The 57,080-nt window shown below is 60.8% G+C and carries 54 protein-coding genes and 2 pseudogenes; 24 read left to right on the forward strand and 32 right to left on the reverse strand.

Features of this window, described 5'->3' with window-relative positions; genetic code table 11:
* Positions 1–433 precede the first annotated feature (433 nt).
* Positions 434–1,012 (reverse strand): CatB-related O-acetyltransferase, encoded by a 579-nt coding sequence (locus LB554_RS26560; protein ID WP_224587757.1) that lies wholly within the window; start codon positions 1,010–1,012, stop codon positions 434–436.
* A 453-nt stretch (positions 1,013–1,465) separates the two neighbouring features.
* On the opposite strand from LB554_RS26560, the gene LB554_RS26565 reads away from it, so the two are divergent.
* Positions 1,466–1,807 carry an N-acetylmuramidase domain-containing protein gene (locus LB554_RS26565; RefSeq protein WP_224587759.1) on the forward strand — a complete coding sequence of 114 codons (342 nt, stop codon included), beginning with the start codon at positions 1,466–1,468 and terminating at the stop codon, positions 1,805–1,807.
* 409 nt (positions 1,808–2,216) lie between these two features.
* Complete coding sequence (locus LB554_RS26570) at positions 2,217–2,318, forward strand: hypothetical protein (RefSeq protein ID WP_015316558.1); 102 nt, start codon at positions 2,217–2,219, stop codon at positions 2,316–2,318.
* Between the two features lie 336 nt (positions 2,319–2,654).
* Here the strand turns inward: LB554_RS26570 and LB554_RS26575 are convergent, their stop codons facing one another.
* Complete coding sequence (locus tag LB554_RS26575; RefSeq protein ID WP_015316559.1) at positions 2,655–2,888, reverse strand: hypothetical protein; 234 nt, start codon at positions 2,886–2,888, stop codon at positions 2,655–2,657.
* 573 nt (positions 2,889–3,461) lie between these two features.
* Here LB554_RS26575 and LB554_RS26580 point away from each other — a divergent pair.
* The gene (locus tag LB554_RS26580) at positions 3,462–3,710 is read left to right on the forward strand and encodes a hypothetical protein (RefSeq protein ID WP_015316560.1); all 249 of its coding nucleotides are present in this window, start codon (positions 3,462–3,464) and stop codon (positions 3,708–3,710) included.
* A 771-nt stretch (positions 3,711–4,481) separates the two neighbouring features.
* A complete protein-coding gene (locus LB554_RS26585) occupies positions 4,482–5,201 on the forward strand; it encodes an SOS response-associated peptidase (protein ID WP_224587762.1) in 720 nt (239 codons plus the stop codon).
* A gap of 236 nt (positions 5,202–5,437) precedes the next feature.
* On the opposite strand, the gene LB554_RS26590 is transcribed toward LB554_RS26585, so the two are convergent.
* From LB554_RS26590 to LB554_RS26605, 4 genes are all read right to left on the reverse strand, one after another.
* Positions 5,438–5,608: a hypothetical protein gene (locus tag LB554_RS26590; RefSeq protein WP_224587764.1), complete on the reverse strand. Its 171-nt coding sequence runs from the start codon at positions 5,606–5,608 to the stop codon at positions 5,438–5,440.
* Between the two features lie 56 nt (positions 5,609–5,664).
* On the reverse strand, positions 5,665–6,090 hold the full coding sequence (locus LB554_RS26595; RefSeq protein WP_224587849.1) for a hypothetical protein: 426 nt from the start codon (positions 6,088–6,090) through the stop codon (positions 5,665–5,667).
* A 141-nt stretch (positions 6,091–6,231) separates the two neighbouring features.
* Complete coding sequence (locus LB554_RS26600) at positions 6,232–7,095, reverse strand: plasmid partitioning protein RepB C-terminal domain-containing protein (protein WP_224587766.1); 864 nt, start codon at positions 7,093–7,095, stop codon at positions 6,232–6,234.
* On the reverse strand, positions 7,092–8,657 hold the full coding sequence (locus LB554_RS26605; protein WP_224587769.1) for a recombinase family protein: 1,566 nt from the start codon (positions 8,655–8,657) through the stop codon (positions 7,092–7,094). Before LB554_RS26605 ends, LB554_RS26600 begins: the two co-directional genes overlap by 4 nt.
* Before the next feature lie 569 nt (positions 8,658–9,226).
* On the opposite strand from LB554_RS26605, the gene LB554_RS26610 reads away from it, so the two are divergent.
* Positions 9,227–9,640 (forward strand): hypothetical protein, encoded by a 414-nt coding sequence (locus LB554_RS26610; RefSeq protein ID WP_224587771.1) that lies wholly within the window; start codon positions 9,227–9,229, stop codon positions 9,638–9,640.
* Here the strand turns inward: LB554_RS26610 and LB554_RS26615 are convergent.
* A pseudogene (locus tag LB554_RS26615) lies at positions 9,612–10,563 on the reverse strand (integrase). The gene LB554_RS26610 and the pseudogene LB554_RS26615 overlap by 29 nt on opposite strands.
* An 82-nt stretch (positions 10,564–10,645) precedes the next feature.
* Here LB554_RS26615 and LB554_RS26620 point away from each other — a divergent pair.
* Positions 10,646–11,035 carry an MbcA/ParS/Xre antitoxin family protein gene (locus tag LB554_RS26620; protein ID WP_006339603.1) on the forward strand — a complete coding sequence of 130 codons (390 nt, stop codon included), beginning with the start codon at positions 10,646–10,648 and terminating at the stop codon, positions 11,033–11,035.
* Positions 11,032–11,550 (forward strand): RES family NAD+ phosphorylase, encoded by a 519-nt coding sequence (locus LB554_RS26625; RefSeq protein WP_224587774.1) that lies wholly within the window; start codon positions 11,032–11,034, stop codon positions 11,548–11,550. The genes LB554_RS26620 and LB554_RS26625 overlap by 4 nt, the downstream gene beginning before the upstream one ends.
* Before the next feature lie 44 nt (positions 11,551–11,594).
* Here LB554_RS26625 and LB554_RS26630 read toward each other — a convergent pair.
* A pseudogene (locus LB554_RS26630) lies at positions 11,595–12,116 on the reverse strand (tyrosine-type recombinase/integrase); the annotation flags it as partial.
* A gap of 58 nt (positions 12,117–12,174) precedes the next feature.
* Between LB554_RS26630 and LB554_RS26635 the strand changes: the two are divergent.
* On the forward strand, positions 12,175–12,762 hold the full coding sequence (locus tag LB554_RS26635) for a TMEM175 family protein (protein ID WP_224587776.1): 588 nt from the start codon (positions 12,175–12,177) through the stop codon (positions 12,760–12,762).
* Positions 12,763–13,361: 599 nt separating this feature from the next.
* Here the strand turns inward: LB554_RS26635 and LB554_RS26640 are convergent.
* Entirely contained in the window at positions 13,362–14,834 is a 1,473-nt protein-coding gene (locus LB554_RS26640) for a protein adenylyltransferase SelO (protein WP_224587778.1), read from the reverse strand.
* Between the two features lie 744 nt (positions 14,835–15,578).
* Here LB554_RS26640 and LB554_RS26645 point away from each other — a divergent pair.
* The gene (locus LB554_RS26645) at positions 15,579–16,109 is read left to right on the forward strand and encodes a hypothetical protein (protein WP_224587780.1); all 531 of its coding nucleotides are present in this window, start codon (positions 15,579–15,581) and stop codon (positions 16,107–16,109) included.
* A 53-nt stretch (positions 16,110–16,162) separates the two neighbouring features.
* On the opposite strand, the gene LB554_RS26650 is transcribed toward LB554_RS26645, so the two are convergent.
* Genes LB554_RS26650 through LB554_RS26660 form a run of 3 tightly spaced genes read right to left on the reverse strand, consistent with a single transcriptional unit; the run spans position 16,163 to position 17,414 of the window.
* Positions 16,163–16,819: a hypothetical protein gene (locus tag LB554_RS26650; protein WP_224587782.1), complete on the reverse strand. Its 657-nt coding sequence runs from the start codon at positions 16,817–16,819 to the stop codon at positions 16,163–16,165.
* Between the two features lie 5 nt (positions 16,820–16,824).
* On the reverse strand, positions 16,825–17,136 hold the full coding sequence (locus LB554_RS26655) for a HigA family addiction module antitoxin (protein ID WP_140663673.1): 312 nt from the start codon (positions 17,134–17,136) through the stop codon (positions 16,825–16,827).
* Positions 17,136–17,414: a type II toxin-antitoxin system RelE/ParE family toxin gene (locus LB554_RS26660; protein WP_140663671.1), complete on the reverse strand. Its 279-nt coding sequence runs from the start codon at positions 17,412–17,414 to the stop codon at positions 17,136–17,138. The genes LB554_RS26655 and LB554_RS26660 overlap by 1 nt, the downstream gene beginning before the upstream one ends.
* A 156-nt stretch (positions 17,415–17,570) precedes the next feature.
* Here LB554_RS26660 and LB554_RS29670 point away from each other — a divergent pair, with 156 nt between their 5' ends.
* The 10 genes from LB554_RS29670 (at position 17,571) to LB554_RS26705 (ending at position 27,176) form a co-directional block, all read left to right on the forward strand.
* Positions 17,571–17,891, forward strand: a complete 321-nt coding sequence (locus tag LB554_RS29670; protein WP_224587784.1) for an NUDIX domain-containing protein — start codon at positions 17,571–17,573, stop codon at positions 17,889–17,891.
* A 4-nt stretch (positions 17,892–17,895) separates the two neighbouring features.
* Entirely contained in the window at positions 17,896–19,440 is a 1,545-nt protein-coding gene (locus tag LB554_RS26670; RefSeq protein WP_224587786.1) for a DUF2213 domain-containing protein, read from the forward strand.
* Between the two features lie 73 nt (positions 19,441–19,513).
* Positions 19,514–19,642, forward strand: coding sequence for a hypothetical protein (locus LB554_RS29510; protein WP_263486034.1), 129 nt, complete (start codon positions 19,514–19,516; stop codon positions 19,640–19,642).
* A 35-nt stretch (positions 19,643–19,677) separates the two neighbouring features.
* A complete protein-coding gene (locus tag LB554_RS26675; protein WP_224587788.1) occupies positions 19,678–20,454 on the forward strand; it encodes a hypothetical protein in 777 nt (258 codons plus the stop codon).
* 63 nt (positions 20,455–20,517) lie between these two features.
* The gene (locus tag LB554_RS26680) at positions 20,518–21,033 is read left to right on the forward strand and encodes a hypothetical protein (RefSeq protein ID WP_224587790.1); all 516 of its coding nucleotides are present in this window, start codon (positions 20,518–20,520) and stop codon (positions 21,031–21,033) included.
* A gap of 20 nt (positions 21,034–21,053) precedes the next feature.
* Positions 21,054–21,512: a hypothetical protein gene (locus tag LB554_RS26685; RefSeq protein WP_224587791.1), complete on the forward strand. Its 459-nt coding sequence runs from the start codon at positions 21,054–21,056 to the stop codon at positions 21,510–21,512.
* Positions 21,513–22,083: 571 nt separating this feature from the next.
* Complete coding sequence (locus tag LB554_RS26690; RefSeq protein WP_224587792.1) at positions 22,084–22,458, forward strand: hypothetical protein; 375 nt, start codon at positions 22,084–22,086, stop codon at positions 22,456–22,458.
* Positions 22,455–24,551, forward strand: a complete 2,097-nt coding sequence (locus tag LB554_RS26695; protein WP_224587793.1) for a pyrroloquinoline quinone-dependent dehydrogenase — start codon at positions 22,455–22,457, stop codon at positions 24,549–24,551. Before LB554_RS26690 ends, LB554_RS26695 begins: the two co-directional genes overlap by 4 nt.
* An 89-nt stretch (positions 24,552–24,640) precedes the next feature.
* The gene (locus LB554_RS26700) at positions 24,641–25,861 is read left to right on the forward strand and encodes a cation:proton antiporter (protein WP_224587794.1); all 1,221 of its coding nucleotides are present in this window, start codon (positions 24,641–24,643) and stop codon (positions 25,859–25,861) included.
* Positions 25,862–26,579: 718 nt separating this feature from the next.
* On the forward strand, positions 26,580–27,176 hold the full coding sequence (locus LB554_RS26705) for a response regulator (protein WP_224587795.1): 597 nt from the start codon (positions 26,580–26,582) through the stop codon (positions 27,174–27,176).
* On the opposite strand, the gene LB554_RS26710 is transcribed toward LB554_RS26705, so the two are convergent.
* From LB554_RS26710 to LB554_RS26735, 6 genes are all read right to left on the reverse strand, one after another.
* Positions 27,166–27,936 (reverse strand): DUF3383 domain-containing protein, encoded by a 771-nt coding sequence (locus LB554_RS26710; RefSeq protein WP_224587796.1) that lies wholly within the window; start codon positions 27,934–27,936, stop codon positions 27,166–27,168. The genes LB554_RS26705 and LB554_RS26710 overlap by 11 nt on opposite strands.
* 173 nt (positions 27,937–28,109) lie before the next feature.
* The gene (locus LB554_RS26715; RefSeq protein ID WP_224587797.1) at positions 28,110–29,900 is read right to left on the reverse strand and encodes an ABC transporter ATP-binding protein; all 1,791 of its coding nucleotides are present in this window, start codon (positions 29,898–29,900) and stop codon (positions 28,110–28,112) included.
* Entirely contained in the window at positions 29,872–31,125 is a 1,254-nt protein-coding gene (locus tag LB554_RS26720) for a beta-glucosidase (protein ID WP_318013222.1), read from the reverse strand. The genes LB554_RS26715 and LB554_RS26720 overlap by 29 nt, the downstream gene beginning before the upstream one ends.
* Positions 31,085–33,274: a sugar nucleotide-binding protein gene (locus LB554_RS26725; protein WP_224587798.1), complete on the reverse strand. Its 2,190-nt coding sequence runs from the start codon at positions 33,272–33,274 to the stop codon at positions 31,085–31,087. Before LB554_RS26725 ends, LB554_RS26720 begins: the two co-directional genes overlap by 41 nt.
* Before the next feature lie 15 nt (positions 33,275–33,289).
* On the reverse strand, positions 33,290–34,450 hold the full coding sequence (gene glf, locus LB554_RS26730; RefSeq protein ID WP_140663645.1) for a UDP-galactopyranose mutase: 1,161 nt from the start codon (positions 34,448–34,450) through the stop codon (positions 33,290–33,292).
* On the reverse strand, positions 34,443–35,636 hold the full coding sequence (locus tag LB554_RS26735) for a glycosyltransferase family 1 protein (RefSeq protein ID WP_224587799.1): 1,194 nt from the start codon (positions 35,634–35,636) through the stop codon (positions 34,443–34,445). The genes glf and LB554_RS26735 overlap by 8 nt, the downstream gene beginning before the upstream one ends.
* Before the next feature lie 1,070 nt (positions 35,637–36,706).
* On the opposite strand from LB554_RS26735, the gene LB554_RS26740 reads away from it, so the two are divergent.
* Entirely contained in the window at positions 36,707–38,434 is a 1,728-nt protein-coding gene (locus tag LB554_RS26740) for a hypothetical protein (protein ID WP_015316577.1), read from the forward strand.
* A 139-nt stretch (positions 38,435–38,573) separates the two neighbouring features.
* Here LB554_RS26740 and LB554_RS26745 read toward each other — a convergent pair whose 3' ends face one another.
* From LB554_RS26745 to LB554_RS26760, 4 genes are all read right to left on the reverse strand, one after another.
* Positions 38,574–38,843: a hypothetical protein gene (locus tag LB554_RS26745; protein ID WP_051041272.1), complete on the reverse strand. Its 270-nt coding sequence runs from the start codon at positions 38,841–38,843 to the stop codon at positions 38,574–38,576.
* A gap of 43 nt (positions 38,844–38,886) precedes the next feature.
* A complete protein-coding gene (locus LB554_RS26750; RefSeq protein ID WP_051041273.1) occupies positions 38,887–39,228 on the reverse strand; it encodes a hypothetical protein in 342 nt (113 codons plus the stop codon).
* 55 nt (positions 39,229–39,283) lie between these two features.
* Positions 39,284–39,511, reverse strand: a complete 228-nt coding sequence (locus LB554_RS26755; RefSeq protein ID WP_224587801.1) for a hypothetical protein — start codon at positions 39,509–39,511, stop codon at positions 39,284–39,286.
* Positions 39,512–39,653: 142 nt separating this feature from the next.
* Positions 39,654–40,481, reverse strand: coding sequence for a DUF2243 domain-containing protein (locus tag LB554_RS26760; RefSeq protein WP_224587803.1), 828 nt, complete (start codon positions 40,479–40,481; stop codon positions 39,654–39,656).
* 308 nt (positions 40,482–40,789) lie between these two features.
* Here LB554_RS26760 and ctaD point away from each other — a divergent pair, with 308 nt between their 5' ends.
* Positions 40,790–42,448, forward strand: coding sequence for a cytochrome c oxidase subunit I (ctaD, locus tag LB554_RS26765; RefSeq protein WP_224587805.1), 1,659 nt, complete (start codon positions 40,790–40,792; stop codon positions 42,446–42,448).
* An 89-nt stretch (positions 42,449–42,537) separates the two neighbouring features.
* On the opposite strand, the gene sdhD is transcribed toward ctaD, so the two are convergent.
* Positions 42,538–42,927 (reverse strand): succinate dehydrogenase, hydrophobic membrane anchor protein, encoded by a 390-nt coding sequence (sdhD, locus tag LB554_RS26770; protein WP_224587808.1) that lies wholly within the window; start codon positions 42,925–42,927, stop codon positions 42,538–42,540.
* 216 nt (positions 42,928–43,143) lie between these two features.
* Here sdhD and LB554_RS26775 point away from each other — a divergent pair, with 216 nt between their 5' ends.
* On the forward strand, positions 43,144–43,605 hold the full coding sequence (locus LB554_RS26775) for a hypothetical protein (protein ID WP_224587810.1): 462 nt from the start codon (positions 43,144–43,146) through the stop codon (positions 43,603–43,605).
* A 187-nt stretch (positions 43,606–43,792) separates the two neighbouring features.
* On the opposite strand, the gene LB554_RS26780 is transcribed toward LB554_RS26775, so the two are convergent.
* The 8 genes from LB554_RS26780 to LB554_RS26815 form a co-directional block, all read right to left on the reverse strand.
* Positions 43,793–44,341 (reverse strand): hypothetical protein, encoded by a 549-nt coding sequence (locus LB554_RS26780; RefSeq protein WP_224587812.1) that lies wholly within the window; start codon positions 44,339–44,341, stop codon positions 43,793–43,795.
* A gap of 9 nt (positions 44,342–44,350) precedes the next feature.
* Positions 44,351–45,526, reverse strand: coding sequence for a zinc-dependent alcohol dehydrogenase (locus LB554_RS26785; RefSeq protein ID WP_224587813.1), 1,176 nt, complete (start codon positions 45,524–45,526; stop codon positions 44,351–44,353).
* 826 nt (positions 45,527–46,352) lie between these two features.
* A complete protein-coding gene (locus LB554_RS26790; RefSeq protein WP_224587815.1) occupies positions 46,353–47,339 on the reverse strand; it encodes an ABC transporter permease in 987 nt (328 codons plus the stop codon).
* 3 nt (positions 47,340–47,342) lie between these two features.
* Positions 47,343–48,347: an ABC transporter permease gene (locus LB554_RS26795; protein ID WP_411908849.1), complete on the reverse strand. Its 1,005-nt coding sequence runs from the start codon at positions 48,345–48,347 to the stop codon at positions 47,343–47,345.
* Complete coding sequence (locus tag LB554_RS26800) at positions 48,344–49,891, reverse strand: sugar ABC transporter ATP-binding protein (RefSeq protein WP_224587817.1); 1,548 nt, start codon at positions 49,889–49,891, stop codon at positions 48,344–48,346. Before LB554_RS26800 ends, LB554_RS26795 begins: the two co-directional genes overlap by 4 nt.
* Positions 49,892–49,951: 60 nt before the next feature.
* Positions 49,952–50,932 carry an ABC transporter substrate-binding protein gene (locus LB554_RS26805; protein ID WP_224587819.1) on the reverse strand — a complete coding sequence of 327 codons (981 nt, stop codon included), beginning with the start codon at positions 50,930–50,932 and terminating at the stop codon, positions 49,952–49,954.
* Between the two features lie 100 nt (positions 50,933–51,032).
* Positions 51,033–52,652, reverse strand: coding sequence for a GMC family oxidoreductase (locus tag LB554_RS26810; RefSeq protein ID WP_015316589.1), 1,620 nt, complete (start codon positions 52,650–52,652; stop codon positions 51,033–51,035).
* The gene (locus tag LB554_RS26815; RefSeq protein ID WP_224587821.1) at positions 52,649–53,398 is read right to left on the reverse strand and encodes an FCD domain-containing protein; all 750 of its coding nucleotides are present in this window, start codon (positions 53,396–53,398) and stop codon (positions 52,649–52,651) included. The genes LB554_RS26810 and LB554_RS26815 overlap by 4 nt, the downstream gene beginning before the upstream one ends.
* A gap of 186 nt (positions 53,399–53,584) precedes the next feature.
* On the opposite strand from LB554_RS26815, the gene LB554_RS26820 reads away from it, so the two are divergent.
* Together LB554_RS26820 and LB554_RS26825 are read left to right on the forward strand one after the other, a co-directional pair.
* Positions 53,585–54,688 carry a mandelate racemase/muconate lactonizing enzyme family protein gene (locus LB554_RS26820; RefSeq protein ID WP_224587823.1) on the forward strand — a complete coding sequence of 368 codons (1,104 nt, stop codon included), beginning with the start codon at positions 53,585–53,587 and terminating at the stop codon, positions 54,686–54,688.
* 367 nt (positions 54,689–55,055) lie between these two features.
* Positions 55,056–55,217 (forward strand): hypothetical protein, encoded by a 162-nt coding sequence (locus tag LB554_RS26825; RefSeq protein ID WP_224587825.1) that lies wholly within the window; start codon positions 55,056–55,058, stop codon positions 55,215–55,217.
* A gap of 1,240 nt (positions 55,218–56,457) precedes the next feature.
* Here the strand turns inward: LB554_RS26825 and LB554_RS26830 are convergent.
* Positions 56,458–56,757 carry a DUF982 domain-containing protein gene (locus LB554_RS26830; protein ID WP_224587826.1) on the reverse strand — a complete coding sequence of 100 codons (300 nt, stop codon included), beginning with the start codon at positions 56,755–56,757 and terminating at the stop codon, positions 56,458–56,460.
* Positions 56,758–57,080: the final 323 nt, after the last annotated feature.

Below are 57,080 nucleotides of genomic sequence, written 5' to 3' on the forward strand. Positions count from 1 at the left end.
TGGCTGAAAACTATCTTGCCGCTCTCAAACTCGTCGCAGTCCGCCTCTGGTTACGCGATAATGAGTCTACGGCCTAGCAGGGCCGCTACTCTGCTTCGATATTGTTCGTCCGTGGAGGCCAATGTATGGCACAAGGCCACGGTATTCATTGCCGTGAGATCGCCATCAGATACAACAGGAGTGGTTGAGCAACCGGCCAGAAACAGCGCGGTGCTCGCAAGAGCTTGCAGTCTTTTCATTTGATTTTCCCCCACGTAAAATAATGGGGAAACTACGTCCCAGGAGTCCAGAGCTTGTTTTCTTCTGCTCAAGCATTGAATGCATAACCATTCGATGCGCAACCAAATATCAACATCCGCGTCGGGGGCGCATGTCACGCCGAGCGGGCTCAATACCACAGGCGAAGCAGCCATCACCAATGCGAACTGGAAGCTTATTGTACGGGCGTGGGCTTAAAGTGGTAGCCGACAAAATCATCAATAGGTCCCGTTAAGGCGTCGGCCTCTTGTCGAATTTTCTCATCATCCCAGTTCCACCAAGCAATGGCCAGCATCTTGGCAATGATCTCATTGGGGAAGCGGTATCGGATGATCTCGGCGGGCGTTCCCCCAACGATGGCATAGGGCGGGACATTCTTGACCACAGTCGCATGCGCAGCGACGACGGCACCGTCGCCGATAGTCACTCCTGGTAGAATGAGTGCTCTTCTGCCGACCCAGACATCGTTGCCGATCTTGATGCCGCCCTTGCCGCCATGTCCTCCAGGGTTAGGCTTTCCAAGCATTTTTTCATGGATGTAGCAGGTCGTCGCGCAATCTGTTGGATGATTGCCGCTGCACACGAAGACCGTTTCATCGGCAATTGAACAGAATGACCCAATGCGGAAGGGGGCGTCTGGTTCGCACCCAAAAATCTTTCTGCCGTCCTCGATCCCGCCAGTCCAACGCCCGACTTCAGCATGCTTCGGCAATGGATGGCGTCTCTTCCGCAGCCAGATAGTCAATCTTGACATCAGTGGTGTTCTTTCCCCCTGAAAACCCACCTCATCGTTTTACCTGTCCTCACAGAATGGTCTCAGATCATGACAAAATATTTCGTTGACGCAAATGCGCGTACACAGGCGCCTTCGACGGTGCGGAGCCGCCGCCTGATGCCGTTGACGTTTCTTCAGCGCAGACGACGCACGCCAGACATGGGACGGTACATCATGGAGTGCCGTGCCGGCAGTGCACCAAACAGTACCGAAATCCACTGTCCAGGCCCGCATCATCGACGCCGGAAAGATGGGTGACGCATAAGCGGCACTGACGGCGAACCCGGTCTATTTCGCCCGCTGGTTGGCGCCGGACCACCCATCCGTCTATTGCGACGATCCCGACGCGTTGGCCTCGTCCAGGCCCTGGGCCTCGACCCGTCCGTCATTCTCGCGCCCTAAGCAATCCCACACTCCACCGAGGGAAACACTATGGAGCCCAATTTCAGGGGCGCTGCCAAGCGCCTTGACGAATTTAATTTGCCCAAGCTCGGCGCAACCATCGGAGTAGGAGAGGACGAAATTCATGCTTTCCTAGACGTTGAAACACGCGGTCAAGGGTTCGATAGCCAGGGGCGGCCCATCATCCTTTTCGAGCCGCACGTCTTCTATCGCAATCTGGCACCGGGCGCGCGTTTCTTGGCGGTAAAGCAGGGGCTGGCGTATCCCAAATGGGGTGACAAGCCATATCCGGCCGACAGCATACCCCAACTCGAATTCGAACACGTGCTGGGTTGGAATGATTGGCACGAAACCCAAGACGTCTATGCGTGAGCGCGGCGCCTACCAACATTCCATATCTTGGGCCGAGCAAGGCTGTAGAAAGAAGGCCGAGCAGAGCCGGAACCACAAACACGACCACATTTACATAGTTCATTTCCGCGCCCGTCTGCTCGCGTGCGGACGCTACCCGTGACCTTTCATTCTAGCAAGGGCGCCGCAAACACCGAAGACAATGCCCGGTCGCCGAAAGGTGGCGGGCTTTTTTGCTTTTCGCTGGAACAGCCTAATCGAATGCAAGTTTGGGCCGACGCAGCGCACTCCAACGTTCCTTCGCGCTGCTGGCCAAGGGCAAACTTGGTCGGCCCGCGCTTTTCTGCCGAGGGGCGCGGGCTTCTGGTTGACAACACTCGCTTGCGCAAGGCAATTTCGCCGCCGAGGGTAAAGCGAGGGGAACACCCACATGAAGAAGACCTATTATAAGCCTGTTCTCACCAAGCGTGAACGTCTCTCGGCAGTCACGGCGATCGGCCCCGGCCCTTCCGTGCCGGTACTAAAAGAATAGATCAGCTTGCCCCGAACAGGGCATGCTTGCTGTTGACAGACAGCACGGACGCAAGGCACTTTCCCTCCCGAGGGTAAAGCGAGGAGCACCACTGTGAAGAAGACATACGAAAAGCCAGAACTGAAAAAGCGCGAGCGCCTGGGCAGCATCGCAGCCCAGGTGGTCATCGTATCCGGCCTGAGCAAGACGTGATCTGCGCGATGAAAACTTACGAGAAGCCCGTTCTGACCAAGCGCGAACGACTTTCGTTTGTAACGGCTGGCCCCGGTCCATCGGTACCGCCGCCACCGCCACCGGTCCCCTGAGATCAGCCGAATGTGTTCAAGACCCGCTGGCTCACGCCGGCGGGTTTTTCTCATTCCGCTTTGGAAATTCGATCACCTTCGCCTCAGGATCCGGCTCCAGCGGTTCATGACCAGGCCGTTCATGCCAGAAGACTTGCCGCAGATCGCGTTGATCGACCCGCTGACCGCAGTGCGGGCAGTTGTAGTAGTGAAGATGCTCTTCAATGTGCTGCCCTCCATGCAGTTTGCCGGGAACCGGAGGGCCAAGGTCAGATAGCTTTGTCATGCGGGTGGCAACATCCGGCCGTGCTAAATGTTCCGGAACTATTTTAGCTAAAGCTGATTGAATCGTGGTTGCGGAACAATCGCGGGGAGATCGGGTGCCGCAGTATCGGGTTGAGGTCATGGCGGATCGGCTATGTCATCGAGCATAGTCACAGCACAGTTGCCTTTCAAAGCGGCGGAGGCACAGGTTGGGATGCCTGTCACGTTCCGGCGCCAGGAAGAAAACTGGCTACGTGTCACGGAGTTGAAGGGCGAGAAGCGGACCTTCGCTTACATTGTTCGGATGAGGGCCACATGAGCACACGCGGCACCAATTTCCTCGACCGGTGAATGGCAGAGCATCTGCCGAATGCGATCACGGGCGATCCGATCGCGCGATGCGAGCGGCCGAGCGCGACGGCATCGACCCGGCGGAGATCGCCGACGAAGTCGGCAGCGCCTTCGAAGTCATTCTGGAGGCGATGCAGCACCGCGATGCCAGCTTGGCCGATTGACGGTAGGGCTTGCCAACTATTCAAAGAAGGGGAATATAATCCTCCCTGTTGCGGCGAACCCCCTAAAACGGAGTTTGCCAATGGCTAGGTCCAAACCATCAAAACAGCTTTCCCAGGCTGAAATCGAGCGCTTTCTCATGGCGGCGGAAGCGCTGCACAAAAGCATCATAAAGCCGTTTATATCGCCACACTGCGACCATTACCGCGCGACGCGCACCCTGCATGATGCGCTGTTGAAGTCCGTGCGGGAAGTGACGGGGAAGGAAGTCGAGTTCATCCAGTGGAATACCACCGGGCCTGTGCGGCCTGCGCCTTCCTCAAGCGATTGATGTGGACGGCCCAGTTGCCGGGGGTGTGCTTGGCCTGGGGCCGGCAACCGAGGAGATCACCCCTAAGCCGATGAAGCGCTAACGGGCTCGGCGCAGTCGGCGACACAGCCTGTGATAGATTGGCGAGCTATGAAGGTCTCGGGCTGCGTGCGTCAATAGCAGGACGACAAAAAGAACCACCACTGCGGATGCGAACCCGGTAACGAGAGCCATCCGCGCAAACGTCGCTGACGTCGGGATGTTCCTTACGAATCAGTAAGTCGTTGATCCGTGCAAAGGCGGCTAACCATCGGGGCCGGCTGCGAACGGCACATTTGCAGCCCGGTGGGCCTCCACCACCGAAACTAAAGGCCCGCTGCCCGCTCACCAGTAGGCAGAGGGTTTTACTAGCCACTGTATGTCCCGCCGCCACCTCGCTTTAAGCCTCACACCAGCGCCGCGCGCGACCATCTGGCCTTTGTCAAGCAATTGATGTGGGCGGCCCGGCTGCCGGGGGTATACTTAGGGCTTTGGGGGCCGCCAGCCGGGCCATGCCGGCGATCCCCCACCGGCAGAAAGGGATCATGGCTTAGTATTAGCATGAGTGCAAATACGAGCGGATCAACCCGCTACGGCGTGACCTATAGCGATTCCTAGGCCGATTGCGAAGCGAACCGATCGGCCGACGCGTCTTTGCCGTCATGGCGGAGGCTGTCAGCAATCGGGAGGGTGGCGCGATCGAATAGCCGTCCCGAAGTAGACTCTTGCTTTTCGGATACTTATCTCTGGTGCATGTGCGGACGCGTTTTCGTAAAGACCACAATCCCCGACATGGTTCGTCGGTTCGAATTCGCCCACCCTGGCGAGGTCGAACGGCTGGGCAACAGCTTCCCGCTGTGGAACGGTGCGCCAAGCCTGACCTATCCGATCATCATTCGTGAAGAGCTCTCGACCAGCATGGCCGGCTTCGTCTCGGCGCGCTGGGGACTGGTCCCCGGTTGGGCTCGGGATGGTGGCGGGCGGCCGCCACCTGTCAACGCCCGCTGCGAGACCGTCGCCAGCAATGGCTTGTTCCGCAAGGCTTACAATGCGCGCCGCTGCCTGGTGCCGGTCGACGGCTATTTCGAATGGCAGAAGCTGGACGCGTCGGGGAAGAAAAAGCAGCCCTACGCCATCGCGATGAAGTCTGATGAGCCCTTCGCCATGGCGGGCATCTGGGAAGAGTATGCCGACAAGGTCACCGGCGAACTTGTGCGGACCTTTGCCATTGCCACCTGCGAACCGAATTCGCTTATGGCGACCATCCACGACCGCATGCCGGTGATCCTGGCGCCGGCCGACTACATGCGCTGGCTTGGGCCGGAGCAAGACCCTCGCGACCTGATGAAGCCTTTTCCGTCCGATCTGATGAAGATGTGGCCGATCGACAGTAGGGTGGGTTCGCCGCGCAACAACACCCCCGATATCATCGACGAGATCGGTCGCGGGCCTACTGATCTGTTCGACGTCTAGGTTCCGGACTTTGTAGGCCGCTGCCACGACACATAGGGCATCTGATCGTAGACCCTTTGCACCCGGCTCGGTGCACTCCGCGCGGGCAACACGTGCCGTTTGAGCCCAGCCACTTCGCGCATTGAAAAACCTTGCCGGCGCCGAGACATCGCCGACACCCGAACTTCCTGAATCCTGCCAAGCACCACCTGCCCACCGACCTGAGACGGCAAGAACGTCAGGGGCATAAATTAGTTTCACCGGAGCTCATCCACGTCCGAGATTTTGCCGTTCGCGAGGTGCGTCTCGATCTTGCTGAGCGCCTTCCGAATGACTTCGACCGCCTGCAGATTGAGTGCGAAGTCGAAATTACCTTCCGCCGTCTCGAAAATCAGGACGCCGATCTTCGTTGCGTCGTCCCGCAGCATGCCGATGCCAATTCCGGTGGGCATATACGGTGGTCTATCTGCCATGGTTTCCTCTTTCAGAGATAGCGTTCGCCGTCGCCTCGGTGCTCGAAACAGAACCAATGCGGCTGATGGCGATGCCGAGCAAAGCCGAACCCTCCGTGCTTCGCGCAACCCGTGTGCTCGCACAGGTGCCCTAGCACTCTGGCGCGCTCGCGCGGCACGGGCGTTATGCCGTCGGGAAGCCTGATTGGTTCGTCGCTCATCTGCGCAAAGATTCCATAATGCCGCTTGACGGGCAAGGAATTTGTTCCTTTTCTGTTCTCATGGCGCACGACCCGATCGACACGCTGGGGAAGGCGACGCGGCACAATATGCTTGTGAAAGTGGAATGCAGCTGCGGCAATGTCCGTTACTGCAGATCGGCCGATCTCATGATGGTCTATGGCGGCGGCGTTGATCCTTTGAAGCTGAAATTCGACTGCAACCGGTGAATCGATCAAGATCACGCTCCACAAGCTCGCTGCCATCGGAGTAGCTGCCCAGATCGAATGGGCGAAGGGTGTCTCGAAACCGCCTTCCCAATTTTTGTAAATTGTGAACGTCAATACGTAGCGGGCTGCATCTTGCCCGAAGGCGCCAGCTCAAAAGACGAAATGCGTGCGCCTAAGCCCGGTTTTTACCGGTTGGCTCGTCAAACCTTCCCCACCTGCTGGAATGTCCAGTATCGATTGGAACCTCCCGAGCTGCTCCGGGAAATCCCGCGCAAGGTGTCTGACCACCCGTGCATTTTCCATCAGACGGTCGAGATAGAGCCTTGCCGCCATCAACTCCAGCGCCCAGGTGCCACGAAGGCTTGCGCAGTACAGAAATTCTTCGTTCAGCAAATCAAACTCAGTTTCCATGGCGGCCAGCTGATCGGCTGTCACCCCGACAAACTTCTTTCTCGGCACGGAGGGATCCGCCAACTGCGACGCCGGAGTGAGCGTTGAGAGGAGTTGCGCATAGTGGAAGCCCATCCTCTTCAGGGCGATCATGAGCCTTGCCGCATTGAACTGCCTTTCCGGAACCATCTTGCGCAAGGACGCGAAGACCTGCGGAGGCACATTCCAATCCTGCAAAAGATCGAGAGCCTCGGGAGAAACTCCATTGACCAACGGCCTTGGCGCTGAACTGTCCGCGAGCAGGTTCAAAGTAGGCCCTTCGGTTAGGGCCTTCGGCACAGAGGCCAGGCTTTCGGCCAATAGCAGGCGACGGAACGATTCCTGCTTAATCGGATGTTGAAACACCTCTGTGATCGTCTCCAACAGATGCCGAGAGATACTCGCTTCGGCGATCATGTCCCGCGTTCTTTGGCATTCAGCCTGATAGGTTTTGCACAGCCATGGACCGGTGAACCATCTGTTGGGCTCGTGCATCTTTTCCAAAAGCGCTGCGTGTCTTGTGCGGTTATTTTGCAAAATGAGGTCGGCGGCTTCCAAGCCTAAAACTACGCGGCGCACCTTCATGCGGCGTTCCCTACGAATGCTCGCTCAGCCAGCGCAACGAGCGGATCTAGTGATCGGAAAAGAAACGCATCCAGCTTCATTCCATTGTTGACATGGAAATCTCCTTTGAACCCCACGATTTCATGCATCGGAGCGATCAGGTAATCGCGAATGATCAGATTGCCCGGCTGCATGCGGATCAAGACGAAAATATCCGCCATGGCCTCTCGCACCGCCCTCGAAGACCAGCGGGGATATGCACAATGCGAAACGCGACACCTGGCGATTGCGAGCGCTACGGTCACCTCGCCATTGATGCGGATGAGCTCCGTTTCAGGAGCCTGGGAAGCGCGGCCGCCTGCCTTGTCGACCGCGACGAGCAGGTCTTCCATAACGCGATGGCGGATAGCCGTGAGGCGCCTGTCAATCTCGATGAAATGAGACTTTCTGGGCGGCAGGCAACCGATCAGCTTGTATGCACCGAGCAGGCCCCCGAAATGCGCGCTGTAGCGATAGGCCGAAGGGCATCCGGGCGCTGCGTTAATGATGTCGGATGACAGTTTCCCATGCCGTTTGTAGAGTTTTCGTAGGGCTGACAGCATCTCGTCATCGCTCATGTGAAGGTAGAGCGCTTTTAACATCTGCTGTGCTTTGTCGAATAGTTGGCGACTGATGATAGGTTCAAAGGCGTTGTCCGCCCTGACCCATTGATCCGGAGGATTGTACACAGCCTTGGTTTTGAGCTTGGTGCAGCGTCTATTCCAAACGTTGTTGCCGATATATTTCTCATTGGTCAGGACACGGCGCACGCCATAGGCCTTCCAAGGCCTGCCGAAGTCGTTCAGGATCCCCCGGGCATTCAGGTATTTCGCGATTTGAGGTTCGTTCTTGCGTGACCTGACGAAAAGGCGAAAGATCAATCGAACAGTAGCTATCTCTTTCGGTGGCCCCGGTACGATGATCACCCGGTCTGTCTGGAAGTTCTTGTGTTCGTAGCGGGCGAGGATGAGTTTGGGCTGTCCGAACTGGTCAACCATCAGACGCCTTAGTCCGAGCCCCTGCATGCCGCCTACGTGGAAGCCCATGCGGGCCATCCTCACCTGGCCCAAAAAGACCCTCTGTGACAACATCCGGCTGTACTCTGCAGCCATGCTGCGCTTTATGGCCTTGAGTACATCGGATCCGACGGTGCCATCATTCGCGAATTGCTCGGCGCAAAACTCGATCCGTACACCCGCCATCTGACATCGATATTCGTAGGAAGCGCTTTCATCGACGCTTTGGAACCGGCCCCATCTGCTCACGTCGTAGACGACGACCGTCTCGTAGTCGGCGAGTCCGTGTTCAATGTCGAATAGCAGCTTCTTGAGGCCGGGCCGGCCTTGTATGTGCAACCCGCTACGGCCGGGATCTTCATAGGTGGCGACGATGTCGTACGCCATGACCTCGGCATAACTGCGGATTGCATCCTTCTGATTCTCAAGGGAATAAGTCTGGTGCTCGGTGGACATTCGTACATATTGAGCCGCGCGAACCCTTCTCCTCTCCTTAGGAGGTTCGCGGGCCGCAGCAACCTTGTCCATCGGCTTGCACCATTGGGACGATTGTCAATCCTAGCGCTCAGCGCATAGCAATTCCAGTCCAGTTTAATCGAATCGTCCGTCCGGCTGGCTTCGCGCTTTGAAAACCATGGCTTTCAACTCAGGGGAAACCCTGACTCACTTCGTGAGAGCCCGTCCCCCGTTCCGCCGCAACTACACTTGACCGCCGTATCGGGGAAGTAGCCAGACAGCGTGCGCTGATAGCGTTCCAGAACGAAACTGACAGCGGAATACGTGCCTCAAACGCGACTAGCCCTTGGACGGACAGGCGGTTGTCCGCGGACAACTGAAGTGTGGCAGACAAGGCCCGACGCGGGTTAGGGAGGCGGACGCGTTTGCTTGGTCATGCAAGATCTCAACAGGGAGGGGCGAAGAACGCGTGCTGGTCGGCCTGACTCGACGTCTCATCGCTGACGGGTAGACGGAGGACGAGTCCACTGATTTCGCCTGCAAGCAGCTACTGCCATCTGATTATCTGGGAACTGGCTTCGGTTTCAGAAGTTCGCCCTTGAGGCGAGATTGACTTCATCGTTGCCGGAGCGCTGACAACGATGCCCGTTCGAACCCTTGTGGTGGAAGGCAGGACGGTGCGTCTTGAAACCATTCCGGAAATTATCGCCAAGAAGGTCTATTACCGCGGATCGCAAGCCAACCCGCGCGACATCTTCGATATCGCCGCTGCAGGCCGGTCGCAATTGGTCGAGAACCTCAACGCCCCACGCGCGCTTCCCGAACAGGTCGTTCGCACCAAAGAGCGAATGGAAAAGCCCAACCCGGAATTCGTTAGTCGCGCCATTGCGCAACTGATGATAATGCCCGGCTACGAAGCGTCGGCCGCCGACAGTCTGGTCGCAGCGATTGCTTTGCTCGACGACGTGTTGTCATCACCTCAAGCACTTGACCGCCTCACGGCAGCGAACAATCGAGAGCGGTCTTTCAGATCCCGGATGCCTTGGTGCAGTTAATCCGAACGATCGCGACGCCGCTGGTACTTGCGGGTCATCTCGGCGCTGGCGTGGCTAGCTGCGTTTGCACATGGCGTTCATCAATCTCCGCCGAGGACGCGAGGCCTGCGCGCAGCCGATGGCCAGAAAACGCTTTTGGCCGCGCTCGGAAAGATCCCGCGCGCACCGGCGGCAAGGCCGCGCGTTTGACCGGCCGCCCCACCTGCTGAGCGTTCAGCTGCTCGGCGCCATTGTTTTGCCATGACCGGTGACGCGCCGGAAGAGGGGGCCATGCGCAATACGGGCCAGCTTCAGCCAAGCCTACAGGGCGACAACAGGGCAGGCGGCGTCGGACGAGCCACGACCAATTTCGACCTCGCGCCAGCCGGTCTTGCCTCGCAACGTAACCAGCACGCCCTTGCACGGGCAAACGTCGATCTAGCCGCGCCCATCCTCGCGCAACATCAAGGCCGACGATTCCGGAGCGGCGCAGCCACCAGCGGAGCCCAAACACAGCATGGCGCGGTCGCGCAGAGCGCGCAGCGTGCTGCCGTCGAGCGTTTCCAGAGCGAGAAGATCCTCGCGCAGGATGGCTTGCCTTGACGGGCGGGGAGGCGTGTTTGTTACGGATGCCGACGAGCACGGTGGCGCTGCCCCGTCGTTCCGGTCGAGCAGTTGACCGCGTTGTGTATAGTCCAGGTCAGCGACGACACAGCCGGGGTTGATGGTCGGCACCGACTTTTTGTCCCTGGCCGATCCCGAGGCTTGGCCGTGATGTCGAGGCCGACGATCTGTGGGTCTGGCGGCAGCGGATCAAACGACTGACGCCGACAGCAGGCACGAAACTCCTTCCAGTCGGCGGCTTCGGCGCGACGTCGAACTTGCTGCCTCGACCGCGCACGTCGGCTTGATCCGCGCGCGCTAGGCGTTGCAACAGCTTGAATTGGTTCAGTCCTTGAAAGTTGTCGAGAACTGCCATATCTTTTGCACAGGAAATATGACTCTCGATATGGTATGGTGAATATCGTGGCCCATGCACTCAAGATACCCGAGCAGAACGGACCTCTCATCTTGTCCTATATGGACCGGAACGGTAAGATTGCGATCGAGCAGGTCGCGGACGGTTTTGGCATGTCCAAAGGCCAGTTAGCCCAGACCGCCGGTCTTGCGCGCGAGACCCTTTATCGATCAGAGCGTAGCGCCACGGTAAAGACCCAGGGGCGTCTACGGGAAATGCTCGAGATCATCAGCCGCGTGACGGATTGGGCGGGCGGCAAGGAGCAGGCGATGGCTTGGTACCGGGCTCAGCCGCTTCCAGCGTTTGGGGGACGCACCGCTGAGGCGCTGGTGAAGGACGGCAAGGCAGCAGCGGTCCGTGATTATCTCGATCACATGGCCGTTGGCGGGTTTGCGTGAGGTTCGTCAGAACCTGCTACCGCGCACACGATCCACGTTGGGCATTCAAGCCGACTTCCGGCGAAGGAGCGGCGAGCCGAGGCGCCCGATTCAATCCCAAAGGCGTGCCGGCACTCTATCTGGCACTGACCATCATGACTGCGATCAAGGAAGCCAACCAGGGCTTCGCACAGCGTATCGATCCGTGCGTGCTTTGCTCCTATGAGATCGATTGTGACGACATTGCCGATCTGACAACGCAAGAGGGGAGGGAAGAGTTTTCTGTGACGCTCGAAGAGATGGCCTGCGCCTGGGCAACGGCTCTCAGCGACGGAGAGCGCCCGGCGTCCTGGTCCATTTACGACCGGTTGCGCCCTCGAAATATTGCCGGCATTGTGGTCCCAAGTTTCGCGCCGGGCGCAGAGATTGAGGATCGCAACCTCGTCCTTTGGAACTGGGGTCCGGATCTGCCGCACAAGGTAACCGTATTCGACCCGAGCGGCCGGCTGCCGAAGGACCAGCTGTCCTGGCGATAACGCAGTCTAGGCATCCGAAGGGCAGGGGCGGAGCTTTTCGCCGCCTACAGCCCTGATGCCGTGGTGAGATTGACACGGAAACGATCGCGTTTGCGCTGATAGCGGCGCGTCATTTCAGCCGAGGCATGGCCGAGTTGTTTTTGCACATAGCGCTCGTCGACTTCAGCCGAGGAGGCAAGCCCTGCACGTAAGGAATGGCCCGAGAATTTTGTCCGCGCGATCACCTTCGGACAGGTCGCCGCGGACACCAGCGGCCAGAGCGGTGCGCTTGACCAGTCGCGCCACTTCCTGGTCGTTGAGCCGCTCGGCGCCGACCGTCTTGCCTTGGCCGGTGACGCGCCGGAAGAGGGACCATGGGCGATCCGCGCGAGCTTCAGCCAGGTCTGCAGGGCGACAACCGGGCAAGTGGCATCGGACGAGCCGCGGCCGATTTCGACCTCGCGCCAGCCGGTCTTTCCGCGCAAGGTCACCAAAATCCCTTTGTCGGGAAAGAACTCGATCCAGCCGGAAGAATCCTCGGTCTGATCGCGGCCGACGTCGAGCCAGACGATTTCGGAGCGGCGCAGAAGCCGGGGTGTCTATTGAGCAGCGACTGGAATGCGTTAGCATTAGCTCAGGAATAAAATGGGGACGCACGTGCTACCTTCACCTGGCCTGGAAAGGCTGAACGCATTTTCCGATGGCGTGTTCGCCGTACTGATCACAGTTCTAGTTTTGGACCTGCGCCCGCCGGAAGCGCCGACTCTCAAAGCCCTTCTGGCATCATGGGAAACCTGGCTTAGCTACGGTGTAAGCTATCTCTTCATTGCGATTGTCTGGGCGAACCACCATCATCTCTTGCGCTACGCGAAAGAGAGCACGGCATCCTTAATGTGGTACAATTTCGCGCACCTGTTCTCAGTCTCGCTGCTCCCCCTGGCCACGGCATGGATGGCCGTAAGCGAGTTGGCACCGCAGCCGGTCGCCTTCTATGCGACCGTATTCTTCCTGGTTAACCTGACATATCTATTGTTGATCCGCGAACTCATTGATCCGTTGCCAGAGGACGAGGTGTCACCACAAGTGCGGCGGCTCATGCGCCTACGTGCGATGATTACGCTCAGCCTTTTTGGGCTCGCCGCTATCTTGGCATTGAGCTACCCGATCGTCGGACTGGGGATCTGTAGTTGTTGCCTGGCAGTCTATCTGAAGCCCCAGGCGCGCGGGTCATAGGAACGGACTGAATGCGGCGCGGTCACGCGAGGACCTTTTGTACGGCGTGGGGCGATGCCCATCAAGTTCCAACTCGAAAAGCCCGCCACCTTGCGGCATGGAGAGGTTCTGGAGGGTGCTGGATCAACAGTAAAGGCTCAACTTGCCGGCGCCTGTTTCGATGCGATCACGCTGGCGGCGTCCGCGACCGGGGCCGCGCGATAGCTCTCGGGCGCTGCGTCGGCCTCCATCACTCCTTTACAATCTTGCCGGAACCCGCTTGCAACTTTGCAGCGGCCAAAAGAATGCTATCCGGTACCCGATCGGGAGGATCGGCCTTTTCCATGGCCTGCGGCTAATTGCCGAAAGATTGAAAGACCTAAATCTCCTTCATCACCCTCGCTGCCCGCACGAGCGATGACCAGTCAGCGCCCATGGCTGCGACAAGGTCACGAGCATCTTCGTCCGATATTCCGGTGTGGTCTACTAGCTTCCGTGCCAGCAATTCGAATGCTAATTCTATAATTGTCATAGGTCGCATCCTTCCGAGAGTAGCCAGCACGCTAGCATGCGAAAAGCGCTTCCGCATTTGCACATGTTAGATAGCCATCATGGATGTCTCACGTACCGCAGAATGTCTGTAGGACGCGTTCATCCGGGCGTGGCGGGTCAGCATAGCCTTCCATTTCCGGCTGCTCATCGAAGGGATGGCTCACGACCCTCAGAATCTCATCGAAGGGTGTGAAGTCGCCGCCCAGCGCCGCCTGTATCATCGCCTCAATGCGATGGTTGCGAGGGATGAATTTGGGATTGACGGCATGCATGGCCGCCCGGCGCGTGGCTGTATCGGCTGTTTCACTGGCGATCCGCTCGCGCCACCGCACCGACCAGGCGTCGAATGCGGCTGGATCCCTAAACAGCTGCCGCGCCGTGCCCTGACCTTCCGAGGCGTCGAGATCGTCGCCTAGGCGTCGAAAGCTGAGCGTAAAGTCGGCTTCGCCGCGAGCCAGCACATCGAGGAAATCAGCCGCGAGCTGCAGGTCCGTCTCCGCCTCGGTCAGCAATCCGAGTTTTCTGCGGAACCCGCGCTGCAACATGGCCTCATAGGAGGGCTGAAACGACCTCAGCACCTCTTCGGCTTCTGCGACGGCTTCATTCTCATCCGTGCTCATGAGCGGCAGCAGCGTCTCGGCAAGGCGCGCAAGGTTCCATGTGGCGATGCGAGGCTGGTTGGCATAGGCATAGCGGCCGACGCGGTCGATCGAGCTGAACACCGAGCCGGGGTCATAGGCGTCCATGAAGGCGCATGGGCCATAGTCGATGGTCTCGCCCGAGATCGCCATGTTGTCGGTGTTCATGACGCCGTGGATGAAGCCGATCAGCATCCAGCGCGCCACCAGATCCGCTTGTGCTGTGACCACGGCGTCCAGCAAAGCGCGGTACCGCCGTGCTTGCCCTAACAAGTGCGGGAAATGACGCTCAATGGCATAGTCAGCGAGGATCTTGAGCCCCTCGGTGTCGTGGCGCGCGGCGAAATATTGGAAGGTGCCGATCCGGATATGGCTTGCCGCCACTCGTGTCAGCACGGCGCCGGGCAGCCGGACCTCGCGATGGACGGGGTCGCCGGTGAGCACCGCCGCCAAGGTTCGCGTCGTCGGGATGCCTAGCGCCGCCATCGCTTCGCTGACCACATACTCACGTAGGACAGGACCCAGTGCGGCGCGCCCGTCACCGTTGCGCGAGAACCGCGTCGGCCCCGATCCCTTCAGCTGTATGTCGCGGCGGATGCCGTTGACGTCCACCACTTCGCCAAGCAGGAGGGCGCGACCGTCGCCGAGCTGAGGCACGAAATTTCCGAACTGGTGGCCCGCATAGGCCAAGGCGACTGGCTGCAGGCCTTCCGGAAATCTGCTGCCGGCAAGCATCTCCACTCCGTCCGGGCTGGTGAACTGGTCGGCGTCGAGCCCTAGTTCCTCGGCGAGGGGTCGGTTGAAGCGGATCAGCCGAGGTTCGGACACCGGCTGCGGACCTGTTTGCGCGAAGAAGCGCTCGGGCAATTGTGCATAGCTGTTGCGCAGGGCGGGAAGCTGCATCTGGGTGCCTCGGGATTGTTCAGCAGTGGCAGGCAAGGTCACGGCGAGCTGGCTCTCAAGTGAAGGGGCCGGTCGGCCCCGTTCGGGGGGCATTCGTTGATATAGGGACGCAACGTCGCTGGTGCCATCGGATCCTCGGCTCGGCACCGGATAAGAGTTGGAATCAGACCCGGCCCTTAACAACCCGAGGCGAGGCCTGGGACCAGCATGCTGCCCCAACACGGTCGCAGCAACCCGAACATCCCGCCGAGCAGCTGAGAGCCAATGTTTCAAAGTCCAGGCCACCGTCCAATGATCGCATTCTCAACGCATTGTCGTACCGCGCCTCGAGCGGTCCCGGTCGGCGCGATCGGTTGCCGAAGGCACGTGAGATGGTGGTGGTAAACGAACTCGGGCGCATCGGTTTGAGGTACCGGTCTGCGAGATCACGGTTTGAGTTCCAACCTCTTCGAAATGCTCAAAGCACAGGCGCCCGACGATCACGAGATCGCCGAGACGCTGAGGGATCGCGATGTCCAGCCTGCAAAGCCGACGGACCGCAAAGCGCAACGAAAAGGTGCTTCGCCCCGTCCGACCCAACGCCGGGATTGAAGCCGCCTACAGGGGCAAGGTGACCGCGCTGATCGAGGCCATGAGCCAGAGCGTGATCTACTGGCTGAAAGCCTCCTACCGGGCCAATACGCCCCGTATGGCGCGGACGAGACGCCGGCGGATGCGCTGCGCCGATCGATCCGCAAACTCGCTGTGCAGTGGACCAAGCGCTTCGACGTGGCTTCGTTGCAGCTGGGCGACTATTTCGCGCTCTCGGTGGAAAAGCGATCGAGCCAGGCGCTCCGCAAGATCCTTCGCGATGGCGGCATCTCGGTCGAATTCAAGATGACGGCAGCGATGCGCGACGTTGTCGACGCGACGGTCCACGCCAACGTGTCGCTGATCAAGTCGGTCCCGTCGCAGTGTTTCGACCAGGTCGAAGGCGCGCTCATGCGGTCGGTGCAGACCGGCCGCGATCTTGCCGGCCTAGTGGCTGAGCTGGAGCGCTACTCGGGCATTACGAAGCGGCGCGCGGCCTTCATCGCGGTCGACCAGAACAACAAGGCGACGGCGGCCTTCAATACCGCACGCCAGTTGGAACTCGGCATCGACGAAGCCGAATGGCACCACAGCGGCGGCGGGAAAGAACCTCGCCCCACGCACGTTGCGGCTGGCCGTAAAAAGGTCCGCTATTTCGACTGGCTGGTACGACCCAGCGGTCAAACGCTTCATCCGACCAGGTGAGGAGCCGGGTTGCCGCTGTGTCGGGAAGCCAGTCATCAAGGGGTTTTCGTGACCTACAAAAAGGTCTGCCCAAGTTCCGCAAGGTCGTCAGCGATCATTTTAAGGTGTGCGCGAATGTCTTCCATCACCGTGACGACGGCAGAGCGCCGGTCAAGCATCAGCTCGACATCTTCGAAAGCGCCCACAGCATCAAGCGCGTCCAGCGGATGTTCGATCTCGTCCGATAACTGTTCGAGGGTGTCGTAGTGCACCGCTGTCACCGGGTCGAAGAGCGGCCTGGCCTCGGTGATGAGGACAGAGTTCAACTTGCCTCGGATGTCTACTTTCCAATCTCGAGCCCGCTGAACGAGTCTCGCATTGGACGCCATCACCGTTTCCGGTCCAGCGTCAGCGAGAAGCTCATCAACTTCGGCCAAGTACGTCATGTCGAAGAAGTCGCCGGCCAGATAAGCTGCACGGGCGGCACTCGCTCGGTCTGCCCGCAGCGTTAACCGTTGAGTGTCGTTGTGGCGGCGTTCCTGCTCACGGTCCAGATTCATAGCCGCACGCACAGACCACGCCGCAGCAGCAATGGCCAGAACGCCGGTCACGAGTGTTTCCCATTGAATTCGCTGGTTCACCATCGCCGGCGCCAGCAACGCACCGAGACAGAACCCGCCTGTCCCTGCCGCTAGAAAAATTGCCAGACGGTCCAACCGATCGGTTGCCATGCGCCTCACGCCGCGGTCAGCGTCGGGATCGCCTCGATCTCGGCGCTGAGCGCCCTCTCGGCCTGTTCCAGATCATAGTTGCGCTGGAGGTTGAGCCAGAGCACCGGACCGTTGCCAACCAGCTTGCCGAGGCGCAACGCCATGGGGACCGTGACGGGCTGCTTTTCGTCCAGGATGTCGTAGAGCGTGCGCCGGGAAATGCCGAGCAGCTTGGCGATCTCGGTCTTCGACTTGTCGAGCGCCGGGATGACGTCCTCGCGCAGAAGCTCTCCGGGATGCATCGCGGGCAGGCCGCGCTTGATGGGTGCCGTGTTCATCAGTGGTAATCCTCTAGTTCGACCTCGATAACGTCTTCGCCGTCAAAACCGAAGGTGATGCGCCAATTTCCGTTCACTCGAACAGAATAGCGCCCCTTCTGATCGCCCGAAAGGCCGTGGAAGCGATAGCCGGGAAGGTCCATGTCTTCCGGCTTTGAGGCTGCTTCCAAGGCCCGAAGGATGCGGGCGACACGCTTGTCGTCTTGCACGCTGAGACCGCGCGGACTGCCGGTCTCGAAGAAGCGTTGCAGGGCTTTGTTTCGGAAAGACTTGAGCATGTTTGTAAGGTAACGCCTTACACATTCCAAGTCAACAAGTTTGTGAGGCGCGGCCTTACATTACAGGAAATTGATCTGATGTCCACGCTCGGCATTCCGAAGCCTATCGGCGATGAGTTCGTCGGCAAGGACAGTGCCGGCTAAGCCGCCTCGCTGATGTTGGTCGCGCCCGATGGCGATGTCCTGGTGCTGCGCCGCTCGTCGACCGACACCAACTGGCCCGGCCACTGGTGCTGGCCCGGCGGCAAGTCTGAGGAAGGCGAAACGCCGCTCCAGACGGCCACGCGCGAGACGGGAGAGGAAGCGACAGGGCCTGAGATGTTCCTGGAGGCCGGCCCCGCGAAACTGCTGGACGTGCGCCCTACGCCACAGGCTGGCTGCACTACACGTATGCGCAGCCGGTGGTCGAGAAGTTCCAGCCCAGGCTGTCAGCGGAGCACTCCGGATATGCCTGGGCCCTCTGGGCTCGCTGCCTGAGCCGGTGCATCCGGGCCTGCGCGACATGCTGGGCGAGCGTCTTGGCATCGCCGCAGACATGGCTCCCGAGGCGTGGGATCAGCTGCGCTCCAACTTCGTGAAATGGACGAAGGACGAGGGCATCGCAGCCGCCGATTGCCCGCTTTGCGGTGGCACCGGTGAACTCGCCGGTCCTGGGATCGTCTGCGACGAATGCGAGGGTACCGGCGTTGCGCGGCCGAAGCAGGCCAACGACGCACTGGCGATGGATCGCAACAGCGTGCGCGTGTTCGACCAGGACGGTCATCTGCGCGTCGAGATGACGCCGATCTCCAAGGCCAACGTTTGCCCCTATTGCGGCCGCGAGATCCCGGATTTCGAAGCGCTGGGGCTGGATCCCGAGCGGGTCTACCGCCTCTATCGCAATGCGGAGGAGCTGGCCAAGGCCGCCCCGTCCTTCGTCGGCAAGCCGCTCTTGCTCAAGCACATTCCGGTCAGCGCCAAGGAACACCGGCGCGAAGCCGTTGTCGGGGCTCTGGGCGATGCCGTCGAGTTCCATGCGCCGTACCTCATGGCGCCGCTCAGCATCTGGGATGGCGCTGCAATCGCGCTGATCGAATCGGATCGGCAGAAAGAACTATCGAGCAGCTATCGCTACCGGGCCGACATGACGCCCGGCACGCTGGCTGGAGAATCCTACGACGGCGTGATGCGGGACATTTCCGCCAATCACGTCGCCTTGGTTGAGGAAGGCCGCGCCGGGCCTGATGTACTGGTCGGCGACAGCAAACAGGAGATCAACACGATGAAGAAAACAGCTCTGCTGTCGCGCATGGCGTCCGTCGCCCACGGCGCGATCCTAGCCCACGTCATGCCCAAGCTGGCCGCCGATCAGAAGATCGATCTGCGCCCGGTTCTGGCCGACATCACCGCCAAGAACTTCAAGGCCAAACGTCCCGCCATCATCGAGGCGGTCGGCAAGGCGACCAAGGGCAACCTGGCCGCTGACGCCAAGCTCGACGATATCGAGGCGCTCCTGGTCGCGCTCGACGGGGTCGAGGTGAAGGAAGCCAACGACGAAGAGGACGAGGACGATGAAGAGGCCAAGAAGAAAAAGGCCGAAGACGACGCCGTCGAGGAAGAGGACAAAAAGAAGAAAGCCGCCGAAGACGCGGAGAAGGACGATGACGACGATGACAAGGTCGACAAGAAGGCCATGGACACGGCGATCGCCGCTGCGGTTTCGGCTGCTGTCGATCGCGCCAAGCGCGAGGCACGCGAAGAGTCCGCCCAGGTTCGCGCTGCGGAAGAGGCCGTGCGCCCTTACATCGGGAAGCTCGCCATGGCTCACGACAGCGCCGATGCCGTCTATTGCACCGCGCTCACGTCGCTAGGCGTCAATGTCGACGGAGTTCATCCCTCGGCACTGCCGGCCATCCTTAAGGCCCAGCCTCTGCCTGGCGCCGGCCAGGCGCAGCAGCCCGCCCGTGTCGCCATGGACGCTGCAGGCGTCAGCTTGTTCCACGAGATGTTCCCGGCAGCCAAGCCCCACATTGTCAAGTCGCTCTAAGCGAGCGGCCTAAATGCTAGAAACCCCCTTCGAGCCGGCCAACATGCCGGCTGCTTTATGAGGAGAACCGCCCATGTCTGGCTTTCAGACGCAGGTCGCCTACAATCCCGCCCCCGCCGTTGAGGGCGATTTCGCTTCCAGCAACCCCCGCAGCACGATCCTGGCCGCCGCTGGCGCGCCGTCGGCCGCTTTGCCTGGCTGAACTATGCCCAGCTCGACAGCGACAATGCGCCGGCCGTGGTCAACACCTTTGGTACCGGGCCCGTTGCCGGCTGCGTGCACCGCGAGCAGCAGGGCCTGATCGAGGTCTACCTGCAGGAATCGACCATGCCGGTTCCGGCCGGCTTCCCCATCACCGTCTTCAACGAAGGCGACTTCTGGGTGAAGAACTCCGGCGCCACCCCGGCACTGTACAGCCAGAAGGTCTATGCCAACTATGCCGATGGCAGGTCTACGGCCGCTCCGACCGGCACGCCGAATGGCGCAACCACCTCGGCCGGCTCGATCGCCGCCGCAACCAGCGGCTTTGTCGCTTCGATCGTCGGCAACGTGCTAACTGTCTCCGCTCTCAACTCCGGCACGATCTACTCAGGCACCACCATCTCCGGTACCGACGTGGCGAACGGCACCAAGATCGTGCAGCAGCTCACCAGCGCCGAAATCGACGGCTCACTGGGCAAGACCGGCACCTATGCGGTGTCGATCCCTGACCAGAATGTCGACCCGGGCACCGTGATTGCCGGCACCTATGGCGTGTTCACGGCTGGCGGCAACGTCGTTGGCGTCTTCGGCAACGGCGACGCGCTCACTGGCGCCGGCATCACCGCCGTCACCACGCTCACCCAGCAGCTCACCGGCCCTACCGGCGGAGTCGGAACATATGCCGTGGACGTCAACACCGTCGTCAATGCTGCGGCTCACACCGCAGCCACCAACGTCGAGACCAAGTGGACCGTGCGTTCATTTGCCCAACCGGGCGAGCTGATGAAAATCACTTCCTGGCCGCAGGGCTAAACCCTTTCCCATCAACCTCGAACCAATGCGCCGTGAAGCGGCGGTCTGTTGAGGAGAACCACAATGCAATTCCATGACTATAATCAGGCCGCCGCGACGTGGACGCAGCATCGCCCCATGTTCGAGCAGGCCGGCATCTATCTTCCCGAAGCACGAGCCTACATCGTCGAGGCTTTCCGCACCAACCATGTTGCGATGGATGCGCAGCCCTCCCTGGCGACGGCGTCGAATGCCGGCATTCCGGCATTCCTGACCACGCTGGTCGACCCAGAGGTCTACCGCATCCTCTTTGCCCCCACTAAGGCCGCCGAGATCTTCGGCGAAACCCGGAAGGGCACCTGGATCGACCAGACGGCGATGTTCCCCGTCATCGAGCAGACTGGTGAAGTGTCGAGCTACGGCGATTACAACGACAACGGCCGAGCCGGCGCGAACATGAACTGGCCGCAGCGCCAGTCCTATCTCTTCCAGACGATCTCCGAATACGGCGAGCTGGAAATTGAGCGTGCCGGTCTTGGCCGCGTCAATTGGGTCGGCGAGGTCGACGCCGCCGGCGTGACGGTGCTCACCGCTTTCTGAACACCACCTACTTTAAGGGCGTGCAGGGCCTGCAGAACTTCGGCCTTCTCGATGATCCGAACCTCGCCGCGCCGATTACCCCGTCCCCGAAAGCTTATGGGGGCGTGAAGTGGATCAACAATGGCCAGATCGTCGCGACTGCGAACGAAATCTATGCCGACCTCCAGTCGCTCTGGCTCCAGCTCGTCACCCAGACCGCCGGCCTGGTTGACCAGAACACCAAGATGACACTGGCCATGTCGCCGGAATCTCAGCTCGCGATGACCGCGACGAACTCGTTCAACGTCAATGTCGAGGATTTGCTCAAGAAGAATTTTCCGAGCCTTCGCGTCGTTTCAGCGGTGCAATATAGGGGGCAAACCGCTATCAACCCGGGCGGCATCGCCCTTAGACGCCAACCATCTGGGAAATGCCCATGGGCTGTCGAATTATGGCACCCCAGGTGGCCTGCCAACCCGACGGCATGGCTCGGTCGTTGAACTGCGCAAACTCGAGCACGGCTCGATGGCGAGATCGGAGCGCACGGCAAGCGCCAGCCGCCGGCGTACGTGAGCGGCCGCTGGTCATCTTCTTCTTCCACGAAGACAGCGCGCGCACGATCGGGTGAGCGCGGAGCTTTTCGTTGAAGGCGCTGCCGGCAATGAAGTACAGTTCATTGCGGATGGGATCGATGGCCAGCAGACGGGTTATTGCGCAGCCTTGGGGTGAATTGCGCGCCACATTGTTCGTTGCCGCTTTGGGATGAATTCCGCGCCACATTGCTCCCCTATACTCCCGGCCTCGTGAGGTGCGAAAGCCGCCCAGTGCTGAAGCGTATGCACATATCTGGGTGGTATGATGCCCGCGAAGTTGAGGCCGGAAAGGCAATCCAGACCGGAGAATGTCAAAAACCGCATTTCCCTGGCGCGTCCGCCGCTCACGCGATGGTGAAGCGGAGGTTCGAACATACCGGCTGAGCTCGGGTTAGCGACGTGCTTCGTATCGCAAGACGCCCCCCCGCGGACGGTCGCTTAAGAAACCGGTCGCTTAAGAAACGTCGCAGGAACGTTCATGAAAACACAACTACTGCCGAACACTAGTCATCGTGGCCCGCTCGTCGTCATCACAGCGGCGGTACTGGCATTCGCAATCGCGTTCTATTACTTCGCCACCCCGCTGACTGGGGTAACCGGAACCCCCGGAGCCATGCTCGTGCTCGTCGCCAGCCTGGCTCTTGCGCTGGATGGGCTTGTACTGCGATTCAGAAGAGGTGGTGTCGTTTTCACCCTAGCGTGGGTCTTGGGCCTTCTAGGAGCACTCGGCACATTGATTGCGGCCATCTTTCTCCACGCTTGGTGGCTCGTGGCGGCCGTTTCCGTTGTGCTGGCTGGGCTGTTGATCACCCTGGGTTTCCGTCAGACCAACATTCAGGATACGTCCCGATGAGAACTGCCGTCTTCCGCTCGAGCCTGGCATTTGCCGTCTTTCTGTTGCTGGGGCTTGGCATTCATTCCGTCTCTGCCCAGAATGACAATACTTCACCCGCGTCACAACCGGGCGGCATACCGGATGCCGGCAGTCAGCCGAAGGACAGCAGCGGGAGCGCCAGCCCTTCGGCCGGGGAAGCAGGCTCGCCGGAGGAGGCGGCAACAGCCCCGCTCCCTGAGCCCAAGCCAATCCCGCTGATCCCGCCACAGCCGACCTGGAACAGCTTTCACGGCCAGCTCAATGGCCAGAAGTACTCTCCGCTTACACAGATTACCGCAGAGAACGTCGGTTCGCTCCGCAAAGTATGGGAGTTGCATACTGGCGATATGTCAGACGGATCGGGCGCATTGCCACCGTCGGTCTGGTCCGCAACCCCCATTTTCGCCAATGACACCCTTTATATCGGGACCCCCTTCTATGGGGTGCTTGCGCTCGACCCGGGCACAGGGGCGATCAAATGGAAATTCGAGTCCAAATCCACTCTCAAGGCCTTGACGCAGCCGGCCCTGAAAAACCGTGGCGTTGCTTACTGGCAGAGCAAGAATGCCGTGGCGGGAGAGGGCTGTCAGAAGATTGTCTATCTAGGCACCATGGATGCGCACCTCTTTGCGCTCGATGCCGATACCGGACAGCTCTGCAAGAAATTTGGCTCGGGTGGCGTATTGGATGTGAACCAGTGGAACGACATCAACGCCAAGTACCCGTTTTCCCTATTGCAGCCGCCCACCGTTGCCGGCGACCACGTCATCCTCGGCTGGGCTGGAAAGGATTGGGCCTATGCCGAGGCTCCCCCCGGCACGGTTTTCTCGCTGGATCCTCAGACGGGCGCGCGACAGTGGTCGTTCTCGTCGCTGCCGGCGCAGATCGCAAAACGTACTGGGACCGCCAACGTCTGGACCGCAATGTCCGTGGACGAAGGGCTCGGGCTTGTTTACCTTCCGGTCTCCAGCCCATCGCCGAACTACTGGGGCGGCAATCGTGCCGACCCGATACCGCTTGCGACGTCCACCACCGCACTAGATCTTGAAACCGGCAAGGTCGTCTGGTCACGACAGTGGGTCCATCACGACATCTGGGATTACGACATCAACTCGGCGCCTACGCTTATGGACATCACCGTGGCGGGCAAACAAATTCCTGCCCTCATGCAGGCGACGAAGATGGGCTTTCTGTTCGTCGTCGACCGGCGCACCGGAAAAGACGTCTGGCCGATCGATGAACGCCCTGTACCGGGCGGCGACGGCAGCGTCCAAGGGGAAGTCTACGCTCCCACGCAGCCGTTCCCCACCAAACCCGCACCGCTGCTGGACCAGTCCAAAAAGCCACCCATCTGGCGAATAGCTGATGTCGTCGGCCTGGGCGAGTGCTCCCGCTTATGGGACAACCTCTCCTATCGTGGCATGTACAGCCCGCCGACACACAAGGGCGAGGGCGTGCTGGCCTACCCGGATTCGGCGGGCGGAGTGCAATGGGGCGGGGTCGGTTTCGATCCAAGCACCCAAACGGCGGTGGTCAACTTCTCGCATGTCGTCCAATCCATCAAGCTCTATCCGCGCGATGAATACCAACGGCTCGCCGGCGATTCCGGCAATGAGCAGGGCTACTATCCGCAAGAGGGCGCACCCTACGGCATGTCGCTGCACAACGCTCTCAACTGGCTTGGCATGCCGTGCTGGGCACCCCCCTTCGGAGAAATTGCCGCCATCGACATGACCACCGGCGACGTCAAATGGCGTCGGCCGATGGGAGCATCGCAGAAGTGGGGCTTCTATATGCCTGAATCCCTCGGCTCGGTGACGATCGGTGGCCCCGCCGTGACGGCGGGTGGTTTGATATTCATCGGGGGTTCGATGGACGCCAAGGTGCGCGCCTATTCTCTCGCGAACGGACAGGAACTGTGGTCCGACATCGTCCAGGCGCCCGCGGTGGCCAATCCTGCGGTGTACGAGTACCGCGGCCGCGAGTACGTGGTGTTCGTGGCCGGCGGGAACACCATTCTGAAGGACCAGGTCGGCGATCAGGTTGCCGCTTATGCCCTTCCCGGGCCGTGATGTTTAACGCCACCACCGGTGAGGTTGGTCGGCGGTCCAGTACGACGTCAGAGCGCTACTTGTGTGATCGGACCTTATCTGAGGCCGCTATGAATGATCTTCCAATCCTCACACTGGGGATGATCTTGCTCACCGCTTCTTTGGTGGCGACGATATCCAGACGGCTGGAACTTCCCTACAGTGTCGGGCTCGTTGCGGCGGGTATCGCCCTTGGCTTCATGCCCGGTGTTGCCGAACTCCCCCTCAGCCGGGATCTGATTTTCACCGTGTTTTTGCCGCCGCTGATTTTCCAGGCGGCACTTGCGATCGAATGGCGTCATTTTCGACTGGACCTCCCGGTCACGGTTCTGCTCGCTTTTCCTGGGGTCGCGATCGCCGCCGCAGTGGTCGCGGCTGGCATGCATTTGCTGCTCGGATGGACTTGGATCGGATCGGGGCTGTTCGGCGTGCTGATAGCAGCGACGGATCCGGTGTCGGTCATCGCGGCCTTCAAGGAAATGAAGGTTCAGCCCCGCCTCGCTCTTCTTGTTGAATCGGAAAGTCTGCTCAACGACGGCGCAGCCGCAGTTGGCTTCGGCATCTTGGCCGGAATCGCGGCAGGCGCCGAGGCTACGCCCCTTAGCGTTGCTGGATCGCTGTTGTGGACTATCGCGGGTGGGATTGCCTCAGGAACAGGGGTGTCAGCCTTGCTCCTTCTGATCGCCGGTCGGACCGAAGATCATCTTGTTGAAATAACCCTGACGACGATTGCGGCCTATGGTTCGTTTCTGCTTGCGGAGGATCTTGGCATGTCGGGCGTGCTGGCTACTCTCACCGCAGGCTTGATTGTGGGCAACGTAGGGTGGAAAGGCGCGATTTCCGCCAACGCCAGAAGTCACGTTCTGGCGTTCTGGGAGTACGCGGCCTTTCTGGCGAATTCGATCGTGTTCATATTGATCGGTGGCCATGAAGCCCATCAGCCACTTGGGATATTTTCAGGCACCTCGGCGGTCGCCATCATGCTCGTGCTGGTTGGCAGGACATTGGCTATCTATCCTTTCTGTGCCCTCCTTGCTGCGACGTCCCTGAAGGTGGATGCCAGCTACCAGCATGTTTTGGTTTGGGGCGGGCTGCGCGGTGCCCTTGCTCTGGCCCTAGCGCTGGCCCTTCCTGAAAACGTCGCCGAGCGCAGTCAAATAGTCGTTGCCGCGTTCGCAGTCGTTGCCTTTTCCATCTTTGTCCAAGGGTTGACCATTCCGTGGGTTATCAGACGCTTGGGGCTGACCGCCGAAAGCGCGGCTTCGGCTACACGCGACCGCAGCGGCGGGTAAAGAAGCCGGTAGCCTTCTCGGGTTTCGACTGCTCAGGCGCTGTGATGTCAGCAGTGCTGGAAAGACGATGCAACTTGGACAGCACCGGGCGGCGGGCGCATGCCTGTCCACCAGACCGCGATGCACAATTTTGCGAACCCAGCGCACGTCGAGCGAAGAAGGCTGAGCGGGTGCGAGCGCAAGAATGCGAGGCGAACTACGCTCAACATCTCATCCGCACGGTGACGGTCGTGCTCTCGGCCGCGCACCGTGGCAAGCGATTCCGGAAGGTCGCGGATCAAATGGCATTGCCGAACTCCACAGGGAGCGCATCCAACATCAGTCTGAGCCCGAACCCGTGGTCAAACCTGGAGGAACAGGAGGCCCGCCGCGCTCTCAATGCAGTTCAAGTCCGTCTGACGTGGTTTCCTCAGTATGCTGACCGTGCGTTGCGCTCGGAAAAGCGCCAAATTTGTTGCATTCGGCCCAAATGGAACGAGACAGCGGGTAAGACGTTAAAAGTTATTCCCGTGGTGGTTCAAATGACAAAACGCTCCGCTGGTCTGAAGCGCCTGTCAACAAGGGCGCGGGAAGCGACTCGATCAATCGAATGTCTAGCCAGGGCCCGTCCCAGTTCGCATGCTGGTGCTTGCGAAACAATTGCAGGCGGCGCTGGATGACAGAGAGTGGGAACTAGCTTCTCTGCACCCTGAACTCCCGTCGAAGAAAGGATGAGGACGTGCGCGAATTGCGCGGGCTGCACATTCTGATTGTCGAGGACGAATGGTCGATGGCGGGAGAGCTTGCGGAGTTTTTCAGCAATATGGGCGCCATTGTTCTCGGACCTGCGCCGAGCGTCGAGCAGGCGTCTGAACATACCGATCAAGCCGAAGCCGCAATCCTGGACGTCAATCTCAACGGTCGACACGTGTTCCCGATTGCGGACAAGTTGATGCGCCGAGGAATCCCGTTCGTCTTCTTCAGTGGCGACGACGACATCCCTATTCCCGAACATCTTCGCCACGCCAGCAATTTGCGGAAATCATCAGGCAGCAAGGCCGTGCTACACGCACTTTTCCCCGCACAACTGTCTGAACACGCGGACACCTCCGTGCCCCCTCCGCCAGACGACGTCTTCACACTGTTGCCCAAACTGCGCCTCGCAGCGCGTCTGTTGCTGGGAGACGTAAACGCATCTGACCGGCTGGTCGAGCGGACGCTTGAGCAAGCCATCCGAGACGTCGACTGTAGGCAACTCGGTCAGTCCACGGAGAACTGGCTCAACGAGATCATGCGAGAGCTGGCGAACACCCATGGCGCAAATCTCATGCATTGAATCTGTCCTCCGAGCCCAAGCCAGGGGCCGGAGGACGATTCTGGGTGAGGGTGATGATGCCGTTCATGAAGGCGGCGGGGGTCGTTGCATCGGCGCCCTGCGAGAGCACCGCGCCCGTCGCCTGGGTCAGGAAGAGATCGTCCGAAATCGTGCCGGTCGCAAAAGCCGTGCTCGACGGCTCGCCGGCTATGCCGGAGGTGATGACGAAGCCGCCAGCCACGGACTCGAAGGAGACACCGAGCGGCGTCGCGGAACCGGTGACCGTGCCGCTCGCCACCGTCTGCGTCAGGTTGACGAAATAGGTGCCGGCAAGGCCCCGACCGCTGCCGAGCTGCGTGATGCGCGTGCCTGCGCTCACGCCGGCACCGCCAAGGGTCTGGCCAACCGACAGGGTACCGGAAGCGATCGCAGTGACCGTGAGCGTGCCATAGGTCGCCGAGATCGCCTCGCTGGCGACGATCTGTGCGATCGAGACCGCATACTCGCCAATGCCGCCCGGCGTGCCCGACAGCTGATTGGTGATCGCCGTCCCCGCCGCGACACCGGCTCCGGACAGGACAGCACCGGCCACAAGCGTACCCGAGGTGACGCCGGTAACGGTCATGACGTTGCCGGCGATCGACGCGACCACAGCGGCCGTTGTCGGCGCGATCGCACCAGTCACCGACGCGACCGAGGCCAGCGTGGCGTTGAGGTCAGCCTGGAGCACCGCAGCCGCAGCCGAGAAGCTTGTGGCGCCGGAGAGGTGACCGGCCCGCAACTAGCGGCATTCCAAACTTCGTCTGGCCTGCCAGCAGGAGGCCTGTGATGGTGATCATTCCCTTGCAGGCGGTGCCGGTGTTCTGATTTCGTGAAGGGGTTAGCGATGCGGGGTTGCCTCACAATCGAATGCTATAGGGTCTTCTGCATGCTTTGAATTCGCCTAAAAGCCTTTCATTCAGCCGCGTCGAGGGTGAGGCCTTCGGCCTGCAGCCTCCACATGCGGGCAAATAGGCCGCCCTGAGCTCTGAGCTCCGCCGCGTCTCCATCCTCGACAACGCGCCCTCCATTCATCACCAGAATGCGGTCGAAGCTGGAGAGCGTCGAAAGGCGATGCGCGACGGCGATCACGGTGCGATCGCGGAACATCTTGACCAAGGATGCCTGTATCACCAGTTCGGACTCTGTATCCAGGGCAGACGTGGCCTCGTCGAGAACGATCACCGGAGCGGCTTTCAGGAACGCCCGGGCAATGCCGATCCTTTGCCGCTGCCCACCGGAGAGCTTTATCCCCCGTTCACCCACCAGAGTGTCATAGCCCTCGGGCAGCCTTGAAATGAAGGCTTCGCAGTGAGCGGCCCGGGCAGCGGCGTGGACTTCTTCATCGCTAGCCTCAGGGCGGGCGAACCGGATGTTCTCCATGACGGTCCGGTGAAACAGCAGAATCTCCTGCGGCACAACAGCCAACGCTTCGCGAAGGCTATCCTGCGTGACCGACGCGATCGGCTGACCGTCAACAAGGATCTGGCCGCCCTGAACGTCGTAGAGCCGTTGAAGCAGGTGGACGAACGTCGACTTGCCCGCTCCGGAGGGACCGACGATCCCGACCTTTTGACCCGGAGGGATGGACAGGTCAAGATTGTGGATCGCCTCGACATCGGTGCCGTAGGTGAAGGAGACCTGCCGGAACTCGATAGCCCCGCCACGCGGACGAATGGCCGGCGCCTGCGGCCGGTCGACGACAGTTTGCGGCTGGCCGATGATGCGCAGCGTGTCCTCGATGAAGCCGAAATGCTGGACCATGTCAACGAGCGACAACGCCATATCGCGAGACCCGTGAAGGATGCGGAACGTCAAAGCGCTGACCAGGACCACGTCGCCGGGCGTGATTTCCCCCCGGCTCCATTGCCGGACCGCCCAGGCGAGCATGCCGCCGGCCATGACCCAAAGTGCAATGTCGTGGATGAGGCGCGCTTTTTCCGTGTACATCCAGCTGTCGCGCTGGGCATCGGCTTCGGCTCGAAAGCTCGCTGCCAGCCTTGCGTGCTCGCGTGACCGGGCTGAGAACGCCTTGATAGACCACATGTTGGTGATGACATCGATCAGGCTTCCACCGACTTCGTTCGCATAAGATGCATATGTGCGGTGCAGGTGCTTTCCACGTTCCCCGAAGGCAAGCAGGCCGCCCATGATAACGACGACCGCGGACGCCAGGGCCACCGCCATCCGCCAGTCGACGACCGTGAACACGATGACGGTGCCGATGAAGTCGACAGCCGGCGGCGCGACCCGCCAGATGACGATGTTAGTCAGGGCGCCGAAATTGCCCGCGGTCGCGGTAACCCGCTGGCCAAGGGAACCCGCCAGGTTCTCGGCGAAGTACTTCATCGGCTGACCGTTCAGGAAGTCGAACAGATCGAGCCGCATCTGAACGCCGATCGCGAGGGTCGCTTTGCAGCCGAGCCAGCCGCAGAGACGCCAGAGGATGCTCTCCACCGCGATGAGGCTGATGAAAATGGCGAGCGCTGTCTGCGCGGCTGAGCCTTCGCGTGGGCCCGCCATCGCGTCGACGAGCACCTTCATCACGTACTGGATGGCGACAGCGCAGGACGCGGCCGATATCACCAGCACGGCGAGGATGATGAATTGCGGCAGCTGCCTGCGCACATAATGCCTTATGAAGGCAGCGGACCCCTCCAGGAACGGAGGCAGCGGGCTACTTGCCTGTGGCTTCAGATACCGCATAGGTCCCTCCGGCATATGGCCCTGACGTGAGTTCGCGCTGAAGCGCCAGCAGTTTTCGGCTCTGCTCGGCCAATTCATCCTCCATGCGCTTGCAAACTGGACGCCTGCCGTGCTCCCCCATCGGGCCGAGCAGGCCGACATCGCACATCCGTCCATTGTCCCATCCGGGGTAGTCGATGATTGGATAGAGGCAGATTCCTTCTATCTGGACGCCCCGCTGCATGGCCTCGAGGACTTCGGCCACGACATAGTGAACCCACGATGGCCTGGCCGTGCGCTCGGCGCCCGTTTCGGACATCGAGAGGGGTCGATTGTAGCGTTGTGCGACTTCAACGAGCATGTCGGCCAGAGGCTTGTAGGCGTGATGTCCGAACGGGATCGTCGGGCCGTGCAGGAGCCATTGATTGTCGGGATAGAAGTTCAAGCCGACGATATCGAGGTATTCGGGCCGGCCGCCCAGCTCCGGTTCCTGAAGCCCGGCAAGCATGTCGAGCGCTTCGAACTGACAGAGCCTGTAACCCTCCGCCTCGAGCTGATGCTCGACATCGTGAGGATAGCCGACAACATTGATCAGCGGTTCCGCGGTGATGAAGCGGGCCCGGGAATCGATTCGTCGGATCGCGTCTATAGCAGCGATGGCGGCTCTTACCAGGATGCGCTTCAATTGGCCTCCAAGGCCGTTAGCGCATGGGTTGATCCGGCCGGTATCGCCACCCGCCCATGACCAGTACGAAATCTCGTTCACCGGACAGAAGTACGGGACCGAGCCGATCTCGGCGTGGATGACCAGGGCAGCGGCTTCCGCGAAGCGGGCGAAGCGCTTGACGAATTCCGGTGAGAAGATGTCGATATGGTCGGGCCATCCGTAGTGGCAGAGATCCCAAACGACCTGTGTCCCTGTGGCGTCGGCGGCGCGCAGCATCGGCAGAAAGCTCGACCAGTCGTAGTTGCCGGGCTCTTTCTCGATGAGGTGCCAGCGCAGCCCGTCGCGCACGGTGCGGATTCCCCGTCGCTGGAGTTCGCGATAGTCGGTCTCGGACGCTTCGTCATGGCTGGTGGCGCGAAGCAGATCGAGGCGGACGCCATCGGCCCGGCGATGGCTCGAGCACTCGAATCCACCAAGGAAAAAGCTGTTAAACGCTGTCGGTTCTCTCATCTCGGCCTCTAGGACTTCAGTCGCTTTCTCAGCTGCCGAGGGCAGCCGAGGTCTTGTTCCAGCGAACATCACACTCCCGGAGGAAGCGTCCCATGCCGCTTGCCAGGGAGGGCATGAGTTGACCCCGTTCGCTTGCCAGGGCGGCAGGGGCGAGAACCCCGCGGCCATGATCGCCCAGCACCAGGCGCGCATCGAGACCGGCCGACTGGGCGACCTCTCTTGCCCAATCGGACCAACTGACCGCGCCGTCATTGGCGAGGTGCCATATTCCCGTCTCGCCATCGATCAATAGGTCGAGCGCGGCGTGAGCCAGGTCCGGCAGGTAAGTGGGGGAGCACACTGCGTCCGCCGGCAAGCGGAGCGAACGGTCGGCTGCGATTTCATCCAGCAGTTGCGAAAGCACGTCTGCGGTGTTCCAGGGTCCGAAGACGGCGCTCGTGCGGATGACCAGCGCGGCGGGATGATGCTTCATCACCATCGTTTCGGCTGCCGCGTTGAGATTGCGTATGCCCGATGCCGGGGTGATGGGGCTGCTCTCGACCAAACGGTCGGTGAGCGTCTTGCCGACCAGCGCATCCGACGTCACGGTCATCAACGCCACACCGGCGGCGGCACAGACCGACGCCAGCACCGCGCCATCTGCCGGCCCGTTGCCCGTCCCAATCGAGCCGACAGGACCCGCTTCGGCCCGTTGCGGAGTGGCGGCGTGGACGAAGGCCCAAGGCCGATACTTGAGCAGCAGGCGGCGCATGGAATGAGGCTCGGTGATGTCCAACTGATTGGCGGGAAAAGCAATGAATTCCAGCCCCCGGTGGGCAGCGATCCGGCAAAAGGCGTTACCCAGCGCCGCATCCTTGCAGAGGATGAGCACCTTGCGCACGTCTCCGCCCCCGCTGCGTTCGGCGGTGGTTTCGAAAGGTGGGCTGAAGAACCGCGTGTCCCGGCGCCACCAGCCGGGGCTGTCGAGAACCGGATGCTTCAGGCCGGCGCCGCCGGCCATTTCCCCTACCGCACTTCCCAGGGCGGTCATGCGCGGCGATGGACTGCGGACGTCGAAGGCTCCCGCCTCATAGGCTCCATCTTTGCGCAGCAGCAGGCTGTTCCAGTCGACGCATCCGAACAGGGCCCAGACGGTGACGGCGGCAATGTTCTTGCCTTCGCCAGCGAGCCGATTGGCAGCGCTCCAGACTTCGTTCAGCCAGCGAAGCTGTTCGTCGCGGCTGCAGCCATGGTGAACTTCGGTTACGGCGACCGGCCGGTCATAACGCGCACAGACCTCGCGCAGGCGGGGTTCCGGCCCGTCCGATCCAAGCGGAAGATGCATCCGCACGGCCTCAAGGTCGGCATAGTGATGCCGGCCATTGCCGCCGACCGAGGCTCCAGCTGGGAGCTTGGAGCAGCGGTGGTCAAGGAAACGCTCGCTGGTCGGATAGTAGTTGACCCCCACAATATCGGGAGGGCAGGGCTCGTCGACGAAGGCCTGGAGCTCCTGCTCTGGTATCCCATGATCGATTAGGCGGGAGAACCATGGATGGCTGCGCTCGACACGGCCAAACAGCAGGTCGAACGTCAGCCAGCGGCGTTCGTTCTCATAATCCGCCTGGTAACCAAGCAATGGCGTGCTGAACGTCTTGCCGAGATCCTCGGTCTGGACGAGAGCCGCGTGCGGCGTCACCTCGCGGATCGCCCGCATGGCAAGCGCCACACCGCGGCACTGGTTGATCAGCGCTCGTGCGAAATCTGGCAAGTGCCGGCGGTGGGGATACCAATGTCCATACAAAGCGCTGAAACGGGCTGTGGTCAGCGGCTCGTTCACGGGGGTGAAGCGGCGGATCTCGGGGTAGCGTTCGGCGACGCGCCGGGCATGCCGAGCCAGGAGCTCGGGAAAAGCCGGATCGAGCAAATTGGTGTAGCGGGGGCCGCTGCCATGGTGTAGCAGTCCGGCGATGACCTCGATGCCTAGCTCTTTCAGCCGCGGCATCCGTTCGTCATGCCAGGTGAAATCGGCGGTTTCGATATTGTCCGGCGAGATCGATTCCCACAGCAGCGGGTACCGGAGCGTTCGTATGCCAAGCTGCCGGATGCGGTCCAGATCGTCCAGCCTGCCGGCATGTCCCGTCTCCGATAATTCGTCACGCCATCGGTTCCTCAACCGAATGATGCTGCACTCGACGCCTCCCCAGATCTCCGGCGTGGCCTGCATGGTCTCGGTCCGCATCGTCGCCGCCAATCATTAAATCGCTTGCAGAATGCCGCTCATCTTGGACACCGCGGTCTCAAGAGGGGCGCGGTTGTCACTGGGAACCGAGGCTTCGATTCTCCGGTAGGTGGCGAGGGCCTGACCGACGACCTGGTCCATATTGTAGTAGCGGTAGGTAGCCAGCCTGCCGACGAACCAGACGTCTTCCGTGGTACGCGCCAGGGCCTCGTACCTCCGATAGCGATCGGCGTTCTCCGCCGTCGGTACGGGGTAATAGGGGTCGCCGTCCGCCGTCGGGTATTCAAAGGTCAAACTGGTCCAGGGATGCTGCTGGCCCGTTAGGTGCTTGTACTCAGTGACGCGCGTGTAGTCGTGCTCCATCGGGTAGTTCACGACGGCCACCGGCTGGTGCCATTCCTTTTGCAGCGTCTTGTGCTCGAAGCGCAGCGAGCGATAGGGCAGCCGGCCGTAGCAGTAGCCGAAATACTCGTCGACCGGTCCCGTGAAGATCAGCCGCTTGTAGGCGAACTCTTCGCGCATCTGCGAATAGTCGGTCTTGAGCATGACCTGGATGTTCGGGTGATGAAGCATGCGCTCGAACATGCGAGTATAGCCGGCGGCAGGCATGTACTGAAGCTTGTCAGTGAAATAGCGGTCGTCGCGATTGGTCCGGGTCGGCACGCGCGCGGTCACCGATTTGTCCAGTTCCGAGGGGTCGACGCCCCATTGCTTGCGGGTATAACCGCGGAAGAATTTCTCGTAGAGCTCACGCCCGACACGACTCACCACCACGTCTTCGGACGATCTGATTTCCTCGACCGGCTCGGCGCGCGCGGCGAACCACTCCTCGAGCTGCTCCGGCGTCAGATCCAGCCCGTACAGTGTGTTGATCGTTTCGAGATTGATCGGGACCGGCACCAGCTTCTTGTCGACTTCGGCCAGAACCCTGTGCTCATACGGACGCCATTCGGTGAACTGCGAAAGATGATCGAAGACCTGCTCGGAGTTGGTGTGGAAGATGTGTGGTCCATATTTATGGATCAGCAGGCCGGCCTCATCGTAGCAGTCATAGGCATTGCCGCCGACATGCGGACGCCGGTCGACCACGAGGACCCGGTCTCCCCGCTGGGAGGCGAGGCGCTCGGCGAGCACACTCCCGGCAAAGCCGGCGCCGACAACCAGCCAATCAAACATAGCTGCTCTCCGACGAATGTATCGCTTGGGGACCGGACGTGCGCCACTCTCGCGTCTCCGTGATAAGCGAACGCATTTCCTGCCAGGTCGACCTCCAGGACATGCCGGACAGGTGTCGATCCACCTTTCGCAGCCACTCGTCCTTCGGGCGAGCCAGCAGATGTTCGGCACGCTCTATGAATTTCTCCGCAGTATCCGCGATTTCGACCAGGCCCAGCTGTCCGTACGGCCGCACAACATCCCGGACCGAGGTCGAAATCACCGGTACGCCGGCGGCGAGGAATTCCGGGGTCTTGGTCGGGCTGATGAATTGGGTCGATTCGTTCCTGGCGAACGGCATGATGCCGACGTCCCACCCGGACAGATAATGAGGAAGCTGCTTGTAATCCCTGCCGCCCAGCCAGTGAACGTTCGGCCGGCGGGGAAGGTCTGCCGGGTCGATCTTGACCACCGGGCCGATCATCACGAACTGCCAGTCCGGCCGCAAGGCTGCCATGCGATCCACCAGGTCCAGATCCATGCGCTCGTCGATCACGCCGAAGAAACCAAGCCTGGGGCCGGGGATCCTGTCCTGATCGAGAGACGGCGCACCGGCAAGGCGGGCCTTGCCGAAATGAGCCTTGTCGATGCTGCTTGGAAATGGGTGGATGTTGCGATGACGATGCTGCTTGGCCTCATAAAGGCTCTGGCCACCGGTGAAGACGACATCGGCGCGCCTGAGAAGTTCACGCTCCAGCGCCATCATCCGGGGCGGCGCCCCGCGGAAGCTCGAAAGCTCATCCATGTTGTCGTAGACGCAAAGCTCAGCGGAAATGTGCCGGCTGAGAGGCAGGGCCATGGGCGTATAGTACCACAGCAGTGCCGGCGTTGCTTCGAGGCTTTCCACCAAGCCGTCAACCAGCTTGCGTTGCGCACGCGTGATCTGCGGTCCGTTGAGATGTCTGGGAATGTGCGGCACGACCACCGTCACCCCGTCAGTGCTCGTGTAGCTTTTCTGGTACGCAGTGGTTTCTTCCGTAAAAATCGGCTCTTCGAAGAAAAATACATCGTAGCATCGACTTGCCTGGGTTAGAATGTGCTGCGGTCTTTGAAAAACGAAGTTCCATCTAAGGTGAGAGAAGCACAATAAGCTTCTGCGGATTTGTGGCAGCCTGTGATTGTTTTTACGCTGAAGATCGATATCCATCTTGGTCCTTAGAAATATTATGAGAGGCGTTCAGTGTCAGCCAAACCTCGCCGTCGCGCGGATGTTCCGCACGATGGTTTAAATGATGCTGGTAGTGATGTTGAATTATGGTTTGCGGCCGGCATACCGCGCCGGCAGCTCTACCTCTTGAGGTGCCCGAGGTGGTACTCACAGAGCGGCCCCGGCCGAACCTCCCATGCAGCCGTTCGCCCTATAGCCTCGCCTTGTGTTCAGGCGAGGCATCGAGCCGTAAACGTCCAGCGCCCATGAAACATGTTCGCTCAGTCGACCGCCAGGCCATCCTTCTTTGCTGCCGATAAGAGCCGCTTGGAAGAAGTCGTGTGTCCTTGGTCATCATGCGAGCGAATGCCTTCACTCGTGATGTCTGCGATTCCGCAGCGCCAATTCACTCGAGCGGATTTCAAACATTTTTGAACTCGCAGCTGCTTTGACAAATATCTGTGCGGATGTCATCCCGCTCTGAGCCATGCTACCGGACTGATGAGACCGATCGCAATCGCGCAGATAAGCGCTTTCACACGCACCGTACTCAGCCGAGATAACGTTGTTCCCGTTGGATGACCAAAAGCGAGGGGACGGCAGGCCGAAGGGAAAAGGTCGTCGGACGGAACTGTAAATGCGACAGCATCAGCGACCTAATTTGCTGCCGCCAATTTATCTCTCCACGAGGCCCGGAAGACCCGACATGCAGCCGAGCAACTGAGACCCGCTAGCTGCAAGTCCAGACCGGGATTTTCATCTCGCCCGGAACAAGCGCCAAGCCTCGCAGTTCTGTCTTCGCGTGGCAACTCCCGGTGCCTCGCCAGGATGCTAACTTCACAACAGCATTCCCGGCCCGCCTCGGTTCCCTCTCCGAGGCGGGCTTTTGATTGGCCGATGGTCGGAGCGCGTACGGAACGTCAATAAGGCTCCGGCTTTGGCGCGCACAATCACGAACCCTCGACCATTCCGACACATCGAAGCGCTGACGGAGGAGGAACTTAGCGGCGAGGTTGCAGTTCGGCCCGGGGACCTGAAGTCCTGCGGCCTAAGTGAGCAGCAGAAAGACCATGCCCGTACGATCATCCGGCATTAAACTGGCTCCGTCGGACACCTGCCTGAGTTCCGCCGCCGCGTTGCTCCTGTTGTTTTCTATCAGTCTCGCCCAAAGCTGGGCAGCGCTTGCCGGGGACACGGACACCGCGCTCATCAACTGGGCAAGAGCGAAGACCCTTCTTGTCGAGCAACTCGACCGGGAGCCGCGATCGGTAGATGCCCAGTTCAATGAGCCGACCCTGATCAGTCGCGCCGTGACACCGGTCGTTGCGCCATCAGCCGACGAGCGCGCGCGGAATGCGGCGACTAGCGACTTATACGTGCAGATATATGGGCGGCCGTCGCTTAAGAGCTTCCTCTGGACGGGTGTCGAATCCGGCAATCCCTTGACCCGCGACGAAAGCTACCGCTGGGATTCCCTCGACGACCAAGGCCTCTTTGACCACGAGCGGCGGCGTGTCCTAGCTGCCCGTCTGCTTTATCTCGGGATCCTGAACGTCAGGCTTGGCCTCTCGAACCACTTGATTGATCCGGAGCGGGACGAGACCTGGCTGGCGCATGACGGGCTGATCGACGACCTCGACCGCGCCGGCCTGCGGGTCAGCCTCGACCTGCACCATTTCGGCATCGAGGATCGGTTCCGGGTCGCCGGACCGGACGGTCGCACCAAGGGCCGGGCCAGCTACTACCTCAATCAGGACTGGCCAGCCTATTTCGCCGCCTTCTCGCGGGCGGCGATCAATCGCTATGGCCCAAGGATCAAGGCAGTGACCTTGATCAACGAGCCGGAGACGACCATCGGCTTCAACAGCGAGATGTGGAACGGGGCATTTCCGCGTTGGCAAAGCCCGTTGCACACCACCTACTACATCGAGCGTGCCGTGCAGGTCGCCAAGGCCGCCGTGCTGGCGCGCCTTGCCATAGAGGAGGAACTGGCGCCAAGCAAACGGCGCATGCTTTACATCCACCCCGAGGCAGCGGTCTTCAAGCCAGGATGGGATGAGTTCAACCGGCACATACGCTTTTTCGGCAGCGACCTGATTCTTGGAGAGGACTGGCTGCTCGAAGCGGATTTCGAAAAGCTGGAGCTAATGACGCCCGCCGAGCACCTCGCGAAATGGAACGCGACCGCGCCCTCGTCGCGCACATCCCTGGATTGGGCCATCAAGCATTATCTCGACGGCAGCCCGGCGACCGGCCGGCCGCTGCCGGACAGCCTGCAGCGGGTCCTGCATATGCTGAAGGAAGTCCAGGACCTGCATCGAAAACTAAACAGGGAGTTCAAGGTAACGATGAAGAGGGACACCGTTTTCGGGGTCGACTATTACGCTCACAACGAGGACTTCGACACGAAAGGAAAACACCTCAGTGCCGAGCCCCAGAATTATGCCGGCGAGGTCAGTTCAGGCGCGCGCGCGGGCCTCGAGGCGGTGATCACCGACTACTACAATCGCTACCACCTGCCTATGATGGTCACCGAAACCGGAACGCCCTATTTCAACTATGGCGCGCGCTGGCACCAGGAGATGCTGCTAGAATGCGCTGCGGCTGCATCGGCTGGCGTCCCGTTGCTTGCTTACTCCATCTACCCGCTGCTCGATAGCTGGGGGTGGGAAACAGCCCTGTCGGTGTCCAGGCCGCAAACCCTCCTCAACCCCTCCGGCATTTTCACGCTGGCTCTTGAACCACGACCGTTTGCCGGGCGGCTCCTGAGATCGCTGAAGGCTGGTTTTCAACCCTGAGCGCAGCCCGGTGAGCCCCGAACGCACGCGCTATAATCTCATGGTGGCGCGCGGACAATGCCGGGGAGGGCGCCCGCATCTTGGCAACGCCTCTCTCGGGGTTGGCTGTTCCGCGACGGGCGACGATGGTGAACCCGGTTCAACCCGTTCCTCGGCGATCAGCCTGGCGCCGCAACGCCTCGCCGGTATCCACCCGGCGTGCCAGTGCCCTGCCGAGGTGCTCGCCCTCCTGCTTGGCGCCCTGTGAAAGGTCCGGCAATGGCTGGCCGTTCTCGTCGAGGAACAGCGCCACGTCGCCAAGCGCGAAGATGTCGGAACGGCCGATTACCTGCAGGTCGGATGCAACCTTCACCCGGCCGCCGCGGTCGAGCCCGAAACCAAGCCGGGCCGCCAGCGGCGAAGCGGCCACTCCGCGGCCCAGAGCGTCAAGGCCACCGGGATGACCTTGCCGCCTACCGTGATCTTCTGTGCTTCGACCGCCTCGACGCGATTGCCGAGGGGCGACCTCGACGCAGAGCCTTTCCAGGCGCAGAATCCGCCAGCTGCAGACGGTCGCCGGCATCGGCGAGTATGATGCTTGTCTTCTCCGGCCGGATGTTACGGAAGTCGCGCGCCAGGGTGTGCCGGCTGAGTTCTGCGATCGAGCCCGCCAATTCCACGCCGGTCGGGCCGCCTCCGATGATGGCGATCGTCATTAGCCGGGATTGCTCGACTGGATAGGTTATCCGTTCCGCAAGCTCGAACGACAGCAGCAATCGCGACCGGATCGTGCCGGCATCCTCGATGGTCTTCAAGCCCGGACAACCTGAGCCCAGCTGTCCTGGCCGACATAAAACGGCTGCGAACCGGTTACCGGGACCAGTATGTATAGGGAACCGTGGTTCCATCGGCCAGCACAAGCATCCCGCCCTCGGTGCCGATCTCAGCGACATCGCCGAAGAGGACCTGAACCGAGGGATAGCGGCCCAGTATCTTGCGGATTGGCTCGGCGATGTCAGGCGCCGACAGGGCGGCGGTTGCAACCTGACAGAGCAAGGGCTGGAACAGGTGGTGATTGTGGCGGTCGATGATCGTCACCCCCCGATCTCCGCCTTCCGAGCGCCTTGGCAACCTTCAGACCGGCAAAGCCACTGCCGACCACGACGATGCGCGAATTCAAGATTCGCCCATGCCTGCTCTTGGCGAGTTGCATGCTTGATGCTCCTGTCCGGTTCGAAAGTCATAGGCTGTCAGGTATGGCTCGCAGCGATCTGAAGTCAGGGCTCGATCCGGCGGGATCGGTCCAGGCGAGGCATCCGGCAATAATTGGCGTCGTGCTGACGACTAGGGCGCCGCGCACGTAAAGGATCACCAACCCGCGCCACGAGACGCGGTCGACCGCCCAGACGGTGCCGCTGCCGTCGACCCATTTCAGACGGGCGTCGGCGACTTGAATGGCCCGCATCATCGTCGCTGGTTCCATGCCACCCCGAAAGACGATGACCGAATTGGCGGCACCGTTGAAGAGCGGGCCGGCGCCCGCTGCCAATCCTGCAAGCAAGACGATGCTGGTAAGCGCTGCCGACGCGCCGCGTGCCGGTCCGCCGCGGTTGGGCAGCACCACCACCATAAGAAGGGGCACAATGCCGAAGATGACGAGCCACGCCATATCCCAGGCGAGCGGCATGTCGCTGTTCATCTTGATCCGATGCAGCCCCAGCAGCCAATGGAACAAAACGGCATCAAAAATATGCCAGACGCCGAACCCGACCAAGGCAACCCGCAGGATCTCAGTCGTGGTCCCAGGCCGCGCGCCGGCCGCCCTCGCGGCCACAAGCAGCACTGCGCCGGCCACCGCGAGCACATACATGAAAAGGTGAAAGAGGCCGTCGGCCATGATCTGGAAGCGCAGGTTGGAGCCCGCCGGGTCGGCGAGGCCCGAGAGAAGATGATGCCATTGCAGGATCTGATGCAGGACGATGCCGTCGAGAAACCCACCGAGCGCGAAGCCGAGCAGCAGCCACCCTGCTCGGATTCTCCGATCGAACGTCTCGGCAATCGCATCCATGTCAGGACCACTGCCTCCAGGCCGGGGTGGGCCGTCGCGTAGGCGTGGACTGGTCTAGCGTGGGGTCGTGGAGGCCGTGACGCGCCTCGATCGAGAAGGCGGATATCAGCCCACCAACCACCGTCGTCAGAACCATTGCCGCAGCAATTATCGCCAGCATGAATGCTGATCCTCCTCCGCAGGGTGATGCTGCGCTGAGCCAAACCATGGCTTCCGTTGAATGTTCCAGACGCAGGTCTGTGGGGGGAACATTCAACTGCCAGCACGGTTCGGGTGCTGGTTGACGGACGGCCCAAGCGGAGACGGTCATGAGTGAACATATCGCAACAGATCTGGGCAGTCGCGACGACCACAGGCCAAGCGGCATTACCCGGTGGCTGTTCTCGACCAACCACAAGGACATCGGTACACTCTATCTGATCTTCGCTTTCCTCGCGGGCGTCATCGGTATGCTTTTGTCGGTGAGCATGCGAATTGAGCTGCAGCAACCCGGGATCCAGTTTTTCCCCGGACTGGCGTCGATGATCTACGGCTATCAAGGCGACGAGGCCATCGATGCGGGCAAGCAACTCTATAACGTCTTCACGACGGCCCACGCGCTGATCATGATCTTCTACACCGTAATGCCCGCCCTGATCGGCGGCTTCGCCAACTGGATGGTTCCGATCATGATCGGCGCCCCCGATATGGCGTTCCCACGTATGAACAACGTTTCGTTCTGGCTGCTGCCACCGGCATTCATGCTGCTTTTGTTGTCGATCTTCGTGCCCAGCGTGCCGGGCGGCTATGGCTCCGGGACCGGCTGGTTTCTCTACCCGCCACTGTCGACCTCCGGCCATCCCGGTCCCGCGGTCGATCTGGTTATCCTGTCGCTGCACATTGCGGGTGCCTCCTCTATACTGGGGGCTATCAATTTTATTACGACCATCTTCAACATGCGGGCGCCGGGGATGACGCTGCACAAGATGCCCCTGTTTGTGTGGTCGATCCTCATCACCGGCTTTCTGCTGCTGCTAGCTCTGCCGGTGTTGGCCGGCGCCATCACCATGCTCCTGACCGACCGCAACTTCGGAACCACGTTCTTCGCGCCGGACGGCGGAGGCGACCCGCTGCTTTACCAGCATCTCTTCTGGTTCTTCGGCCATCCGGAAGTGTACATCATGATCCTACCCGCCTTCGGCATCGTAAGTCAGGTGATCTCGACTTTCTCGCGAAGGCCGATCTTCGGGTATCTCGGGATGGTATACGCAATCGTGGCGATCGGGGCGATCGGCTTCGTCGTCTGGGCACACCACATGTACACAAGCGGAATAGGCCTCGACACTCAGCGCTACTTCACCTTCGCGACAATGGTGATCGCAGTGCCGACCGGGATAAAAGTGTTCTCCTGGATCGCGACTATGTGGGGCGGTTCAGTCAGCCTGCGGACGCCGATGCTCTGGGCGCTCGGCTTCATATTCCTCTTTACTGTTGGCGGGGTGACGGGCGTTCAACTCGCAAATGCCGGCCTCGACCGTGAATTGCACGACACATATTTTGTCGTCGCGCATTTCCACTACATACTTTCACTCGGAGCGATCTTCGGCATATTCGCGGGCTGGTATTACTGGTTCCCGAAAATGACGGGATATCTGTACAACCCACTTGTAGCTGGAATCCATTTCTGGACGACCTTCGTCGGTGTCAACCTCGTCTTCTTCCCCCATCACTTCCTTGGCCTGGCGGGCATGCCGCGTCGCTATATCGACTATCCCGACGCATTCGCCGGCTGGAACATGATTTCATCGTACGGATCATATTTGTCGGCCGCAAGTGTCGTGGTTTTCCTCTTCGGCATCTTGGAGGCTTTCTCCCGGCGAAGGGCGGCCGGCATGAACCCATGGGGAGCAGGAGCCACCACATTGGAGTGGGAGTTGACCTCTCCACCCCCTTTCCATCAATGGGACAAGCTCCCGAGAATCGAATGATGGCGGCTGCCGCGCGCGACAGGTGACGGGACGGTGCTGAGTTGGAAGGCGCGCCGCGCTGGCCGTGATCTTGAAGGGAGAACCTGCGCCTATCGGAAGCTGATCACGAGCACGGCGAAACAGCTGACGAGGGCTACCGCCCAGCAAAACAACCAGTTGGCGATCAGCAGAACCGATTTCAGCACGGTCGCGTGGCAGTAGTCTTCGATGATCGATTGCATGCCCAGCCGCATGTGGATGCAGTTGACCAAAATGAAGGCGATGAGGGCGGGTGCGACATAGATCGACCCGATGACGCGGACGACGACATCTCGAGGCTCTCCGATCAGCCTGATAACGACCGCGACGATGTAAATGACCAGGATCAACAGTGCAGTTGATGTCAGCCGTTCCAGTATGAACGCTTCGGTTCCATGTTTAGCCGATCCAAGGCCCCGCACTCGAGCCAGCGGAGTTCTGATTGAGCGCCTGTCAGCCATATTGCTTCCCGAAAATCACTTGGTGGGTTGCGCATAACCCAAGCCGTTGCTGTCCAACGCCCGATGGGTGCATAGGTTGCAAGCACGCTCTCAAGTCTAGCGAGGCGGGCTTTTTAGGCTGTTAGCTGATACCCTGAACGCCATTCCTGCGACTGCCAGCTTTCCACAACTCGCTTTCAAGCAGCGAGATGCTGAGGCGGACCCGCATCGGTCTGCTTGACCAGCGCGGCCTTCACCGGTTCGACTCTGCACGGCTGTAGTTCCGTTGCAACGGTGGCGCCAACCACAGGAATTTCAGCGAAACTTGGAATGGGGGAGGGGCATCGCCTGATGCGGACGGGCAAAACGAAACCGGGGTCTAGCCCGGAACAAATCATCGACGATCCGGTTCGGCAGGGTCCGACGATGCTCATTCCAAAGTCGGTCATGTTGGCAGACGAAGGGAAGCTGAAGATGTCGAAATCTCTCGACTGCGCCGTTCCGGACAAAGGCAAGATGGAAACCGGCCCGAAAACATCTCCGCAACAGGATCCTGTGGAAGGCTCGCGCGAGACAATCGATCGCGAACTTGAGCGGACTGACGACGAAAACAATTCCGACGAAGCGGAACGCTTGCGCCGAGATCTGCGAAAAGAGGTGGCGGAAGAGACCGACTTGCCCGAAACCGGCTCGGCCTGAGGATCGCCGGACCTTGCCAAGAGACATTGCGGGCTACCGTGCCCCGATGCTTCCGACGCACAGAACGGCCACTCGACGGTCATGATCACGGCCTAGCCTGTTCTATCAACGTAGGGTCGCCGAGACCAACCCCCTCTGGGACACGACCTGTCGCGGGTCGCATGCCGCCACGGTTTCGGCAACTCTGTCAGGCTGCGCCGGCCTCCCGGCCGCGCTGCGAGCGGGCAAGGTCTCGGGCTACTGCAGCGCCTCGGGGAAAGCCGCTGCGATCGCTGTAGTCGCGTGGCTTGGTTCCGTTGCGTGAGTGGCGCCCGGTCACGCCTTTCGCACCGATGATGTCGAGCAGTGCAAGACCGGCGACCATGGCAAGCGCAAGGCCCACATTGTCGCGCTTTGGGTTGTCATCCCGATACGCCGTCAGCAATGTCGCGATGTCCAGGCCGTCGCCAGCTACCCGACTCCACAACCCAGCCTGCTTGTCCACCGAAAGCGAGAGTATGCCGCTGCTTATTTCTCGCGCCCCATACGCGCGGATCAGCCCTTCCTTGCCGCTCATGCCGAGCGCGCCGGCAATCCGCTCGGCGCCAACCACCTCGACGGCACCCAGCACGATGCTGAACCAGCCGAGCTTGCGGGCAAGGCCGTCGGAGGCGCCGACCACACTCGGCCCAGCCTTCAGCACTTTGGGATCGCCAGGCGATCGGGTGATGTTGGAAACTTTAGCAACCACGGTCATGACGATTTCCTACGGTTTCAGTACAACCTTGATGCAGCTGTCCTGCTTGTCGCGAAACACCTTGTACATTTCGGGTCCCTGCTCGAGCCCGACGGTATGGGTGATGACGAAGGACGGGTCGATCTGGCCATCTTCGATGCGGCGCAACAGATCCTCGGTCCAACGGTTGACATGGGTCTGCCCCATGCGGAACGTGAGCCCCTTGTTCATCGCCGGTCCCATCGGGATCTTGTCGACCAGCCCGCTGTAGACGCCGGGGATCGAGATCACGCCGGCCGGCCGGCAGACATAAATCATCTCACGCAGAACGTGCGGTCGATCATTTTCCATCAGCATCAACTGCTTTGCGCGATCGTAGAGGGTATCGGGTTGGGCCAGCGAGACGTGGCTTTCCATGCCGACGCAATCGATGCACTTCTCAGGACCCATACCGCCGGTGAGTTCCTGCAGCCGTTCAACGACACTTTCCTCGGCAAAATTGATGGCGATGGCACCGCCTGCTGCGGCCATCGACAGCCGTTCCGGCAGGCAATCGATCGCCACCACCTGTTTCGCGCCGAGCAGCAGGGCGCTGCGTATCGCCATCTGCCCAACTGGGCCGCAGCCCCACACCGCAACGGTATCGGTGGGCTCTATTTCGCACTGAGCCGCGGCTTGCCATCCGGTGGGAAAGATGTCGCCGAGGAAGAGGACCTGCTCGTCGGTAAGGCTGTCAGGCACCTTCACGTGCGTGGCGTCGGCGAACGGCACCCGCATGTACTCCGCCTGTCCCCCGGGATAGCCGCCGGTCAGATGAGTGTATCCAAACAGACCCGCGGTGGTGTGCCCGAACACCTTGTCACCGAGATTTTTCTTACGGTTCGTGCGTTCGCAAACCGAAAAGTTCTGTCGCTTGCACTGGTCGCACTCACCGCAGATTATGGTGAACGGCACGACGATCCGGTCGCCTTTCTTCAGAGCGCCGTTGACTCCCTTCCCGACCTCCACGACCTCCCCCATCATCTCGTGGCCCATGATGTCGCCGGGCAGCATGGCAGGCACAAAGTTATGGTAGAGGTGAAGGTCGGAGCCGCAAATCGCACAACTCGTCACCCTGATGATGGCGTCACGCTCATCCACAATTTCCGGATCGGAAACCTGATCGCAGCGTATGTCTTCCTTGCCGTGCCAGACCAATGCCCGCATAGCTTGCTCCTCCGTCCGCAAGATCTGTGGGGTGGGACCTCGCGCCTGTCGTAAGCGGGCCGATGCTTCTTTGGATCGACTGTGTCCGCTGCCTGTCGAACCGCAACGGCGGACCGATGTTCCGGTGCGTGGAGAGAATTTTGGGGCCATTCCAGACCGGGCGCCTTGGAACGATCCGTCGAGGCAAGCAGCGGAGCGCATAGATTGGAGCGAACAGCGTGGTGAGGCCTCTGGAGCGCTTGCAAGCGCACGTTGCGCAATTGCTCAATTGCGCAACGTCTTCATCTGGGGTTCTCTACAGTGAAATCTCGCCGATCATGTCTCATCTGCTGAATGTGACAACTCAGGAGGCTCCTGCTATGGCCGAGGCTGCATTTAAGCGCACATCTAAGCGTTAGTAGAGCTGACATGTGGGAGCACCAATTTTCGGCAATGGGCCCGGAAGCTGACAACTGCAGCGGAGCTACCGGAGAACGGGCTTCGACAGGCGCGCTGAATGTGGGTGAAAACACACATGGTCACAGCCGCACCACCACCAGATTCAATGCGTGCGCGGCAGCCGGAGGGGGCGCCCGTTGCGAGCCCTGACATAACACAAGCCCCGACAACCACGAGCTCATTTCGGTACAGTCCTCAAGGTACCGGGCTGGCGGCGATTGCTTGCCGGAGACCATAATCCCCCACAGAGACAGCATGGGATGGTTGTGGAATCTGCTCTCTCTAAAAGAGGCTTTGGGCCGGCGGCCGCTGGCTGGCGCCCGCGAGACCTCTTCGGGAACGGGTCAGATGCCACAAACGGCAATTGGCGATTGGACCCGTGCGGCGCTCATACGTCACTTCTCGTTCCGGGCCGGGTGCCGCGCCTTCCGGTAAGCCGCGCCTGAAGCAGCACTACGACCAGTAGGAAGAGCCCCCGGATTACGGACTGCCAGTAGGCCGAGAGGGAGATCCAACCCATCCCGTTTTCAAAGTTCAGGATGTTGAAAAGGATGCCGAGCAGGAGCACGCCGGCGAGCGTGGTCAAGACCGATCCGGACCCGCCGGTAAGCAGCGTGCCGCCCACAACCACGGCAGCGATGGCAAACAACTCCCAGCCGACGCCCTCGATCGGCTGGCCGGCCCCGAATTGCGAAGCAAGAACGACGCCGGCGAGCCCGGCCAGGCACCCGCTTGCGACATAGACGAGAAACTTGACGCGATCTGTGCGCAGGCCCATCAGCCGCGACGCATCCTCGCCGCCGCCGATTGCCAGCACCGTCCGTCCCGTGCTGGTGTAGTTCAGGACGACCGATCCGAGCACGTACGCGACCAGGGCGATGATCGCCGGAATCGGGAAGATCCAGAAATTCCCTTGGCCGATGGCGGTGAAACCAGAATCGTAGGAAACCGACACCGTCTGGTTCCCGGCAAGAAGCAGCGCGGAGCCGCTTGCGGCCAGCATGGTGGCAAGCGTGGCGATGAACGGCATCAGGTTCCCGCGCGTAACCAAAAGCGCGTTGATCAGACCGGCCGCCAGCCCGGCGCCCACACCCGCCGCAAGGCCGGCCGCTATGCCGTGCGGGCTAGCCAGGGCCGAAGCGACGCTGCCCAGGGCAGCAACCGAACCCACGGACAGGTCGATGCCGCCCGTCATGATGACAAAGCACATGCCGAGCGCCACGAGCGCGAACATCGAATTGTAGCGCAGCACGCTCACCACATTGAAGAAGCCCAAGAAGCGGTCGTAGCGCAGGAATCCGAAGAGGACGAGCGCTGCAAGCGCGATGACGACACCGTAGGTGCCGATGATGCGGACCAGTCGGGCGCTGTTCATGGACTACACTCTGTGTTGCTGCTGCAGCCAGACGGCGAACGCGATGATGCCTGCCTTGACCACGAGTGCAGCGGCGTCGGGCACGCCATTGGCAAGCAGCGTGTAGCGCACCAGCTGGATGGTCAGCGCGCCGAGCAGCGTGCCGAAAATTGTTGCCTTGCCGCCGCTGAGCAGAGTGCCGCCAACCGCGACGGCCGCGATGGCGTCGAGTTCCATGCCGAGCCCGACCAGATTTGCGTCGCTGGAGGAGTTGATTGCGATGACCACCAGGCCGGCCAGCCCTGCGCACAGGCCGCTGATCGCGTAGACCGCGAGCTTGATCTTCGATACCGCGATGCCCGCGAGTTCCGAGGCCTTTTCATTGCCGCCGACCGCCAAGATGCTTCGTCCAAACACCGTGCGGTGAAGCGCCCACGCCGCCGCCGCGACCAGCACCGCCATTATGATGACCTGCGCAGGGATGCCGAGCGGACGGGCAAGCCCGATCCATTGGAATTGCGGCACGCGGAAGGTCTGCAGATTGCCGTTTGTCATCACCTGGGCGATCCCGCGCCCGGCGATGAACAGCACCAGCGTTGCGACGATAGGCTGGATGCGGAAGCGGGAGACCAGCCAGCCATTGAACAGTCCGAACAGGCCGGCAACGAGGATCGAGATGATCATCGCGACGGCCACCGCCAGATACATGTTCCCGACCGGGAAAATCGTCCCCAGGAAGATCATCGGTGCCAATGCGCCGGAAATCGCCATCAACGACCCAACCGAAAGGTCGATGCCGCCTGTGGCGATTACCAGCGTCATCCCGACCGCGACGATAACTATCGTGCAGACCTGGGTCAGGTTGACGTTGAGCGTCTGCAGCGTCGCGAAATTGCGCGTATAGGCAAGATTGAAGGCGATGAGCACCACCAGCGCGATCACCGTGCCGTAGCGCGCCAGGAAGCCGAACAGATTGAAGCTGCGGGTTCCGGCGTCGTGGGCTGCGGATGGCCTGGTCAGATCGCTCACGCTGCCGTCCCCTCCGCCGAACTCCCATGCGCCATCGCCGCGAGCACGTCCTCCTCGTTCGTTACCTGGCCTTCCAGTTCGGCCACGCTCTCCCCCTCGCGCAGGACGAATATCCGGTCGGCCCCTTCCAACACTTCCTCAAGTTCCGAGGAGATCATCAGCACGCCGAGCCCGTCATCGGCAAGTGTGCGGATGAGGCGCTGGATCTCGCCCTTCGCTCCGACATCGATTCCGCGTGTCGGCTCGTCGAGAATGAGCAGCTTCGGGTTCATCGCCAGCCAGCGGGCGAGCAGCACCTTTTGCTGGTTGCCGCCGGAGAGTTCCCTGACCTTCTGGTTGGGACCAGAGCATTTGATGCCGAGTTCGCGAATGAAACGCTCGACGATCTCCCGCTGCCGGGCTTCGTTGAGGATGCCGTTGCGACTGATCTTTGGCAGCAGTGCCAGCGTTATGTTCTCCGCCACCGTCATCTCCGGCACGATGCCCTCGGCCTTGCGGTCCTCTGTGCAGAAGCCCAATCCGGCCGCGATGGCGTCGGCGGCTCGCGCGGGGCGGTAGGATGCCCCTTCCATCGTCATCTCCCCGGCCTTCAGGCGGTCGGCGCCGAAGACAAGCCGGGCTGTTTCGGTGCGGCCAGCACCGAGCAAGCCGGCAAAGCCGGCGATCTCGCCTCGGCGCACGTCGAAAGTCACATCACGAACCGACTGGCCAGCTGCCAGCCCCTGCGCGGCAAACAGCACGTCGCCGATCCTGGATCGATCGCGCTCGCCGAATGCGGTCGCATGGCCCTCGACCGCCGCGACATCGCGGCCGAGCATGGCCGCGACCAGTTCCAGCCTGCCGATGTCGCTCATAGCGGCGCTGCGCACCGTGCGGCCATCGCGCATGATCGTGACCCGGTCGCAGACCTCGTAGAGCTCGTCGAGCTTGTGGCTGACGAATAGAACCGAAACGCCCTCGACCTTGAGCTGCCGGATGACGCCGAACAGAACCGAGACTTCACGCTCATCGAGCGACGACGTCGGCTCATCCATGATCACGAGGCGGGCGGAAAATCCGATGGCGCGGGCGATCGCTACCATCTGCTGCGTGGCGGTGTTGAAGTCGCTGAGTGGGTGGCGCACGTCGACGCGGATCGAAAACCGGCTGAGCAGGCGCTCGGCTTCCGCATGCATCGCCCTCCAGTCAAGCAGGCCGCGGCGGCGGTTCTCGCGTCCGAGGCAGATGTTCTCGGTCACCGAGCGAAGCGGGACGAGATTGATCTCCTGGTAGATGGTGCTGATGCCGCTGACCTGTGCCTGATGCGGAGAGCCGACCTCGAACGGCTTCTGCTCGAACAGCACCTGGCCCGCATCCCGGCGGTAATAGCCGGTGAGCACCTTGATAAGCGTCGACTTGCCCGCGCCGTTCTGGCCGATGAGGGCGTGGATTTCGCCCGGCCGAACCTGGAGCGACGCGTCTGCGAGGGCAGGGATGCCGGCAAAACGCTTCTGGATATCACGCATGTCCAGGAGCAGCGCGGCTGGGTCCGGATGAGCGGTCATCGGCGAACTCCGAAACCCTACCCGCCGGAGCGGGTAGGGAAGATGGCAGGAGAGTGGATATCAGAATGCAATAGCGAAGTCTTTCTTCGCATTCGTCGCGTCGAAGAAGGCATCCTCGTTCTTGATGAAGGGCGGGATCTTCTTACCCGCGGCATAGTCGGCCATCGTGGCGAAAGCCTTGGGCCCGAACAGCGGGCTGCAGGCGCAGATGGCGCCGATCTTGCTGTCGATGATCGCCTGGACGCCTTCCTTCTCGCCGTCGATCGACAAGATCAGCACATCCTTCCCGGGGGTCTTGCCGGCGGCCTCCAAAGCGGCGATCGCACCCAGCGCCATCTCGTCATTGTGCGCGTAGATGATATCCGCATCGGGATGCGCCTGAAGCAGCGTCTCGGCCACCTGGCGGCCCTTGTCGCGGGCGAAGTCGCCCGACTGGGACGCCAAAATCTTGAATTCCGAGTGCTTGGCGATGAAATCGTCGAAGCCCTTCTTTCGGTCGGTCGCTGCCGACGCGCCAGTCGTGCCTTCGAGTTCGATGATCTTCGATTTTCCGTTGGCGTTCTTGACCAGCCATTCGCCGATACGGGTTGCCTCCTCGATGAAATCGGAACCGATGAAGCAGACATAGTCCTCGCCGGGCTTTGCCATAGTGTGGTCGACGTCCCGATCGATCAGGAAGACCGGGATGCCGGCATCGCGGGCGGCCAGGATGACGGGGACCAGCGGTTTGTCCTCGCGCGGAGGCAAGAAGATAGCGTCGACGCCTTGTGCGATCATCGAGTTTACGTCGGCGGCCTGCTTTGCAGACGACCCTGCGGCATCCGTATAAACCAGTTGATGGCCTAGCTTGGCGGCTTCGTCCTGCATGCTCTTGGTCTCGGCAAGGCGCCACGGATTGTTGCTTTCTGTCTGGGCGAAGCCGACCTTGTACTTGTCCTTCTTGGCCAGCGGCGGCAGCGCCGCAGAGGCGCGTGAGCCGAGCGTAAGCGCGACAGCGCCTGCGGCGGAGCCTACGAGTAGTTTTCGACGGGTAATGATCATGCTCTTTCCTCCTTGATTGTCGCTTTGTGCGACCGTGGACTTTCCTCACGATTTCGGCCTGACGGTCTTTGCATGCTCCCGTCGGCAACCTGGATCAGTTCTATGCCGCCTCCAGGATGAAGTCGGCGCAGCGGTCGCCCAGCATCATCGCCGGCGCGGCAGTGTTGCCGGCATTGATGTTCGGGCAGGCCGACATGTCGGCAACCCGCAGATTGTCTATCCCGCGCACGCGCATCGCTGCGTCCAGTACCGCCATCCGGTCGCTGTCGGCGCCCATTCGACATGTACCGGCCGGATGATAGTTGGTCTTGACGAAGCGCTTGCAATGTTTTGCCAGCGCCTCATCGCTGAGATCATCCTGACTCGGCACGGCGATGGCCTTGACCCGATCGGCGAGGGGCTTGGTCTGGAAAGCCTGCAGGAAATAACGCTGACCAGAGATCATGTCCCGCATGTCGTCTGGATGTTTGAGCAGATTGGGCGAAACGACTGGCATGTCCTTGGGGTCCGCCGAACGCAGCCTCACGAAACCACGCGACTTCGGCTTCACCACAACCGTCGTGACGGTAAGCCCATAGGTGTTCTCGACCAGAGTGAGGATATCGCGGTCCAGATAGACGTGCGGAACGCAGAAGGCCTGGATCGTCGGTTCACCATCCGGATCGGCCGGATTGACGAAGGCGCCGGCCTCGACGCCGGCCGACAGGATCGTGCCGGTGCCGAAGAGTTTAAAATGCAGGCCGTTCCTGATCATTCGCCAGCCTTGGCCTTGCCTGAAATAGCCGTAAGGGCCGTTTGCCGTGGCGATGATCGGGACCTCGGGATGGTCGATCAGATTCTCGCCGACCCCGGGAAGGTCGGCGACGCAGGCAATGCCACACCCGGCAAGCGCGTCGGCTGGACCGATACCGGACAGCATGAGCAGTTTCGGCGAGATGAGGGCGCCGGACGAGACAATTACGTCGGCATCCGCATAGGTGGTATGCTCGGCGCCCGATGCATCGGAGTAGACGACGCCGGTAGCCCGTCCGTTCTCGATCAGCAGCCGGTTGACAGTGCAGTTGAGCTTGAGGGTCAGCTTAGGGTCATTCGTCAGCGGCTCGATGAAAGCGTAGGCGGCGCTGCTGCGCTTTCCGCGCCGGTTCATGAACTGGTAGAAGCCGACGCCGCGCTGCGAAGGCCCGTTGAAATCATGGTTGTACGGCAGTCCCAGCCCCTGGACCGTCTGCACGAACCAACGCGAAACATCATCGATGTGGCCTGGATCCGAGACCAGCAGCGGACCTTCGATGCCGTGCAGTTGGCCGCCCAGCCGATTGTTTCCTTCCATGCCGGTGAAGTGCGGAAGCACCGCCTGCCAATTCCAGCGTACGCCGGCATTGTTGCCTCGCAGCATCTCGTCCCACTCGTCGTAGTCGGCCGAGCGGCCTCGCATATACACCTGCGCGTTGACCGAGGTGCCGCCGCCCAGCACGTTGCCTTGCGAGATTTCATGAACGCGGCCGTCGAGGTGGGCTTGCGGCTCGGTGCGGTGATAGCGCATGAACTTCGAGCCGTTGATCATCTTGAAGATGCCGGGCGGCATGTCGAGCAGGGGGTGATGATGGGAATGGCCGGCCTCCAGCAGCAGGGTTCGCCTTCCTGCTTTGACCAACCTTGCCGCCGCGACGCATCCGGCTGCCCCGCCGCCCACCACGATATGATCGTAGGTCTGCGTCATGCCTCAGGCGCCTCACGGCTTTCGAATGTACCGCGGACATACTCCCACGCCGCCGAAAGATGGTTGAGCAGTGCCCGCTCAGCGCCGTCAGGATCGCGCTCGATAATGGCGATGCAGATTTCCCGATGGCTAAGGAAATTCACTTGGTTGCGCTCGGGCGATCGGGGCATGCGCATCCACTGTGGCGACAGCCAGGCGGTGAATGCCTTGTGCACTACAGGCAGCACTGGGTTACGGGCAGTGTCGTAAAGCACGGCGTGGAAAGCCACGTCGGTTGCGTAGAATTGCTGCGAGTCTGGAATAGCCGCTTCGTTCATCGCCAGCGCGGCCCTGAGCGCTGCGATGTCTTCCTTGCGAGCATGGATAGCCGCGTTGCGAGCTAGAGATCCCTCGAGGAAGACGCGCAAATCATAGAGGTTCTTCACGCCTGCCTGGTCGCTCAGCAGATGGCCGACAATTCCCTCAAGGGCGCCGAGCGCGGCGTCCAGACCGGGCCTGCGTGCAATTGGCCTGAAGCGTGGACGCGCTTCCACCAGCCCGCGGCTGGCCAGGCGCGCAATCGCCTCACGCACAACGCCCCGGCCCACGCCATATTCGATCATCAGTTCGCGCTCTGCCGGCAGGTAGCTGCCGTCGCCAAGCCTTCCCGAGCTGATCTCGGCCTCGATGCCAGCCACCATCGCGTCGGCCGCGCGGGCGGCAGTAATTGCCACGGGCATCTCACGACGGTCTCCCGCATCCAGCAAGCTTTCTTCCTCCCAGCAGCGATGTCATTAAAAAGTAAATCGGACCAAAGCACAAGCGCATGCATGGTTTTGTAAGACCAAACGGGTGGCCATGCTCAATAGTTGGCTTGAAGGTGGCCGGAACGGTTGCCAGCTGGCAAGCTCGGTGCAATTATGGTCTGACGAAAAAGATGATTGGGAAGAAGCATGAACGGCACCGAGATCAAGGAGGTCGAGACCCGGCTGTTCCGGGTCCCGCTGCGTGAGGTGATGACCGATGCCAAGCACGGCGCGCACACGCATTTCGAGCTGGTGACCGTCACGTTGAGGCTTGCCGATGGAAGCGAGGGCACGGGCTACACCTACACCGGCGGCAAGGGCGGCTATGCCATCAAGGCAATGATCGAGCATGACCTCGCGCCGTTCCTGCAGGGACGCGACGCGACCGGAATCGAGACGCTCTATGACGGCATGCTGTGGCACATCCACTATGTCGGGCGCGGCGGCATCGCTTCTTTCGCGATATCAGCGATCGACATTGCGTTGTGGGATATCAAGGGCCGGCGCAGCGGATTGCCGCTGTGGCAAATGGCTGGCCGGGCAGGGAAGACCGCCAAGGCCTATCGGGGCGGCATCGACCTGAACTTCACCCTCGATCAGCTTCTGGCCAGCATCGATTCCTATCTGAAGGCCGGCTTCACAGCGGTAAAAATCAAGGTAGGCAAGGATAATCTCGCCGATGATGTCGCCCGTGTGAAGGCGGTGCGCGAGCGCATCGGGCCCCAGACCACCTTTATGGTCGACGCCAACTATGCGCTGGACGTCCCGCGAGCGATAGAAGCAGCGAGAGCATTCGCGCCCTACGATCTGCTGTGGTTCGAGGAGCCCATCATACCCGACGACTATGAAGGTTACGCCAGCATTGCCAAGGCAACCGGTATGCCGCTGGCCATGGGGGAAAACCTGCATGTCATCGAAGAGTTCGAGCATGCCTTTGCTTGGTCTAAGCTCGGTTACATCCAACCTGACGCCTCCAACTGCGGCGGAGTGACGGGCTGGCTGCGCGTGGCAGCGCTCTCCCGCAAAGCTGGCATTCCGGTCTGCAGTCACGGAATGCAGGAACTTCACGTCAGCCTCGTTGCAGGTCAGACAAATGCCGGCTGGGTAGAGGCGCATAGCTTCGATATTGACCAATACACACTTGAGCCGCTTAGACTTCAGGATGGTTTGGCGATAGCACCCGACGAGCCTGGCGTGGGCGTGGTCTTCGATTGGCAGAAATTGGCGACCTTCACGGATACGACCGCCTGAACCGCGGCACACGGCAAGACTTCGACGGCGTCAGTTTGCCTGGGCACCGTTCGTGCCTCTCATTGTGCATATGTTGCGCCCGGACACGTCGCCGAGCACAGTGCCTTGTCGCTCCGCACGACTACGAGCTCGGTCGGCAGCAGGGAGCTATCTTTGGGTACGATGAGGGCCAGTTCTGAGGAACCAGACAGTGATCCTGCGCGGGTTAGAATCGGAATTGCGACCGGGTCAGGCTTTCAGGCGTCCACTTTCATCACTGAACAGCAACGGCAGCTGTTCGGCGAAATCTGAATTGGGCTGTTATCACAGTTAATTGTCAGCCTCCGGCAACTTGGGTAACTGGTATGCAGCTTTTCAGGAGAGCCGCATGTTTTACCCGGGCCGTTTTCTGGAACCGAACGACATTGAAATGCTTGCCCGAGTTGCTGAGACGATCAGTAACGAGCGCGGTGTCGCGTCCAAGTCGCCACAGCGGGAGCGCTTGGCTGCACACCTACTCAAGCTGTTCATGAACGGCTTAGCTGGGTAGTATGAATTGCTGGACGCCGAGAGAAACAGGGCTCGACCTCAAGGGCACGACTGTTCCGAAGATCTCTGACAGCGCCATTGCGATCAGCGGAGCTGATTTGGCATGAGCCCGCATCCATCGCGGTGACTGCTTGGCAAGGCAGGTCGCATTCACTGCCTTTCCGAGCGCTTTTGGCGCCGCCTCCGCTGCATTCCCACTCGAGTGTCGCCGGTAATTGGCCTGTCCGGTCAGACAACTGCTACTCCAGACCATCGGTGGCGGAATTCAAGGTGCTTCGCAGGGAACTTGGGCGCTCGTCACAGGAGCTGTCATTGCGGTCACCGGTGGCCGCCTGATGTAGTCGGTGCAGCCGTCGCCGGCCCGCCACCAGATGCTGAGTCGGGGGCGGCTCCCAGCGTGGGATCGGCAAAGAACGATCACGTTTGGCCATGGCGACGATGATCATCAAGAAGGCGAGCATGTGATCATACCCATCATGTCGTCACCAAACTTTTTGGTGATGATGATCATCCTGCCGCCGATGTTAATTGCCGGGTTTCACACTGAGGCACAGAGAACTCACGTTTGGAACCTCAGCAGCCTTCCATCTCGCATGGGCGACAGCGGCGCCGCCATTCCAAGCAGGACTCTCCGCCACAAATATGCTGAGCGGATCAGCTCACTATGTCGGTTGGCCAATTGCGCACCATGATCCATATCCTTCCGGAACAAGTTGGATTAGCCGAAGTTCGACCCGCAGGCGCCATACTCATGCTCCCCGCCCGTGGCGCACCGGCCCGCTGCTTTCCCCTCGTGGCAGCGGGCCATTTCATTGCTTGACAAGCTTTGTCGACAAAGCCAGTTTTTTGCGCTGAGGGACAACGCGGGGGAGAGTTACCGTGAAGAAGGCCTATGAAAAGCCAGAACTGAAGAAGCGCGAACGCCTGGGTAGCATCGCTGCCCAGGTAGCCGTATCCGGCTTGAGCAACGTGTGATGTGAGAAGCCAGCGCTGATCAAGCGCGAGCGACTTTCGTCTGTAACTGCCGGGTCGGGCGTGTCGTTGCCACTGCCCGCCTGATATCTGCTGAAAAGCGTTCTCAGCCCGCTGGCTCACACTGACGGGCTTTTTTGCTATGCGCTGAAACAGCCTGATTGGATAGCTCCCCGCTGGTTCCGTGCGCTGCTGGCCAAAGGCAACTTGGTCGGCCGCGCTTTTCTGCCGAGGGCGCGGGCCTCTAGGTCGCAGGACGTGCTTCTAGCTCAGATCGAGCCCGGCAACCGCCGAGCCTGGTCATAGATCGAGCTTGCCAGCGTCGAGTTGAGGCCCTCACTCGGCTGATCTGAAACAACCATGTCTTTGACAAAGGCCTCGAACGCGATGGATTGCCGGCAGGTTCCTGCCTGGGCCTCGTCCAGCAAGCGGAGCGCCTGTCGATAGGAATGCAAGTCCTTGTTCTTCCATGCCGCATCCATTGCCGCTCTGGCTTCGGCCACCGACGAGATGGCCCTCGTCGTTTGGAGGCTCATAAATTTAGTCCGCACAGGCAGGAAAGCGCTCAAGGTCAACCCTCCTTGATGGTGATAAGCCTTGCAAACTTTTCAGGTGGAGATTGGTTGCAGTAGCCGCTCCTTTTGTTGCAGACCGGATGTCGCTCGCCGGCGAGCTGGTGATTGCCCACAGTTGACAAGAGTCGCTTCCGCAAGGCAATTTCGCCGCCGAGGGTAAAGCGAGGAGCACACTGTGAAGAAAACCTATAAAAAGCCAGCGCTGATCAAGCGGGAGAAGCTTGCGTCTATCGCGGCTCAGCTCGTTCCCGTATCCGGCCCGAGCAAGGTGTGAGCTGCGCGATGAAGAAAACCTATGAGAAGCCTGTTCTAACCAA

It is taken from the genome of Mesorhizobium sp. CO1-1-11, from assembly GCF_020164995.1.
Lineage (GTDB): Bacteria > Pseudomonadota > Alphaproteobacteria > Rhizobiales > Rhizobiaceae > Mesorhizobium > Mesorhizobium australicum.

What these genes read in the sequence shown, in the direction of transcription:
- LB554_RS26560 (WP_224587757.1), bottom strand. Translation starts at nt 1,012, where the DNA reads ATGTCAAGATTGACTATCTGGCTGCGGAAGAGACGCCATCCATTGCCG.
- LB554_RS26565 (WP_224587759.1), top strand. Translation starts at nt 1,466, where the DNA reads ATGGAGCCCAATTTCAGGGGCGCTGCCAAGCGCCTTGACGAATTTAAT.
- LB554_RS26570 (WP_015316558.1), top strand. Translation starts at nt 2,217, where the DNA reads ATGAAGAAGACCTATTATAAGCCTGTTCTCACCAAGCGTGAACGTCTC.
- LB554_RS26575 (WP_015316559.1), bottom strand. Translation starts at nt 2,888, where the DNA reads ATGACAAAGCTATCTGACCTTGGCCCTCCGGTTCCCGGCAAACTGCAT.
- LB554_RS26580 (WP_015316560.1), top strand. Translation starts at nt 3,462, where the DNA reads ATGGCTAGGTCCAAACCATCAAAACAGCTTTCCCAGGCTGAAATCGAG.
- LB554_RS26585 (WP_224587762.1), top strand. Translation starts at nt 4,482, where the DNA reads ATGTGCGGACGCGTTTTCGTAAAGACCACAATCCCCGACATGGTTCGT.
- LB554_RS26590 (WP_224587764.1), bottom strand. Translation starts at nt 5,608, where the DNA reads ATGCTGCGGGACGACGCAACGAAGATCGGCGTCCTGATTTTCGAGACG.
- LB554_RS26600 (WP_224587766.1), bottom strand. Translation starts at nt 7,095, where the DNA reads ATGAAGGTGCGCCGCGTAGTTTTAGGCTTGGAAGCCGCCGACCTCATT.
- LB554_RS26605 (WP_224587769.1), bottom strand. Translation starts at nt 8,657, where the DNA reads ATGGACAAGGTTGCTGCGGCCCGCGAACCTCCTAAGGAGAGGAGAAGG.
- LB554_RS26610 (WP_224587771.1), top strand. Translation starts at nt 9,227, where the DNA reads ATGCCCGTTCGAACCCTTGTGGTGGAAGGCAGGACGGTGCGTCTTGAA.
- LB554_RS26635 (WP_224587776.1), top strand. Translation starts at nt 12,175, where the DNA reads ATGGGGACGCACGTGCTACCTTCACCTGGCCTGGAAAGGCTGAACGCA.
- LB554_RS26640 (WP_224587778.1), bottom strand. Translation starts at nt 14,834, where the DNA reads ATGCAGCTTCCCGCCCTGCGCAACAGCTATGCACAATTGCCCGAGCGC.
- LB554_RS26650 (WP_224587782.1), bottom strand. Translation starts at nt 16,819, where the DNA reads ATGGCAACCGATCGGTTGGACCGTCTGGCAATTTTTCTAGCGGCAGGG.
- LB554_RS26655 (WP_140663673.1), bottom strand. Translation starts at nt 17,136, where the DNA reads ATGAACACGGCACCCATCAAGCGCGGCCTGCCCGCGATGCATCCCGGA.
- LB554_RS26660 (WP_140663671.1), bottom strand. Translation starts at nt 17,414, where the DNA reads ATGCTCAAGTCTTTCCGAAACAAAGCCCTGCAACGCTTCTTCGAGACC.
- LB554_RS29670 (WP_224587784.1), top strand. Translation starts at nt 17,571, where the DNA reads ATGTTGGTCGCGCCCGATGGCGATGTCCTGGTGCTGCGCCGCTCGTCG.
- LB554_RS29510 (WP_263486034.1), top strand. Translation starts at nt 19,514, where the DNA reads ATGTCTGGCTTTCAGACGCAGGTCGCCTACAATCCCGCCCCCGCCGTT.
- LB554_RS26680 (WP_224587790.1), top strand. Translation starts at nt 20,518, where the DNA reads ATGCAATTCCATGACTATAATCAGGCCGCCGCGACGTGGACGCAGCAT.
- LB554_RS26690 (WP_224587792.1), top strand. Translation starts at nt 22,084, where the DNA reads ATGAAAACACAACTACTGCCGAACACTAGTCATCGTGGCCCGCTCGTC.
- LB554_RS26695 (WP_224587793.1), top strand. Translation starts at nt 22,455, where the DNA reads ATGAGAACTGCCGTCTTCCGCTCGAGCCTGGCATTTGCCGTCTTTCTG.
- LB554_RS26700 (WP_224587794.1), top strand. Translation starts at nt 24,641, where the DNA reads ATGAATGATCTTCCAATCCTCACACTGGGGATGATCTTGCTCACCGCT.
- LB554_RS26715 (WP_224587797.1), bottom strand. Translation starts at nt 29,900, where the DNA reads ATGCGGTATCTGAAGCCACAGGCAAGTAGCCCGCTGCCTCCGTTCCTG.
- LB554_RS26720 (WP_318013222.1), bottom strand. Translation starts at nt 31,125, where the DNA reads ATGTTCGCTGGAACAAGACCTCGGCTGCCCTCGGCAGCTGAGAAAGCG.
- LB554_RS26725 (WP_224587798.1), bottom strand. Translation starts at nt 33,274, where the DNA reads ATGCGGACCGAGACCATGCAGGCCACGCCGGAGATCTGGGGAGGCGTC.
- glf (WP_140663645.1), bottom strand. Translation starts at nt 34,450, where the DNA reads ATGTTTGATTGGCTGGTTGTCGGCGCCGGCTTTGCCGGGAGTGTGCTC.
- LB554_RS26735 (WP_224587799.1), bottom strand. Translation starts at nt 35,636, where the DNA reads ATGGATATCGATCTTCAGCGTAAAAACAATCACAGGCTGCCACAAATC.
- LB554_RS26740 (WP_015316577.1), top strand. Translation starts at nt 36,707, where the DNA reads ATGCCCGTACGATCATCCGGCATTAAACTGGCTCCGTCGGACACCTGC.
- LB554_RS26760 (WP_224587803.1), bottom strand. Translation starts at nt 40,481, where the DNA reads ATGGATGCGATTGCCGAGACGTTCGATCGGAGAATCCGAGCAGGGTGG.
- ctaD (WP_224587805.1), top strand. Translation starts at nt 40,790, where the DNA reads ATGAGTGAACATATCGCAACAGATCTGGGCAGTCGCGACGACCACAGG.
- sdhD (WP_224587808.1), bottom strand. Translation starts at nt 42,927, where the DNA reads ATGGCTGACAGGCGCTCAATCAGAACTCCGCTGGCTCGAGTGCGGGGC.
- LB554_RS26780 (WP_224587812.1), bottom strand. Translation starts at nt 44,341, where the DNA reads ATGACCGTGGTTGCTAAAGTTTCCAACATCACCCGATCGCCTGGCGAT.
- LB554_RS26785 (WP_224587813.1), bottom strand. Translation starts at nt 45,526, where the DNA reads ATGCGGGCATTGGTCTGGCACGGCAAGGAAGACATACGCTGCGATCAG.
- LB554_RS26790 (WP_224587815.1), bottom strand. Translation starts at nt 47,339, where the DNA reads ATGAACAGCGCCCGACTGGTCCGCATCATCGGCACCTACGGTGTCGTC.
- LB554_RS26800 (WP_224587817.1), bottom strand. Translation starts at nt 49,891, where the DNA reads ATGACCGCTCATCCGGACCCAGCCGCGCTGCTCCTGGACATGCGTGAT.
- LB554_RS26805 (WP_224587819.1), bottom strand. Translation starts at nt 50,932, where the DNA reads ATGATCATTACCCGTCGAAAACTACTCGTAGGCTCCGCCGCAGGCGCT.
- LB554_RS26810 (WP_015316589.1), bottom strand. Translation starts at nt 52,652, where the DNA reads ATGACGCAGACCTACGATCATATCGTGGTGGGCGGCGGGGCAGCCGGA.
- LB554_RS26820 (WP_224587823.1), top strand. Translation starts at nt 53,585, where the DNA reads ATGAACGGCACCGAGATCAAGGAGGTCGAGACCCGGCTGTTCCGGGTC.
- LB554_RS26825 (WP_224587825.1), top strand. Translation starts at nt 55,056, where the DNA reads ATGTTTTACCCGGGCCGTTTTCTGGAACCGAACGACATTGAAATGCTT.